This is a genomic window from Streptomyces carpinensis (assembly GCF_002154505.1).
In the GTDB taxonomy this organism is placed as follows: domain Bacteria; phylum Actinomycetota; class Actinomycetes; order Streptomycetales; family Streptomycetaceae; genus Streptomyces; species Streptomyces carpinensis.
In genome coordinates this window covers 1-57,671 of record NZ_MUBM01000167.1, presented here as the reverse complement: position 1 = coordinate 57,671, position 57,671 = coordinate 1, and the positions used below count along the sequence as shown (strand labels likewise).

48 protein-coding genes and 2 pseudogenes are annotated in these 57,671 nt (G+C 71.5%); 39 read left to right on the top strand and 11 right to left on the bottom strand.

The features are described 5' to 3' along the window. Positions 1-39 precede the first annotated feature (39 nt). Positions 40-363, bottom strand: a complete 324-nt coding sequence (locus BZY54_RS22420; RefSeq protein WP_086727128.1) for a DUF427 domain-containing protein — start codon at positions 361-363, stop codon at positions 40-42. A 51-nt stretch (positions 364-414) separates the two neighbouring features. Between BZY54_RS22420 and BZY54_RS22415 the strand changes: the two genes are divergently transcribed. The 5 genes from BZY54_RS22415 (at position 415) to BZY54_RS22395 (ending at position 7,449) form a co-directional block, all read left to right on the top strand. After that, on the top strand, positions 415-954 hold the full coding sequence (locus BZY54_RS22415; RefSeq protein ID WP_086727127.1) for an LOG family protein: 540 nt from the start codon (positions 415-417) through the stop codon (positions 952-954). Between the two features lie 15 nt (positions 955-969). Continuing rightward, complete coding sequence (locus BZY54_RS22410) at positions 970-1,668, top strand: SDR family oxidoreductase (RefSeq protein WP_086727126.1); 699 nt, start codon at positions 970-972, stop codon at positions 1,666-1,668. A 31-nt stretch (positions 1,669-1,699) separates the two neighbouring features. Then, positions 1,700-2,707, top strand: coding sequence for a methionine synthase (locus BZY54_RS22405; RefSeq protein ID WP_086727125.1), 1,008 nt, complete (start codon positions 1,700-1,702; stop codon positions 2,705-2,707). 15 nt (positions 2,708-2,722) lie between these two features. Next, complete coding sequence (ligA, locus tag BZY54_RS22400; RefSeq protein WP_086727124.1) at positions 2,723-4,918, top strand: NAD-dependent DNA ligase LigA; 2,196 nt, start codon at positions 2,723-2,725, stop codon at positions 4,916-4,918. 260 nt (positions 4,919-5,178) lie between these two features. After that, a complete protein-coding gene (locus BZY54_RS22395; RefSeq protein ID WP_086727123.1) occupies positions 5,179-7,449 on the top strand; it encodes a putative bifunctional diguanylate cyclase/phosphodiesterase in 2,271 nt (756 codons plus the stop codon). 98 nt (positions 7,450-7,547) lie between these two features. Here BZY54_RS22395 and BZY54_RS22390 read toward each other — a convergent pair. After that, positions 7,548-8,133 (bottom strand): annotated as a pseudogene (locus BZY54_RS22390) (TetR-like C-terminal domain-containing protein). Positions 8,134-8,230: 97 nt separating this feature from the next. On the opposite strand from BZY54_RS22390, the pseudogene BZY54_RS53425 reads away from it, so the two are divergent. From BZY54_RS53425 to gatB, 6 genes and pseudogenes are all read left to right on the top strand, one after another. Beyond that, positions 8,231-8,592, top strand: a pseudogene (locus BZY54_RS53425) (DUF4267 domain-containing protein). Between the two features lie 26 nt (positions 8,593-8,618). Further along, entirely contained in the window at positions 8,619-9,113 is a 495-nt protein-coding gene (locus BZY54_RS22380) for a cupin domain-containing protein (RefSeq protein WP_086727122.1), read from the top strand. 180 nt (positions 9,114-9,293) lie between these two features. Beyond that, positions 9,294-9,590 carry an Asp-tRNA(Asn)/Glu-tRNA(Gln) amidotransferase subunit GatC gene (gene gatC / locus BZY54_RS22375; protein ID WP_006130840.1) on the top strand — a complete coding sequence of 99 codons (297 nt, stop codon included), beginning with the start codon at positions 9,294-9,296 and terminating at the stop codon, positions 9,588-9,590. Between the two features lie 5 nt (positions 9,591-9,595). Further along, complete coding sequence (gatA, locus tag BZY54_RS22370) at positions 9,596-11,098, top strand: Asp-tRNA(Asn)/Glu-tRNA(Gln) amidotransferase subunit GatA (RefSeq protein ID WP_086727121.1); 1,503 nt, start codon at positions 9,596-9,598, stop codon at positions 11,096-11,098. Continuing rightward, a complete protein-coding gene (locus BZY54_RS22365) occupies positions 11,095-11,337 on the top strand; it encodes a hypothetical protein (protein ID WP_030179380.1) in 243 nt (80 codons plus the stop codon). The genes gatA and BZY54_RS22365 overlap by 4 nt, the downstream gene beginning before the upstream one ends. A gap of 15 nt (positions 11,338-11,352) precedes the next feature. Further along, complete coding sequence (gene gatB / locus BZY54_RS22360; RefSeq protein ID WP_086727120.1) at positions 11,353-12,867, top strand: Asp-tRNA(Asn)/Glu-tRNA(Gln) amidotransferase subunit GatB; 1,515 nt, start codon at positions 11,353-11,355, stop codon at positions 12,865-12,867. A 52-nt stretch (positions 12,868-12,919) separates the two neighbouring features. Here the strand turns inward: gatB and BZY54_RS22355 are convergent, their stop codons facing one another. Then, positions 12,920-13,684, bottom strand: coding sequence for an SAM-dependent methyltransferase (locus tag BZY54_RS22355; RefSeq protein WP_086727130.1), 765 nt, complete (start codon positions 13,682-13,684; stop codon positions 12,920-12,922). A 74-nt stretch (positions 13,685-13,758) separates the two neighbouring features. On the opposite strand from BZY54_RS22355, the gene BZY54_RS22350 reads away from it, so the two are divergent. From BZY54_RS22350 to BZY54_RS22320, 7 genes are all read left to right on the top strand, one after another. Continuing rightward, positions 13,759-14,124 carry a hypothetical protein gene (locus BZY54_RS22350; protein WP_086727119.1) on the top strand — a complete coding sequence of 122 codons (366 nt, stop codon included), beginning with the start codon at positions 13,759-13,761 and terminating at the stop codon, positions 14,122-14,124. A gap of 273 nt (positions 14,125-14,397) precedes the next feature. After that, positions 14,398-16,626, top strand: a complete 2,229-nt coding sequence (locus BZY54_RS22345) for an MMPL family transporter (protein WP_086727118.1) — start codon at positions 14,398-14,400, stop codon at positions 16,624-16,626. After that, the gene (locus BZY54_RS22340) at positions 16,604-17,179 is read left to right on the top strand and encodes a GNAT family N-acetyltransferase (RefSeq protein ID WP_086727117.1); all 576 of its coding nucleotides are present in this window, start codon (positions 16,604-16,606) and stop codon (positions 17,177-17,179) included. The genes BZY54_RS22345 and BZY54_RS22340 overlap by 23 nt, the downstream gene beginning before the upstream one ends. 35 nt (positions 17,180-17,214) lie before the next feature. After that, the gene (locus BZY54_RS22335; RefSeq protein ID WP_086727116.1) at positions 17,215-17,766 is read left to right on the top strand and encodes a hypothetical protein; all 552 of its coding nucleotides are present in this window, start codon (positions 17,215-17,217) and stop codon (positions 17,764-17,766) included. A gap of 203 nt (positions 17,767-17,969) precedes the next feature. Continuing rightward, entirely contained in the window at positions 17,970-18,155 is a 186-nt protein-coding gene (locus BZY54_RS22330) for a hypothetical protein (RefSeq protein ID WP_086727115.1), read from the top strand. Between the two features lie 104 nt (positions 18,156-18,259). Then, positions 18,260-21,310 (top strand): helix-turn-helix transcriptional regulator, encoded by a 3,051-nt coding sequence (locus BZY54_RS22325; protein ID WP_086727114.1) that lies wholly within the window; start codon positions 18,260-18,262, stop codon positions 21,308-21,310. 36 nt (positions 21,311-21,346) lie between these two features. Further along, complete coding sequence (locus BZY54_RS22320) at positions 21,347-21,547, top strand: DUF6191 domain-containing protein (RefSeq protein WP_086727113.1); 201 nt, start codon at positions 21,347-21,349, stop codon at positions 21,545-21,547. A gap of 9 nt (positions 21,548-21,556) precedes the next feature. Here BZY54_RS22320 and BZY54_RS22315 read toward each other — a convergent pair whose 3' ends face one another. Both BZY54_RS22315 and BZY54_RS22310 read right to left on the bottom strand, forming a co-directional pair. Beyond that, positions 21,557-22,711 (bottom strand): PQQ-dependent sugar dehydrogenase, encoded by a 1,155-nt coding sequence (locus BZY54_RS22315; RefSeq protein WP_244217280.1) that lies wholly within the window; start codon positions 22,709-22,711, stop codon positions 21,557-21,559. A gap of 174 nt (positions 22,712-22,885) precedes the next feature. Continuing rightward, complete coding sequence (locus tag BZY54_RS22310; protein ID WP_086727111.1) at positions 22,886-23,884, bottom strand: aldo/keto reductase; 999 nt, start codon at positions 23,882-23,884, stop codon at positions 22,886-22,888. Between the two features lie 78 nt (positions 23,885-23,962). On the opposite strand from BZY54_RS22310, the gene BZY54_RS22305 reads away from it, so the two are divergent. From BZY54_RS22305 to serA, 6 genes are all read left to right on the top strand, one after another. Next, entirely contained in the window at positions 23,963-24,925 is a 963-nt protein-coding gene (locus BZY54_RS22305; RefSeq protein ID WP_086727110.1) for a 2-hydroxyacid dehydrogenase, read from the top strand. Positions 24,926-25,366: 441 nt separating this feature from the next. After that, positions 25,367-28,576, top strand: coding sequence for a putative bifunctional diguanylate cyclase/phosphodiesterase (locus tag BZY54_RS22300; RefSeq protein ID WP_167414040.1), 3,210 nt, complete (start codon positions 25,367-25,369; stop codon positions 28,574-28,576). A gap of 376 nt (positions 28,577-28,952) precedes the next feature. Further along, a complete protein-coding gene (locus BZY54_RS22295) occupies positions 28,953-30,800 on the top strand; it encodes an acetolactate synthase large subunit (protein ID WP_208640723.1) in 1,848 nt (615 codons plus the stop codon). 34 nt (positions 30,801-30,834) lie between these two features. Next, positions 30,835-31,362, top strand: a complete 528-nt coding sequence (gene ilvN / locus BZY54_RS22290; protein WP_086727107.1) for an acetolactate synthase small subunit — start codon at positions 30,835-30,837, stop codon at positions 31,360-31,362. 119 nt (positions 31,363-31,481) lie between these two features. Continuing rightward, complete coding sequence (gene ilvC, locus BZY54_RS22285) at positions 31,482-32,480, top strand: ketol-acid reductoisomerase (RefSeq protein ID WP_086727106.1); 999 nt, start codon at positions 31,482-31,484, stop codon at positions 32,478-32,480. A 282-nt stretch (positions 32,481-32,762) separates the two neighbouring features. Continuing rightward, positions 32,763-34,352 carry a phosphoglycerate dehydrogenase gene (gene serA / locus BZY54_RS22280; protein WP_086727105.1) on the top strand — a complete coding sequence of 530 codons (1,590 nt, stop codon included), beginning with the start codon at positions 32,763-32,765 and terminating at the stop codon, positions 34,350-34,352. A 185-nt stretch (positions 34,353-34,537) separates the two neighbouring features. Here the strand turns inward: serA and BZY54_RS22275 are convergent, their stop codons facing one another. After that, the gene (locus BZY54_RS22275; RefSeq protein WP_086727104.1) at positions 34,538-36,103 is read right to left on the bottom strand and encodes an MFS transporter; all 1,566 of its coding nucleotides are present in this window, start codon (positions 36,101-36,103) and stop codon (positions 34,538-34,540) included. A gap of 96 nt (positions 36,104-36,199) precedes the next feature. On the opposite strand from BZY54_RS22275, the gene BZY54_RS22270 reads away from it, so the two are divergent. Then, positions 36,200-36,829 carry a TetR/AcrR family transcriptional regulator gene (locus BZY54_RS22270; RefSeq protein WP_086727103.1) on the top strand — a complete coding sequence of 210 codons (630 nt, stop codon included), beginning with the start codon at positions 36,200-36,202 and terminating at the stop codon, positions 36,827-36,829. Here the strand turns inward: BZY54_RS22270 and BZY54_RS22265 are convergent, their stop codons facing one another. Then, positions 36,830-38,035 carry a PucR family transcriptional regulator gene (locus BZY54_RS22265; RefSeq protein ID WP_086727102.1) on the bottom strand — a complete coding sequence of 402 codons (1,206 nt, stop codon included), beginning with the start codon at positions 38,033-38,035 and terminating at the stop codon, positions 36,830-36,832. A 161-nt stretch (positions 38,036-38,196) separates the two neighbouring features. Between BZY54_RS22265 and BZY54_RS22260 the strand changes: the two genes are divergently transcribed. Then, the gene (locus BZY54_RS22260; RefSeq protein ID WP_086727101.1) at positions 38,197-39,123 is read left to right on the top strand and encodes a proline dehydrogenase family protein; all 927 of its coding nucleotides are present in this window, start codon (positions 38,197-38,199) and stop codon (positions 39,121-39,123) included. Between the two features lie 51 nt (positions 39,124-39,174). Next, the gene (gene pruA / locus BZY54_RS22255; RefSeq protein ID WP_086727100.1) at positions 39,175-40,815 is read left to right on the top strand and encodes an L-glutamate gamma-semialdehyde dehydrogenase; all 1,641 of its coding nucleotides are present in this window, start codon (positions 39,175-39,177) and stop codon (positions 40,813-40,815) included. A 170-nt stretch (positions 40,816-40,985) separates the two neighbouring features. Here pruA and BZY54_RS22250 read toward each other — a convergent pair whose 3' ends face one another. Beyond that, on the bottom strand, positions 40,986-41,477 hold the full coding sequence (locus BZY54_RS22250) for a DUF1877 family protein (RefSeq protein WP_086727099.1): 492 nt from the start codon (positions 41,475-41,477) through the stop codon (positions 40,986-40,988). Between the two features lie 131 nt (positions 41,478-41,608). On the opposite strand from BZY54_RS22250, the gene BZY54_RS22245 reads away from it, so the two are divergent. The 4 genes from BZY54_RS22245 to BZY54_RS22230 all read left to right on the top strand — a co-directional run bounded on the left by BZY54_RS22245 (position 41,609) and on the right by BZY54_RS22230 (position 45,077). Continuing rightward, positions 41,609-42,148, top strand: coding sequence for a GNAT family N-acetyltransferase (locus tag BZY54_RS22245; protein WP_086727098.1), 540 nt, complete (start codon positions 41,609-41,611; stop codon positions 42,146-42,148). Between the two features lie 308 nt (positions 42,149-42,456). Continuing rightward, positions 42,457-42,588 (top strand): hypothetical protein, encoded by a 132-nt coding sequence (locus tag BZY54_RS54785; protein ID WP_086727097.1) that lies wholly within the window; start codon positions 42,457-42,459, stop codon positions 42,586-42,588. A gap of 76 nt (positions 42,589-42,664) precedes the next feature. Beyond that, positions 42,665-43,708: a 3-isopropylmalate dehydrogenase gene (locus tag BZY54_RS22235; protein WP_086727096.1), complete on the top strand. Its 1,044-nt coding sequence runs from the start codon at positions 42,665-42,667 to the stop codon at positions 43,706-43,708. 280 nt (positions 43,709-43,988) lie between these two features. Next, positions 43,989-45,077 (top strand): branched-chain amino acid aminotransferase, encoded by a 1,089-nt coding sequence (locus tag BZY54_RS22230; protein ID WP_086727095.1) that lies wholly within the window; start codon positions 43,989-43,991, stop codon positions 45,075-45,077. Positions 45,078-45,134: 57 nt separating this feature from the next. On the opposite strand, the gene BZY54_RS22225 is transcribed toward BZY54_RS22230, so the two are convergent. Continuing rightward, a complete protein-coding gene (locus tag BZY54_RS22225; protein ID WP_086727094.1) occupies positions 45,135-46,577 on the bottom strand; it encodes a cytosine permease in 1,443 nt (480 codons plus the stop codon). Between the two features lie 144 nt (positions 46,578-46,721). On the opposite strand from BZY54_RS22225, the gene ureA reads away from it, so the two are divergent. The 7 genes from ureA (at position 46,722) to BZY54_RS22185 (ending at position 54,585) form a co-directional block, all read left to right on the top strand. Beyond that, positions 46,722-47,441, top strand: a complete 720-nt coding sequence (gene ureA, locus BZY54_RS22220; protein WP_086727093.1) for an urease subunit gamma — start codon at positions 46,722-46,724, stop codon at positions 47,439-47,441. Further along, positions 47,438-49,162 carry an urease subunit alpha gene (locus tag BZY54_RS22215; protein ID WP_086727092.1) on the top strand — a complete coding sequence of 575 codons (1,725 nt, stop codon included), beginning with the start codon at positions 47,438-47,440 and terminating at the stop codon, positions 49,160-49,162. The genes ureA and BZY54_RS22215 overlap by 4 nt, the downstream gene beginning before the upstream one ends. A 29-nt stretch (positions 49,163-49,191) precedes the next feature. Further along, positions 49,192-50,232 (top strand): agmatine deiminase family protein, encoded by a 1,041-nt coding sequence (locus BZY54_RS22210; protein ID WP_086727091.1) that lies wholly within the window; start codon positions 49,192-49,194, stop codon positions 50,230-50,232. 18 nt (positions 50,233-50,250) lie between these two features. Beyond that, on the top strand, positions 50,251-50,862 hold the full coding sequence (locus BZY54_RS22205; RefSeq protein WP_086727090.1) for a TetR/AcrR family transcriptional regulator: 612 nt from the start codon (positions 50,251-50,253) through the stop codon (positions 50,860-50,862). A gap of 93 nt (positions 50,863-50,955) precedes the next feature. After that, complete coding sequence (locus BZY54_RS22200; RefSeq protein WP_086727089.1) at positions 50,956-52,257, top strand: MFS transporter; 1,302 nt, start codon at positions 50,956-50,958, stop codon at positions 52,255-52,257. 284 nt (positions 52,258-52,541) lie between these two features. Continuing rightward, positions 52,542-54,146 carry a citramalate synthase gene (gene cimA / locus BZY54_RS22190; RefSeq protein ID WP_086727087.1) on the top strand — a complete coding sequence of 535 codons (1,605 nt, stop codon included), beginning with the start codon at positions 52,542-52,544 and terminating at the stop codon, positions 54,144-54,146. Between the two features lie 13 nt (positions 54,147-54,159). Beyond that, complete coding sequence (locus tag BZY54_RS22185) at positions 54,160-54,585, top strand: VOC family protein (RefSeq protein ID WP_086727086.1); 426 nt, start codon at positions 54,160-54,162, stop codon at positions 54,583-54,585. A 13-nt stretch (positions 54,586-54,598) separates the two neighbouring features. On the opposite strand, the gene BZY54_RS22180 is transcribed toward BZY54_RS22185, so the two are convergent. Both BZY54_RS22180 and BZY54_RS22175 read right to left on the bottom strand, forming a co-directional pair. Beyond that, positions 54,599-55,192 (bottom strand): GOLPH3/VPS74 family protein, encoded by a 594-nt coding sequence (locus BZY54_RS22180; RefSeq protein ID WP_086727085.1) that lies wholly within the window; start codon positions 55,190-55,192, stop codon positions 54,599-54,601. Positions 55,193-55,283: 91 nt separating this feature from the next. Next, entirely contained in the window at positions 55,284-57,152 is a 1,869-nt protein-coding gene (locus BZY54_RS22175) for a ricin-type beta-trefoil lectin domain protein (RefSeq protein ID WP_086727084.1), read from the bottom strand. A 295-nt stretch (positions 57,153-57,447) separates the two neighbouring features. Between BZY54_RS22175 and BZY54_RS22170 the strand changes: the two genes are divergently transcribed. Next, on the top strand, positions 57,448-57,671 hold a 224-nt coding region (locus tag BZY54_RS22170; protein ID WP_143668092.1), incomplete at its 3' end, for a hypothetical protein.

The following is a 57,671-nucleotide window of genomic DNA, read 5'->3' as shown; positions in this document are numbered from 1 at the left end:
GGCGGAGCCGGGAATCGCCTCCTGTCGGGAGGGAAGCGGTCAGAGCACCTCGACGTCGTAGAAGCAGAGGTGGTCCTTGATCTCGGTGACGTCCGGCTTCGGCTCGGGGTAGGACCACACCAGGTCCTGCGCGCCCGGGACGGACCAGTACGACGCCGTGCCCTTGAACGGGCAGTGGGTGTGCGTTTCGGAAGGGGTCAGCAGGTCGAGGCGGACGTCCTCGGCGGGGAGGTAGTAGCGCACGGGGGCGCCGGTCTCGCGCAGCAGCAGGGGCCGGTCGCTCTCCGCGAGCACCTGACCGTCGTGGACGACGCGCACGCGCTGCGTGCCCTTCTCGATGGTGATCGTGTGTCCTTTGCCCATGACGGGACAGCGCTTTCGGGCCGCCGGTTCTTCCCGCGTACCGTTGAGCGCATGAACATCTGCGTCTTCCTCTCCGCCGCCGACCTCGACGACCGCTACACCCGTCCCGCCCGCGACTTCGCCCGGCTGCTCGGCAAGGGCGGGCACAGCCTGGTGTGGGGCGGGTCCGACAGCGGGCTGATGAAGGTCGTCGCGGACGGAGTGGAGGAGGCGGGCGGCCGGCTCATCGGCGTGTCGGTGGACTTCCTGGCGTCCAAGGCACGGCCCGGCGCCGACGAGATGGTGATCGCGCGGGACCTCGCCGAGCGCAAGAAGCTGCTCCTGGAGAAGGCCGACGCGGTGGTGATCATGGTGGGCGGCACCGGGACGCTCGACGAGGCCACCGAGATCCTGGAGCTGAAGAAGCACGGCCGGACCGAGAAGCCCGTGGTGCTGCTGAACACGGCGGGCTTCTACGACGGCCTGCGCGAGCAGTTCCGCCGCATGGAGGAGGAGGGGTTCCTGCCGCGGCCGCTGAGCGAGCTGGTGTTCTTCGCCGACGAGCCCGCGGGGGCGCTCGCGTATCTGGAGGAGTCGCTGAGCGGCCGCTGAGCCTCGGGTGCGAGCATGGCGGGCATGGCTACACATGTGATCACCGGGGCCGGTTCCGGCATCGGCGCGGCCGTCGCGCGCCGTCTGCACGCGCGCGGGGACGAACTCGTGCTGCACGCGCGCGACGCGGGCCGGGCCAAGGAGCTGGCGTCCCGGTTCCCCGGGGCGAGGACCCTGGTCGGCGACCTGGCCGACCCCGACCGGCTGAGCTGGGCCTTCTCGCACCAGTCGCTCCCCGACCGGGTCGACTCGCTGCTGCACGTCGCGGGCGTGGTCGACCTCGGCCCGGTCGGCGAGCTGACCCCCAAGGCCTGGCGCCACCAGCTCGACGTCAACCTCGTCGCCCCGGCGGAGCTGACCCGCCACTTCCTGCCCCAGCTGCGCGCCTCGCGCGGCCATGTGCTGTTCGTGAACTCGGGCGCGGGCCTGAACGCCAATGCCGACTGGGCCGCGTACGCCGCCTCCAAGCACGGCCTGAAGGCGCTGGCCGACTCCCTGCGGCAGGAGGAGCACGAGAACGGCGTCCGGGTCACCTCCGTCTACCCGGGCCGCACCGCCAGCCCCATGCAGGCCAAGGTCCACCGCCAGGAGGGCAAGGAGTACGACCCGTCCCGGTGGATCGACCCGGAGTCGGTCGCGACGACCATCGTGATGGCCCTCGACCTCCCGAGGGACGCGGAGGTCAACGACCTTACGGTGCGACCGGGACGCTGACCCCGGCCGGGCTGTTCCGTAGGCTGCCCTGGTGAGCGAGAACAGCCAGTTCAGGTTCGGTGCCGCCACCGGGGTCGGGTCGATGCCCGGTGGCGACGCCCGCGAGGCCGTCAAGACCGTCACCGGTACCTTCGAGGACTTCCCCTTCCTCCCCGAGCTGCCCGCCAGGGGGCCCGGCGCCGACATGATCGGGCGGACGGCCGGGATGCTCGTCGAGCTGTACGCGCGCGTGGAGCCCAGCGGGTGGAGGATCGGCGACCGGCCGGGACGGGACACCAAGCGGGCGCGGTCCTGGCTGGGGGAGGACCTCGACGCCCTGGAGGAGTTCACCCAGGGGTACGAGGGACCGCTGAAGGTGCAGGCGGTGGGGCCCTGGACGCTCGCCGCCAACCTCGAACTGAGGAACGGCGAGGCGGCCCTGTCCGATCCCGGCGCCTGCCGGGACCTGGCCGCCTCGCTCGCCGAGGGGCTGCGGCTGCATCTGGCCGAGGCCGGGCGGCGGGTGCCGGGGGCGCGGCTCGTGCTCCAGCTCGACGAGCCCTCCCTGACCGCCGTGCTGCGCGGGCAGGTGCGGACCGCCAGCGGCTACCGCACCCACCGGGCCGTGGACCGGCAGGTCGTCGAGGCCACGCTCCGCGACGTCCTCGGCGTGCACACCGAGGGGCCCGTCGTGGTCCACTCCTGCGCCCCCGACGTGCCGCTCGCCCTGCTGCGCCGGGCGGGCGCCGCGGCGGTCTCCCTCGACTTCTCGCTCCTCACCGAGCGTGACGAGGAGACGATCGGGGAGGCCGTGGAAGCCGGCACCCGGCTCTTCGCCGGTGTCGTGCCGGCCACGGACGGCCCGTTGTCAGACCCTGCCGGTAGCGTCATGGGTGTCAGAACGCTGTGGCGCAGGCTGGGGCTGCGACCGGAACTCCTCCCGGACGCGGTCACGGTCACCCCGGCATGCGGCCTCGCGGGCGCTTCCCCCGCGTACGCACGCCAGGCGCTCGCCCACTGCGTCCGGGCGGCGAGATCCCTCGCGGACAACCCTGAGTAACGGGAGGACAACACGGTGGCCGGCGACAAGCAGCAAGCGGAGACAGCGGTGCCCGCCGAGGCACGGGAGCAGCACGCGCAGCTCGCGGACCAGGTCGAGGAGCACCGCTTCCGGTACTACGTCAAGGACGCTCCCGTCATCAGCGACGCCGAGTTCGACCGGCTCCTGCGCTCCGTGGAGGAGCTGGAGGAGCGGTATCCGGAGCTGCGCACGCCCGACTCCCCGACCCAGAAGGTCGCCGGGTCGTACGCGACGGAGTTCACGGCGGTCGAGCACCGCGAGCGGATGCTCTCGCTCGACAACACCTTCAACGACGAGGACCTCGCCGCCTGGGTGGACCGGATCGCCCGCGAGCTGGGCGAGCAGGAGTACCACTTCCTGTGCGAGCTCAAGGTCGACGGCCTCGCCGTCAACCTCACCTACGAGCACGGCCGTCTCACCCGCGCGGCCACCCGCGGCGACGGCCGCACCGGCGAGGACATCACCCCCAACGTCCGCACGATCGCGGAGATCCCGGACCGGCTGAAGGGCGACCGCGTCCCGGACCTCGTGGAGATCCGCGGCGAGGTCTACTTCCCGATGGAGAAGTTCGAGGAGCTCAACGCCCGCCTGGTCGAGGCCGGCGACAAGCCCTTCGCCAACCCGCGCAACGCGGCGGCTGGTTCGCTGCGCCAGAAGGACCCGCGCGTCACCGCCACCCGCCCTTTGCACATGGTCGTCCACGGCATCGGCGCCCTGGAGGGCTACAAGGGGCTCACGCGCCTGTCCCAGGGCTACGAGCTGCTGCACGGCTGGGGCCTGCCCACCTCCCGGCACAACAGGGTGGTCGACGGCCTCGAGGGCGTCCGCGAGTTCATCGCGTACTACGGCGAGCACCGGCATTCGGTGGAGCACGAGATCGACGGAGTGGTCGTCAAGCTCGACGAGATCCGTCTGCAGGGCCGGCTCGGCTCCACGGCACGTGCGCCCCGTTGGGCGATCGCCTACAAGTACGCGCCGGAAGAGGTCAACACCAAGCTGATCGACATCAAGGTCGGAGTCGGACGCACCGGCCGTGTCACTCCGTACGCGCAAGTGGAACCGGTCACCGTGGCCGGTTCCGAGGTGGAGTTCGCCACGCTGCACAACCAGGACGTCGTCAAGGCCAAGGGCGTCCTCATCGGCGACACCGTGGTGCTGCGCAAGGCCGGTGACGTCATCCCGGAGATCCTCGGCCCGGTCGTCGACCTGCGCGACGGCAGCGAACGGGAGTTCGTGATGCCCGCCGAGTGCCCCGAGTGCGGTACGCCGCTGCGGGCCATGAAGGAGGGCGACATCGACCTGCGCTGCCCCAACGCCCGTACCTGCCCGGCCCAGTTGCGGGAGCGGGTCTCCTACCTCGCGGGCCGGGAGTGCCTGGACATCGAGCACTTCGGCGAGGTGGCCGCCGCCGCGCTCACCCGCCCGCTGGAGCCGGCGGACCCGCCGCTCGTCGACGAGGGCGACCTGTTCGACCTCAGCGTGGAGAAGCTGCTGCCCATCAAGGCCTACGTCCTCGACCAGGACAGCGGTCTGCCCAAGCGGGACCCGAAGACGGGCGAGGAGAAGGTCGTCACGGTCTTCGCCAACCAGAAGGGCGAGCCGAAGAAGAACACCTTGGCGCTGCTGCAGAACATCGAGGCGGCCAAGGACCGTCCGCTGGCCCGGTTCCTGAACGGGCTTTCCATCCGCCATGTCGGACCGGTGGCGGCCCAGGCGCTGGCGCGCGAGTTCCGTTCCATCGACCGCATCGAGCAGGCGAGCGAGGAGGAACTGGCGCGCATCGACGGGGTCGGCCCGATCATCGCCGCCGCCCTCAAGGAGTGGTTCGCCGAGGACTGGCACCGCGAGATCGTGCGCAAGTGGAGGGCCGCCGGAGTTCCGCTGGAGGACCAGGGCACCGGCGAGGACGAAGGCCCGCGCCCGCTCGAGGGCCTGACGGTCGTGGTCACCGGCACCCTCGAGCAGTTCACCCGGGACGGCGCCAAGGAGGCGTTGCAGAGCAGGGGCGCCAAGGTGACCGGTTCGGTGTCGAAGAAGACGTCCTTCGTCGTCGTGGGTGACAACCCCGGCTCGAAGTACGACAAGGCGATGCAGCTGAAGGTGCCGGTTCTGAACGAGGACGGTTTCGGCGTCCTGTTGGAGCAGGGGCCGGACGCGGCGGCCGAAGTCGCCCTCCCGACCGGCGAGTAGCGGTTGAAGGCCACGCGTTCTGCGCATATCAGATGCATACGGGTGGCCGGGGCGTATTCGGGCAACCGTCGACGACCGCTGCCCGTGGAAGCCTTCCGCGTCCTACTGTTGAGGGGTGCGCCTGCCGTGCCCAGCTGCGGTCGGGGCATCCCCGTGCTCCTCAACGAGTGCGTGGAAGGGTTTTCCAGCGCGGTGCCACCCGGGAACGTCGGGCATCGGGCCGCGTGGCGCGGGCACCGCCGGCTGTGAGAGGGACGGGAATGGAACCGACCGAGAGCGCCGCCCCGCACTCACGGCTGCGCCGGGTGACCGGCGTATGGCGCGGGTGCCTGGGGCGGACGGGGGAGCGTTCGGGCGCCCAGAAGCATCCAGGGCGTGCGGGGCACACCGCAAGCCCTGCCGGACAGTACACGGCGGCGGAGATCCGCGTCCGCGCACAGCCGGCCGGTGACCCGCCCGCCGGGCCGGGCGGGCCGGGCACGGGACCCGCACGGCACCCGGCACTGCGGCACCTGCCCGCGGGCGTCGTCGCGGCGGCCGGGCTCGTCCTCGGCGCCGGCTTCTGCCGGGCGTTCGCGGGCGGCCACGCGCTCTTCCCGTCCGGCACGGCCGGCTGGTCCCTGGCCGTGCTCACCGGGATCATCGTCGGCCACCTGGTCATGCTCGGCCGCTCCCGCTGGTGGGGCGGCACGGGTTCCGGCACCGCACTCACCCTCGCCGTGCTCCTGCTCTACGGCTGGGTGCCCGCGGGCATGGTGAGCCTGACCGTCGTCGTCCTGGTCGGCATAGCCAGGCGCCACGGCTGGCGGCCCGGCGTGCTGCACGGCGCGGTGGACATCCTCGGCATCGGCATGGCCGCCCTCGTCCTCGGCGCCTTCGGCCGCGTCCCCGACGTCGAGCGGCCCTGGGACCCGGGCACCTGGAGCGCGTACACCGTCCCCGAGGTGGTGCTGGCCGCCGCTGTCTACCTCGCGGTCACCCGCGTCCTGCTGTGGTACCTGCACTCCCCGCCCGCCGACGGACTGCCCACCGTCGCCCGGACCGCCCTGGTCAGACAGGGCCTGGTCGCCGTCGCCCTGCTCGGCATCGCCCCGCTGGTCTGCGTCGTCGCCGACGCCGAACCCGTGCTGCTGCCGCTGTTCTCCATCCCGCTCATCGCCGTGGACTTCACCCTCTGGATAGCCCGCGCCCGGGCCGAGGAGCAGCTGCGCGACCCGCTGACCGGGCTGCCCAACCGGCAGTGGCTCCTGGAGCGCATCTGGACCGCCCTCGACGACGCCGAGCGCATGGGCGCCCGGGCCGCCCTGATGCTGATCGACCTCGACCGCTTCCGTTCGGTCAACGACACGCTCGGTCATCTCGCCGGTGACCGACTGCTGCTGCAGATCGCCGACCGGCTGCGCCAGGCCCTGCCGCGCGGGGCGGAGGCCGCGCGGCTCGGCGGGGACGAGTTCGCCGTGTTACTGCCCGTGGCCGACTCCACGACGTCCGCCACCCGCATCGCGCGCGGCCTGGTCACCACCCTCAGCTCGCCGCTCGACCTCGACGGGCTCACCCTCGTCCTGGAGGCGAGCGCCGGTGTCGCCGTCTTCCCCGACCACGCCCTGGACGCCGAGGGCATGCTGCGCCGCGCGGACGTGGCGATGTACCAGGCCAAGCGCGACCGTACGGGCGTGGAGGCCTACGAGTCCAAGCGGGACTCCAACACCCCCGACCGGCTCGGGCTGCTCGGCGATCTGCGCCGGGCCCTGGACGCCCACGAGGTCCAGCTGCACTACCAGCCCAAGGTCCGCTTCGACGGCCAGGTGGCCGGCCTGGAGGCGCTGGTGCGCTGGGTGCACCCGGAGCGCGGCAAGGTCCCGCCGGACGAGTTCATAGCGATCGCCGAGTCCTCGGGGCTGATGCCCCATCTGACGGAGTACGTGCTGGAGACCGCCCTCGGGCAGGTCGCGAGGTGGCGCGCCCAGGGCCTGTTCGTCCCGGTCGCGGTCAACGTCTCCCCCCGCGACGTGCACACCCCGGGCTTCGCCGGCTCGGTCGCCGCCCGGCTGGCCCGGCACGGCGTCCCGGCGGGTGCGCTGCAGTTGGAGATCACCGAGCACGTGCTGCTGGAGGACCCCCAGCGGGCCGCCGACACGCTGGCCGCACTGACCGCGCACGGCGTGAAGATGTCGTTGGACGACTTCGGCACCGGCTACTCCTCGCTGGTGCACCTGCGCAGGCTGCCGGTGAGCGAGCTGAAGATCGACCGTTCGTTCGTGGCCCGGCTGGCGGTGGACACCGAGGACGCCGAGATCGTGCGCTGCACGGTCGATCTCGCCCACTCCCTCGGGCTGCTCGTGGTGGCGGAGGGCGTCGAGGACGACGAGACCTGGGAGCGGCTGCGGGACCTGGGCTGCGACGCCGTGCAGGGCTGGCTGGTAGCGGCGGCGATGCCGGCCGAGGAGACCACGGCGTGGCTGCGGGCGCGCGGATCGCGCGGCTGGGTGCGGCCCGCCGCCGCGCTGCCCGCGGCGGCGTCCGACGAGTGAACCGGCCGCCCGCCCGTTCCGGGGGCGGGCCCGGCTCGCCGGGTCGGTGAACAGGCCGCCCGGCCGCCGGCTCTGACGTCGGGCCAGGCTCGCCCGGTTCATGCCGTGCCGTGCGGCATGAAGTGACCGATCAGCAGCGCGAGCCGGCGCTCGTGGGCCTCCTCCGGCAGCCGGCCGCTGCGCATCAGGGTCACCAGGCCGTGCAGCCCGGCCCAGAAAGTCTCCGTGAGCAGTCCGGGGCCGTCGCCCTCGACCGTGACCGGCTCGACGGCCCGGGCCAGTTCGCCGAACGCCTCCTGCAGTGCGGCGGGGGCCTCCGGCGTCGCGAACGGCAGGTCCACCGGGTGTGTGAACATCGCGTCGTAGAGCGCGGGCCGTTGCCGGGCGAAGGCGGTGTACGCCTCCCCGACGGCCGCCGGCGCCTCCCGGGCTTCGCCGGCCGCCGTGCGTGTCTTGCGCATCTCGGCCGCCGGCTCCGCGCTGCCCTCACCGCGACCGCCGCCGTGATCGCGCCCTTGCCGTTGAAGCGGCTGTAGAGGACCGGCCGGCGGTACTCGATCTCGGCGGCCGGCCGGCGCGTGGTGACCGCGTTCCAGCCTCCGTCTCCGCCGGCTCCCGTGCGGCCGTCACGATCAGCCGCTCGCGTTCCGCTCGTTCGCGCTCCCGGCGCTTCTGGATCGTCATGGCGGAATTCTGGCGTCGCTAGTGCTTCTGTCGATGCTCCGAGATCCTCGCTCTTGTTCCTAGCGATGCTAGATATCCGGCGATGAGGGGGAGCGAGATGACCGTCACCGCGTACACCCTGGCCGTGCTGCTTGACCTGTTCTGCGTGTTCCTCGGCTACCGGTTCCTGTTCCGGCCCGGCCGCGGCCGGCTACGGCGTCCCGGCCGACCCCCGTGGCGACGCGGGCGCCTATCTGTCGATCAAGGGCCTCAGGGACGGCACCTTCGGGCTGCTGGGCCTGGTCCTGCTGGCCTTCGACGGTGCCCGTGCCGAGGCCTGGTTCATGGTCTGCGTGGCACTCGCTCGCCGACACTCTGATAGTCCTGCGTCACGGCGGGGCGAAGGCGGTCGCGTTCGGGATCCACTTCGCCACCGCGATCGTTGTACTGATCAGTGCCGGACTGCTCTTCGCGGTCTGACCGAACCACACAGGGGGAGAACGTCCATGTCGCTGTTCGTACCGAAGTTCGAAGAGTCCGTGATCGTCCGCGAGGCCGAGGCCGAGGTGGTGGGCGGTGCCCCCGTCGCCGTCAAGCTGCTGGCCGACAGCAGCGCCACGGGAGGCGCGCTGTCCACCGTGCGCGTCACCCTCACCGAGGGCGCCGACGGGGCCCACCCGCACTGGCACGACAACTCCGCCGAGATGTTCTTCATGCTGGACGGCGCAGCCGAGCTGCTCTCCGGAGACGACGTGGTCACCGCCGAGCGCGGCGACCTCGTCGTCGTCCCGCCGGGCCGGCCGCACGCCTTCGCCGCCGCGCCCGGCACCGCGGCCGACATCCTCATCGTCATCACCCCGGGCGTGGAGCGCTTCGAGTACTTCCGCCACCTCCAGCGCATCCGCCTCGGCGAGGTCACCCCGGAGAGCATCCTCGAAGTGCAGGATCTCTACGACAACCACTTCCTGAAGAGCACGGCCTGGGAGACCCGCCGCGGCTGAGCCGCCCCGGCCGACCGACAGAGGCCGGTCGGCCGGGGGAAACCGTTTCACGCCCACTGCCCCCCGCCCCATAGGATTGGGACCTGTCGTCACATTCCCGCCTGCCCTTCGGGCGGACGACGGGAATGTGACGACAGGCCCCGGCCCAAACCACACACACTCACCCCAGAGGAACGCTGCATGCCTGGCATCACGCGCGAGGAGGTCGCCCACCTCGCCCGGCTGGCGCGTCTGGAGCTGAAGCCCGAAGAGCTCGACCACTTCGCGGGACAGCTGGACGACATCATCGGCGCGGTGGCCCGCGTCAGTGAGGTCGCCGACCAAGACGTACCGCCGACCTCCCACCCGCTGCCGCTGACCAACGTCATGCGCGCGGACGAGGTCCGTCCGTCGCTCACCCCCGAGCAGGCGCTGTCCGGCGCCCCGGCCCAGGAGCAGCAGCGTTTCAAGGTGCCGCAGATCCTGGGTGAGGAGTGAGAGCCATGACGGACATCAACAGCATCATCCGGCTCACCGCCGCCGAGACCGCCGAGAAGATCGCCTCCGGCGAGCTCACCGCCGTCGAGGTCACCGAGGCCCACCTGGCCCGGATCGAGGCCGTCGACGAGAAGGTGCACGCCTTCCTGCACGTGGACCGCGAGGGCGCCCTCGCGCAGGCCCGCGCCGTCGACGAGAAGCGGGCGCGCGGCGAGAAGCTCGGTCCGCTGGCGGGCGTGCCGCTCGCGCTGAAGGACATCTTCACCACCGAGGGCGTGCCCACAACCGTCGGCTCGAAGATCCTCGAGGGCTGGATCCCGCCGTACGACGCGACCCTCACCAAGCGGCTGAAGGCCGCCGACGTCGTCATCCTCGGCAAGACCAACATGGACGAGTTCGCCATGGGGTCCTCCACCGAGAACAGCGCCTTCGGCCCCACCGGCAACCCCTGGGACCTCACCAAGATCCCCGGCGGCTCCGGCGGCGGCTCCTCCGCCGCGCTCGCCTCCTTCCAGGCGCCGCTCGCCATCGGCACCGACACCGGCGGCTCCATCCGCCAGCCGGCCGCCGTGACCGGCACGGTCGGCGTGAAGCCGACCTACGGCGCGGTCTCCCGCTTCGGCATGGTGGCGTTCTCGTCCTCCCTGGACCAGGGTGGGCCCTGCGCCCGTACGGTCCTGGACGCCGCGCTGCTGCACGAGGTGATCGCCGGGCACGACCCGCTCGACTCCACCTCCATCGACGAGCCGGTCCCGCCGGTCGTCGAGGCGGCCCGCAACGGCAGCGTCCAGGGCATGCGCGTGGGCGTCGTCAGGCAGTTCCGCGGCGAGGGCTACCAGGCCGGCGTCATCCAGCGGTTCGACGAGGCCGTCGAGGTGCTCAAGGAGCTGGGCGCGGAGATCGTCGAGCTGGACTGCCCGTCCTTCGACCTGGCGCTGTCGGCGTACTACCTGATCGCACCGTCCGAGTGCTCCTCCAACCTGGCCCGCTTCGACGGCCTGCGCTACGGCCTGCGCACGGGCGACGACGGCGGCCACTCCGCGGAGGAGGTCACCTCCCTCACCCGTGAGGCGGGCTTCGGCCCGGAGGTCAAGCGCCGCATCATGCTCGGTACGTACGCCCTGAGCTCCGGCTATTACGACGCGTACTACGGCAGCGCCCAGAAGGTCCGCACCCTGATCAAGCGGGACTTCGACGAGGCGTTCGAGCGGGTCGACGTGATCGTCTCCCCGACGACCCCGACCACCGCCTTCGCGATCGGCGAGCGCGCCGACGACCCGATGGCGATGTACCTGGCCGACCTCTGCACCATCCCCACCAACCTGGCGGGCAACGCGGCCATGTCCCTGCCGTGCGGTCTCGCCCCGGAGGACAACCTCCCGGTGGGCCTGCAGATCATCGCCCCGGTGATGAAGGATGACCGCCTCTACAAGGTCGGCGCCGCCGTCGAGGCCGCCTTCGTGGAAAAGTGGGGGCACCCGCTGCTGGAGGAGGCTCCGTCGCTGTGAGCAAGGCACTGTCCAAGGCCAAGGGCTTCAAGAAGTCCAAGTCCGGTACGTACCTGTCGATGGCCACCACCGCGTTCGGCGCGATCGGTGTCGCCAAGCAGATCAAGAAGGCCCGCGCCGAGAGCGACACCCTGCGGTTGATCGACGCCGTGGTGACCGCTGCCGGCGTCGTCACCGGCCTCGCCATCCTCTATCGCGAGCTGAAGCGGCTGGGCGACGACGACGTCCTGCTGGGCTGAGAGGGAAGTTTCACCGTGACCACCACGACCGACCTGGTGTCGTACGAGGACGCGCTGGCGTCGTACGACCCCGTCATGGGCCTCGAGGTCCATGTCGAACTCGGCACCAAGACCAAGATGTTCTGCGGCTGTTCGACCGCGCTGGGCGCCGAGCCGAACACCCAGACCTGCCCCACCTGCCTCGGCCTGCCCGGCGCCCTCCCGGTCGTCAACGCGACCGGCGTGGAGTCGGCGATCAAGATCGGTCTCGCGTTGAACTGCGAGATCGCCGAGTGGTGCCGCTTCGCCCGGAAGAACTACTTCTATCCGGACATGCCGAAGAACTTCCAAACCTCCCAGTACGACGAGCCGATCGCCTTCAACGGCTACCTCGACGTGCAGCTGGAGGACGGCGAGACCTTCCGCGTGGAGATCGAGCGCGCCCACATGGAGGAGGACACCGGCAAGTCGACCCACGTCGGCGGCGCCACCGGCCGTATCCACGGCGCGTCCCACTCCCTGCTGGACTACAACCGTGCCGGCATCCCGCTGATCGAGATCGTCACCAAGCCGATCGTCGGCGCCGGCGAGCGCGCCCCCGAGGTGGCCAAGGCCTACGTCCGCGAACTGCGCGAGCTCATCAGGGCGCTCGGCGTCTCCGAGGCCCGCATGGAGATGGGCCAGATGCGCTGCGACGTCAACCTGTCGCTGATGCCCAAGGGCGCGGACAAGTTCGGCACCCGGAGCGAGACCAAGAACGTCAACTCGCTGCGGTCCGTCGAGCGGGCGGCGCGCTTCGAGATCCAGCGGCACGCCGCCGTGCTCGACGGCGGCGGCACCGTGATCCAGGAGACCCGCCACTTCCACGAGGACACGGGTTCCACGACCTCCGGCCGGGTCAAGGAGGAGGCCGAGGACTACCGGTACTTCCCCGAGCCCGACCTGGTGCCGGTGGCGCCGTCGCGGGAGTGGGTCGAGGAGATCCGCGCCGCGCTGCCGGAGATGCCGCTGGCCCGCCGCACCCGGCTGCTGGCGGAGTGGGGCATCTCGGCCACCGACATGCAGGCGATCCTCAACGCCGGCGCGCTGGACCTGATCGTCGCCACGATCGACGCCGGTGCCGACGCCGCCTCCGCCCGCAAGTGGTGGATGGGTGAGCTGGCGCGCAGCGCCAACGAGTCCGGCAAGGCCCTGGACGAGCTGGCGATCACGCCGCAGCAGGTCGCCCGGGTGACCGAGCTGGTGGCCTCCGGCGACCTGAACGACAAGCTGGCGCGCCAGGTCATCGAGGGCGTCCTCGCGGGCGAGGGCACCCCGGACGAGGTCGTCGACAAGCGCGGCCTGAAGGTCGTCTCCGACGAGGGTGCGCTGACCGCCGCCGTCGACGAGGCCATCGCGGGCAACCCGGGCGTCGCGGACAAGATCCGCGGCGGCAAGGTGGCCGCGGCGGGCGCCCTGGTCGGCGCGGTCATGAAGGCCACCCGCGGCCAGGCCGACGCCGCCCGCGTCAAGGAGCTGATCCTGCAGAAGCTGGGCGTCGGCGAGGGCTGAGCCCGGTCTGTGCCGTACGGCCCCGGAAGGCATGCCTTCCGGGGCCGTACGCTCAGCCGCGGCGTCCCACGACCCTGGCGAACCCCAGCAGGCGCCCCCGGTCGGCGTTCAGCAGTTCCACCGAATCCCGCGCCATGCCCGCCATGAACTCGCTCGGGCTCTGCTCGGCGCACACCTCGCTCCACCGCAGCCAGTCGCGCCAGCCGTCCTCCTGCCAGTCGGCGGTCTCGACCGTCACGGCCCCGGTGCGGGCCCAGTTCCGGTGCCACCAGGCGGGGGAGTGGAACGCCCAGAACCCCGGGTCCCAGTGGGCCTTGAGGTGTTCCGGCGGCTCGACCCCGTCGATCTCCTCCCGCACCGACGGCACCACGACCCCGATCCGCCCGCCGGGCTTGAGCAGCCGGGTCAGGTAGGGCAGGTAGAGGTCGTCGGCGCCGAAGTACTGGTAGGCGTCGATGGAGACGATCACGTCGAACGAGCCCTCGCCGAACGGCAGGTCGTGCGCCTCGGCGTGGACCGGCAGCACGCGGTCGGCCACACCGACCTCCGCGATCCGGCCTGCGTTGTCGTCCGGCTTGATCCACAGATCGGCGGCGGTGACCTGGACGTCGTACTCCAGGGCCAGGAAAACGGAGGTCAGGGCGCGGCCGCAGCCCAGGTCCAGCACCCGGGCGCCGGGTGGCAGGGAGTCGAGCCGCAGGGCCGGTGCCAGCCATTCCAGCAGCCACAGCGGGTGCGGCCCCATCTGGTGCTCGATGAGCCAACGGGCGTCGTAGGCGTTGCTGCGCGGGTGGCGCACGTGGGTGAGATCGACCATGGATGACGTGGACAGCAGGGGCACCCCGCCCCCGCATCCCGTTTCCCGGGCCCTGGGCGCTACGCTCGCCCGCCATGAATGGACGCGCCGATTCCGAAACGCACCCCGAGATATCCGCGGCGGACGACGTCTCGGCCACCGGTGTGCAGAACGAGGCCGAGAGTGCCCCCCACGACGACCCGCAGGACTCAGCCGGCGTCGCCCGCCGGGCCCGCTGGGCGGCGAGCGGTGCCGGAGCGCTGCTGACGCTCGCCGGGCTCGCCGCGTCCCTGCTGCGGCTCCGTGACCCCGTCCCGGCCCTGGTCCCGGCCGCCTACGCCGGCGGCGCCGCCGTCTGCGCGTGGGCGGCGTTCCTCGCCCGTCGGGGCCACACCCGACGGGCGCTGTGGCTGCTGATCGCGGGGGTGATGGTGATGGCACTCGGCGACCGGTCCGACTGATCCGGCCGCTCCGGCCGAGCGGCGTCGCCCCGTTGAACGGCCCGCCCGTCCCGCTCCCCACGACAGGGCGGACAGCCGCGAGGCGACAGACAGCGCCTGATTGTCCTGTGAATTGGGTCGCAGTGCTGTGAATAAGGCCACGAACACGCTAAACGATCACATTCGCCTGCAAGAGTGTCTTCAGATTGCTCATGCGTTCTTTGCGGGCTGTTCACTCCATGAACGACTGTTCCCGGTCAAAGATCCACAAATCACCATCTGGGAGCACGTTTCGTGGCAGCCCTCGCGCGCTGGTGTGTCCGGCACCGCCTCGTCGTCGTTCTGCTCTGGCTCCTCGCCCTCGGCGGGGTCACCGTCGCCGCCGCCGTCACCGGCCCGGCCTACTCGAACGACTACGAGGTCCCCGGCACCGAGTCCGGCCGCGCCACCCAGCTGCTCCAGAAGGGCTTCCCCGGCCTCGGCGGCGACAGCGACACCGTCGTCTGGCACACCACGCCCGGCAGTGTCCGCGCCTCCGACGTCGAGCAGACGATGACCCGCACCCTGGACCGGCTGGAGACCCTGCCCGGGGTGGCCTCCGTGACCAGCCCCTACAAGGGCCAGGGGGCGGGCCAGATCAGCCGCGACGGGCACACCGCGTACGCGACGGTCACCTTCGAGCACCCGGCCCAGGACATCCCGAAGTCCGAGACAGAGGCCGTCGTCTCCACCGCCAAATCCGCCCAGACCGAGGGGCTCCAGGTGGAGCTCGGCGGCAGCGCCGTCGGGTCCACCGTGCCCTCCGGAGGGCACCTCGCCGAGATCGTCGGGGTGGTCGTGGCCGGCGTGGTGCTCCTGCTCGCCTTCGGCTCGCTCGCCGCGTCCCTGCTGCCCCTCGCCACCGCGCTGGTGAGTGTGGGCACCGCCTACGCCGCCATCGAGCTCCTCGGCCACGCCATGACGGTGGCCACCTTCGCGCCCATGCTGGGCATGCTGATCGGCCTCGGCGTCGGCATCGACTACGCGCTGTTCATCGTCACCCGGCACCGACGCGGCCTCAAACGCGGGCTCGACGTCGCGGAGGCGGCCACGACAGCCGTCGCCACCACCGGGCGCGCCGTGGTCTTCGCGGGTGCCACCGTTTGCATCGCCCTGCTGGGCATGTTCATCCTGCGGCTCGGCTTCCTCAACGGAGTCGCGGTCGCCGCCGCCTCGACCGTCGTGCTCACCGTCGCCGCCTCGGTGACGCTGCTGCCGGCCCTGCTGTCCTTCATCGGCCCGCGCGCCCTGAGCAGGCGCGAACGCCGCAGACTGGCCGAGCACGGACCCGAGCCCGAGCTGCCCACCGGCTTCGCCGCCCGCTGGTCCGCGTTCGTCGAACGCCACCCCAAGCTGCTGGGCACCCTCGCGCTGGTCGTCATCACGGTGCTCGCGCTGCCCACGTTCACCCTTCACCTGGGCACCTCCGACCAGGGCAACGACCCGGCGTCGTCGACCACCCGCAAGGCCTACGACCTCGTCGCCGAGGGCTTCGGCCCGGGCGTCAACGGACCCCTCACGCTCGTGACGCGCGTCGACGGGGGCGACGACAAACTCGCCCTGGACAACCTCGGCACCACCCTGCGCTCCACCGAGGGCGTCGCCGCGGTCACCCCCGTGACCTACGACACCGGCGGCAGCACCGCCTACCTGACCGTCGTCCCCGACTCCGCACCCCAGTCCCAGCGCACCAGCGACCTCGTCGACCGGCTGCGCACCGAGGTGCTGCCGCGCGCGGAGACCGGCACCTCGCTCGATGTGCAGGTCGGCGGGGTGACCGCCGGATACGACGACTTCGCCGGTGTCATCGTCGGCAGGCTGCCGCTGTTCGTCGGCGTCGTCGTCAGCCTCGGTTGCGTCCTGCTGCTGCTCGCCTTCCGGTCCGTCGGCATCCCCCTGAAGGCCGCCGCCATGAACGTCGCCGCCGTCGCCGCCGCCTTCGGCGTCGTGGTCGTGATCTTCCAGTGGGGCTGGGGCAGCGAGTTCCTCGGCCTCGGCCGGGCCGGGCCCATCGAACCCTTCCTGCCCGTGATCATGGTCTCGGTGCTCTTCGGCCTCTCCATGGACTACCAGGTCTTCCTGGTCAGCCGGATGTACGAGGAGTGGCTGGAGACCGGCGACAACCGCCGTGCCGTGCGCGTCGGCCTCGCCGAGACCAGCCGGGTGATCAACTCCGCCGCGGTCATCATGATCTCGGTCTTCCTCGCCTTCGTGCTCGGCGGCGACCGGGTGATCGCCATGTTCGGCATCGCGCTCGCCGCCGCGGTGGCCCTCGACGCCTTCGTGCTGCGCACCCTGCTGGTGCCCGCCCTGATGCACCTGCTGGGCCGCGCCAACTGGTGGCTGCCACGCCGGCTGGACGCCGTACTGCCCCGGATCAGCATCGAGCCGCCCGAGTGCCGCGCCGCCCATGAGAAGCTCGGCGACGTCGTGGCGGAACTGGAGAGGGAGCAGCAGCGAGATGTACGCGATACCCCTGGGTGACGACGGAGCCGAACTGCGTCCCCTCGATCCCTGGCACGCCGAGGAGTTCCTCGCGCACCTCGACCGGGGGCGGGACTTCATCGGGCAGTACATCGCCTTCGGGTCCCGGGAGAGGGACGTCGACTCCGCGCGGGCCCTGCTCACCCGGTACGCCGAGAAGCGCGCCGCCGACAGCGGCAGCCTGCACGGCATCTGGCTGGGCGGGAAGCTGGTCGGCGGGGTGCTGTTCCGGACGTTCGACGCGGAGCAGGGCACGTGCGAGGTCGGCTGCTGGCTGGAGCCCGCCGCGGCCGGGCGGGGGCTGGTCACGCGTGCGATGCACGTCCTGCTCGACTGGGCGTTCGGCGAGCGCGGCATGCACCGAGTGGAGTGGTGCGCGGCCTCCGCCAACCAGCCGAGCATCGCCGTCGCCCGCCGGCTGGGGATGACGCGGGACGGAGTGCTCCGCGAGAGCCGCGCCCACCGGGGCGTACGCCACGACATCGAGGTCTGGTCGGTGCTGGCCCCCGAGTGGCGTGCGGCACGCGCGCGTGCCACCCGGAGCGATCATTAAGGGACCTCTCAGACAGCGTCCGTACGGTGCGGCACATGGCAACGAAGACTGCAGACGAGACCGCGACCGAGAGCACCGAGAGCACCGAGATCACCGAGCCCACCGAGAGCGCCGAGGCCACCGAGACCCCGGAGCCGCAGAACGACGAGGTGGAGGCGGGCACGGAGGCCGGCGCCGACGCCGTGAAGGCGGGGCCTTCCGGTGTCGGGCAGGGCGCCGCTGCCGTCGTCTCCGCGGCGCTCGGCCTGGTCTCGCTGAGCGGAAGCTGGCTCGGCACCGTAGCCGGCGCGCGCGAGCAGCTGATCGGCCAGCTGCGCACCTCCACCTCCGCGAGCGTCGCCCAGCAGATCAAGGAGGTCTATGGCGACGCCTGGCGCACCACCGCGCTCTGGGGCGGGCTGTTCGCGCTCCTCGCCCTGATCGTGGGTGTCGTGGTCCTCGCCCGGCCCGCGTTCGGCACCCCGGGCAGGCCGCAGGCGCCCTGGATCAAGTCGGTCGCCTGGGCGGGCGTCACGCTCGGTGTCGTCGGCCTGCTGCTGGCCGTCCTCAAGTACACCGACGCCCTGCTGGCATTGCCGTCAGCCTGAGCATCACCGCAGCTCCAAGAGGGGCCTTAGACCGCCGTAGGTGCCTTACGGCGGTTCTGAGGCCCCTCACGCGCGTCTAAGGCCCCGCACGGCGGCGAAGATGCGGAACCCGCCCGATGCGGCAGGGCCCCCCGGGAGACGAAGGTGGTCTGCGAACACCGCGGGAAGCGGTGTTCGGACACCCACTCCCACAAGGAGCCACCATGTACGGGTACGAGATCCACCAGATGCGCTCCGCCGAGCTGCTCCGCCAGGCCGATCGGGCGCGCCTGGTCCGCGAGGCGCTGCGCGGCCGCCGCGCCGCCCGGCGCCCAGCCGGCCACGACGCCCCCGAGGCGGAGGCCCATAGCAGCGGCCCCCGGCGGCACCGGTTCACCCGGGCCGCGTGAACGCGGGGGAGCGGAGGGTCGCCGGCTCCACGGGGGTGGGCCGGCCCCTTCCGCCGGGTACCGCCCTGCCGAAAAACAGTGCCGCGTTGTCAGATCCGCGTGCGATGCTCGGGACGGTGGAGACCAGGTCTGTCAGTCCGGTGTTCGTGGGCCGCGCGAACGAGTTGGACACGCTGAGCGACGCACTCGCCCGCGCGGCCGGGGGAGAGCCGCTGGCGCTGCTGATCGGTGGCGAGGCCGGCGTCGGCAAGACCCGGCTGATCGAGGAGTTCGCCGCCGCCGCCGGCCGCCGCGGGGCCGTCGTCGCGGTCGGCGGCTGCGTGGAGATCGGCGCCGACGGACTGCCGTTCGCCCCGTTCTCCACCGCCCTGCGCGCCCTGCGTCGGGAACTGCCCGAGGAACTCGCCGCCGCGGCCGCCGGTCAGGAGGAGGAGCTCGCCCGGCTGCTGCCCGAGCTCTGCGAGCAGCCCGTCACGCGCGGCACGGGCCGGCACGACGAGGACGGCATGGCCCGCCTCTTCGAACTCACCGCCCGCCTGCTGGAGCAGGTCGCCGCCGACCGCACCGTGGTCCTCGCCCTGGAGGACCTGCACTGGGCCGACGCCTCCACCCGGCACCTCCTCGCCTACCTCTTCCGCACCCTGCGCACCGGCCGCCTGGTCGTCCTGGCCAGCTACCGCTCCGACGACATCCACCGCCGCCACCCGCTGCGCCCCCTGCTCGCCGAACTCGACCGGCTGCGCACGGTCCGCCGTATCGAGCTCGCCCGCTTCACCCGCGAGGAGGTCGGCCGCCAGATCGCCGGCATCCTCGCCGCCGAACCGGCCCCCGCCCAGGTCGACGAGATCTTCGAACGCTCCGACGGCAACGCCTTCTTCGTCGAGGAACTCGCCTGCTGCGCGAACGAGGGCTGCGTCTCCCTGAGCGACTCCCTGCGCGACGTGCTCCTCGTCCGCGTCGAAGCGCTGCCCGAGTCCGCGCAGCGGGTCGTCAGGATCGCCGCCGAGGGCGGGTCCACCGTCGAGTACCGACTGCTCGCCGCCGTCGCCCGGCTCACCGAGGACGACCTCATCGAGGCGCTGCGGGCCGCGGTGAACGTCAACATCCTCGTCGCCGCACGCACCGGCGACGGCTACCGCTTCCGGCACTCCCTGGTCCGCGAGGCCGTCAGCGACGACTTGCTGCCCGGCGAACGCTCCCGCCTCAACCGCCGCTACGCCGAGGCCCTGGAGGCCGATCCGACGCTCGTCGCCGCCGACGAGCGCGTCACGCGGCTGGCCAGCTACTGGTACCACGCCCACGACCCGGCGAAGGCCCTGCCCGCCGTGCTGGACGCCTCCGTCGCCGCCCGCGCCCGGCACGCCTACAGCGAACAACTGCGCCTTCTGGAGCGGGCGATGGAGCTGTGGGACGGCGCACCGCAGGACGTACGGGCAGGGCTGCGGCCTCTCGACTACATCGAGGCCTACCAGGCCTGCGGCTGCGACCTGGCGAACACGCCCCTGCGCTACCTCGACCTGATGGCCGAGGCGGCCGTCGCGGGCCGCCTCTGCGGGGAGCGGGACCGCGCCATGAAGATCATCAAGAGGGCGCTGCGCCTGCTGGAGGAGGAGCACGACTCGCTGCGTGCGGCCTGGTTCTGGGTGGAGCGCTCCCGGATCGTCCAGGCGAAGGCCCAGGGCGACGGCTGGCACGAACTCGCCACGGCGCAGGAACTGGTGCGCGGCCTGCCGCCGTCCGAGGTGCACGCCGAGGTGCTCGCCACCGTCGCCAACTGGTCCATGGTGCACGTGGGCGGTGCCGAGGCCTTCTCGGCCGCCGAGCGGGCCGTGGAGTACGCGCGCATGGTCGGCGCCTGCGAGATCGAGATGACCGCCCGCCTCACTCTCGGCGGTCTCATGGTCGAAGCCGGCGAGGTCGACACCGGACTGGCCGAGATGCACCAGGTCAACCAGTACACGGTGGCCCACGGCATCGCCACGGTAGCCGGGCGCTCCTACGTCAACCTGCCGTCCGCGCTGGAGTCCGTCGGCCGCTCCCGAGAGGCCGTCCCGCTCCTGGAGAAGGGCATCGCCTTCACCCGCGGACACGGCCTGCTCGACTCCGAGGCCTGGGCCTGGGGCAATCTCGCCGAGTCTCTGTTCACCCTGGGCCGCTGGGAGGAGGCCGCCGACGCGGCCTCCCGGTCCCGGCGCGTCGGCCGGAGCGCCAAACCGCGCGCCTTCCACGCCCGGATCCGCGCCGAACTCGCCCTCGCCCGCGGTGAGCTGCCCGAGGCGGCGGAGCAACTGGCCGACGCGCGAGCCCACTTCGGCACCCACGACTTCGCCCCGCAGCACGCCCTGCCGCTGGCCCGCATCGCGATCGCCGTCGCCGCGGGCGAGGGCCGCCTGCTGGACGCCCGCGCCGAACTCGGCCATGTGCTGGAGGCTGGCTTCCCACCCGGCACCCAGCGATACGGCTGGCCCCTGCTGCTCACCGCCGCCACCATGGAGGCCCGCGCGGTCGGGCCGGCCGCCGCCGACGCCGGCCGCCCCGGCATCCTCGACGGCATCCGGCGGGCCACCAGGACACTGGCCACCAGCGTGCCCGTCTGGCAGGCGTACGAACGCTGGGTGCGCGCCGAACTGCTGCGGGCCGAGGGCCGCAGCCGCCCCGAGGACTGGGCCGAGATCGTCGCCGCCTTCGAGACACTGGAGCGCCCCTACGAGCTCGCCCGGGTCCGCTGCCGACTGGCCGAGGCCCTGCTGCTCTACGGCGAGGACCAGCGGGAGCCCGCCACGGAACTGCTCCGTCTGGCCCACGCCGTCGCCGAGCACCTGGGCGCCCGCCCGCTGGCCGACTCCGTGGCCCTGCTCGCCCAGCGCGCCCGCCTGTCCCTGAACCACGCCCCGCAGCAGCGTCCCGCCCCCGCCGACCCCGCCGAGTCCCTCGGCCTCACCAGCCGGGAGCGTGACGTCCTGCGCCTGGTCTCCCTGGGCCGCACCAACCGCCAGATAGCCGAGGAGCTGTTCATCTCTCCCAAGACGGCCAGCGTCCACGTCTCGAACATCCTCGGCAAGCTCGGCGTCTCAGGACGCGGCGAGGCGGCGGCGGTGGCGCATCGGATGGACCTGTTTCCGCAGGACACGCTCGCTGTTCCGAAGGCGGGGTGAGCCGTACGGTGGACAGCACGGGCAGGGAGGGGCGCGGTGTTCAACATCTTCGAGGAACTGTTCGCGCCGGGCCGCAAGCACACCCGGGACGAGCAGAACCGGCTGGAGCTGACCCGGGAGGACGTCGGGGACAACGATCCCGGGCGGGGGCCCATCGACCTCGCGTCCGGGAAGGTCGTCATGCGACCGCCCAGGGCGGCCGGCGAAGAGGCCGACGCCGAGCCCGGCGACGAGTGAGCACGGGGGCTACCTCACCTCCAGTTCCAGGATCCGGTCGTCGCCCTTCTTCGGGCTGCCGCGGCCGTCCGTGTTGCTGGTGACCAGCCAGAGTTTGCCGCCCCCGGCCGAGGCCACCGTGCGCAGCCGGCCGTAGGTGTCCGTCAGGAACGCCTGGGGCGGCGCCGAGGCCTCCGTACCCTTCAGGGGGATGCGCCACAGACGTTGGCCCCGCAGGCCGGCCATCCAGATGGATCCCTCGGCGTAGGCGATGCCGCTGGGGGAGGCCTCGTCCGTGTGCCACTGGGCGATCGGGTTGTGGTACTTCGGATCGGTCGACCTGCCCTCCACGACCGGCCAGCCGTAGTTGTCGCCGGGCTTGATCGCGTTCAGCTCGTCCCAGGTGTCCTGGCCGAACTCGGAGGCGAACAGGCGCTGCTTGCCGTCCCAGGCGAGGCCCTGCACATTGCGGTGGCCGTAGGTGTACACCGGGGAGCCGGGGAAAGGGTTGCCCGGTGCCGGAGCGCCCTCCGGGGTCAGGCGCAGGATCTTGCCGCCCAGGGACTTCTTGTCCTGGGCCAGGCCCCGCTCGCCGCTCTCGCCCGTGCCCGCGTACAGCATGCCGTCGGGGCCGAAGGCGATCCGGCCGCCGTTGTGGATGACGCCCTTGGGGATGCCCTTGAAGATCGTGTCGGGTGCGCCGAGCTGCTCTCCGGCGGGTTTCCTCGCGTCGTACAGCATCCGCACGATGCGGTTGTCGGAGGCCGAGGTGAAGTAGGCGTAGATCATGTGGTCCGAGGCGTAGCGGGGGGAGAGGGCGATGCCGAGGAGGCCGCCCTCGCCCTCCGGAGCCACCCCGGAGACCGTGCCCAGCTCGGTCTTCTTCCCCGTCTTCTCGTCGATCCGGGTGATCGTCGCCTTGTCGCGGGAGGAGACGAGGAGACCGCCGCCGGGCAGCTGGGCCAGGCCCCATGGACTGTTCAGGCCCTCCGCGACGGTGCGCAGCACCCTGACCGAACCCTTGGCCGGCGGCGCGGCCTCCCCGGCCGCCTGCCCGGCGGAGGAGGACCGGGCCGTCGTGGGGCTCGGCGCAGCGCCCTGCCCCGGCGGCGACCCTTCGGAGGAGCATCCCGCCGCCAACAGCAGCGAGGCGGCCAGCACGCCCGTCACAGCTCGACGTTGCACGATCCTGTCCCTTCGACGCGGCGGGTCCTACTTCTCATACACCGTCCGCGCCTTCCAGGTTCCCGACTGCCCGATCCGACGCGCCCGGGTCCCCGCTCCAGCGGTCGTCTCGAGCCCGCATGGGTGCCTGCGGTTCCCGAATCCCGCCGTCGGTGCTCTCGCCGCGCGGGCCGCTCAGTCCCAGGACCCCCGTGCCGCCGGGAGGCGGCCGAGCTCCGCCAGGTCCTCCGCCGTCAGGCGCAGCCCGGCCGCGCCGGCGTTCTCGGCGACCCAGCGTTCCCGCTTGGCGCCCGGGACCGGGACCACGTGCCGCCCCTGGGCCAGCGTCCAGGCCAGGGCCACCTGGGCCGCGGTGACGTGCTCGCCGTGCCGTGCGGCCACGCGCCGCAGGCCGGCGACGATCGGCTGGTTGGCGGCCATCATCTCGGCGGTGAAGCGCGGGTGGCGGGCCCGCACATCGTCCGGTTCGAAGCCCTGGCCGGGCGTGAGCGTGCCGGTCAGAAAGCCGTTGCCGAGCGGCATCGCGGCCAGGAAGCCGACGCCCCGCGCCGCGCACCAAGGCAGCAGGGACTCCAGTGCCTCCGGCGACCACACCGACAGTTCGGCCTGCACCGCGCTCACCGGGAACACCTGCTGCACCCGCTCCAGCTGCCGGATCGTTCCGTCGTGCAACCGCCCCCTGGATCGGCGCCCGCCGCGCGCCCCCACGGCGGACAGGCCCAGCGCCCGCACCTTCCCGGCCCGCACCAGATCCGCCATCGCCCCCCAGGTCTCCTCGACCGGGACCTCCGGGTCCGCGCGGTGCAACTGGTACAGGTCGATCACGTCCGTCTGCAGCCGTCGCAGCGAAGCGTCGCAGGCTCGCCTCACATAGCCGGGGCGGCCGTTGGCCACGACGTGCTGTTCACCCACCAGCAGACCCACCTTCGTCGAGACGAAGGCGTCGGAACGCCGCTCCCTCAACACCCGCCCCACCAGCAACTCGTTGGTGAACGGCCCGTACATGTCGGCCGTGTCCAGGAGCGTCGCACCCAGGTCCAGCGCCCGGTGCACGGTTCTGAGCGACTCCTCCCCCCGCTGCCGCGACGCGCTGTACGCCCAGCTCATCGGCATGCACCCGAGTCCTACGGCCCCCACCGCGAGTGCCGCCGCGCCGATCGTCCTGCGCTCCACCTCGCCGTAACCCTCCCTCTCCTGCGGCCCACCAACCTAACCTCTGCCTCCCCGCGCACCTGGCATAGCCTCCTGAGCATGACTGCTGATGTGTGGCTGCCCATCCCGCCGGACGAGATCGACGGGCTCCCCGAGGGGCCGAACTACCTGTTCTGGGACGGAGGCGACGACGGCGACCAGGAGTTCCCCGCGGACCCGGCCGACTGCGTCTTCTACGTCGTGCCGTATATGAGGCCGGCCGGACTCGGCATGCGCCCGATGCCCCGCATGAGTTCGGTGCGGGTCGTGCAGACGCTGTCCGCCGGCACCGACCACGTGGAGCCCGGCCTGAAGAACCTTCCGGCGGGGGTACGGCTGTGCAACGCCCGCGGGGTGCACGAGGCGAGCACGGCCGAGCTCACCCTGGCGCTCGTCCTCGCCTCCCTGCGCGGCATCCCCGGCTTCGTACGGGCCCAGGACCGGGGCGAGTGGCGGGGAGGTTTCCATCCGGCGCTCGCCGACAAGACCGTCCTCATCGTCGGTTACGGATCCATCGGCGCCGCCATCGAGGACCGGCTCGTGGCCTTCGAGCTCGCGCGGGTGGCGCGCGTGGCGCGCTCCGGGCGCACCACAGCGCGCGGTCCGGTGCATCCGCTCACCGATCTGCCCTCACTGCTTCCGGAAGCCGATGTCGTCGTCCTCTCCACGCCCTTGACAGAGGCGACCCGCGGCCTGGTGGACGCCGACTTCCTCGCCCGGATGAAGGACGGCGCCCTGCTCGTCAACGTCGCACGCGGGGCCGTGGTCGACACGAAGGCCCTGCTGGCAGAGGTGGAGAGCGGTCGCCTCACCGCCGCCCTCGACGTCACCGACCCCGAACCGCTGCCCCCGGGGCATCCGTTGTGGCACGCGCCGGGCGTACTGATCAGCCCGCACGTGGGCGGCCCGACATCGGCGTTCCTGCCGCGCGCGAAGCGGCTGCTGACAAGCCAGTTGCACCGGTTCGTGAACCAGGAGCCGCTCGCCAACGTGGTTCTGACGACGGGTGCGGAAGGCGTGTGATCCCCTTCGGGTACGGACCGCGACCTCCTGGATGCGGTGCGTGTGCGCACAGGGGTCGGTCGTCACGGAGCGTAGAGACACTATGTCCCTGAGTGACGAGACTGGTGTATCGTCCCCGACAGGGGCTGCGCCGCGACCGTTCGGCGCCGGGGACGGACATTTCAGACTGTGAGGGGGGCGACGCGCGATGCACGGCCTGGGGACGCACGATCCGACGCGGTGGGGCCGCCGTCAAAGGCCCTGGCACACGGCCGCGCGCAGACGCGGCCACCACGGCAGTCATCACACCCATCACATGCATCACGGCAATCTCGGCAGTGGTTCCGGCCGGCACTGCCAGCACAGCCACCACCAGCACCGCAGGCCGGGCGGACGCCGCAGGCACGCGCACACGGCGCACCTGGACCCTCGGGACCCGGCGGCGCGGACCGGGAGGGACCGGTGAGCCCGGCCCCGCCCGCCTTGCCCACGCTCGACGGAGCGCTGCGGCCCCGGTCCTCGCCGGGTGCGCTGAGGGCCCGGCCGCCGGCCGCCGCCGGCACCGCCCGCAGACTCGTACCGCAACTCCTCCTGGCCGTGCTGTGCGCGGGATACGCCGTCGGTTCCGCCTTCGACTGGGGCACCCACGAGGTCGCGCTGATCATGGGTGACTTCGGGCTGGCCGCCGCGGCCGGGACCGCCGCCGTCTCCTGCGTCGTGTACGGCCGCGGGCCTCGCGTCCGCTTTCGTCCCGCGTGGCTGCTGTTCGGCGTCTCCTCGGCGATGGCGGCCCTGGGCAACGCGGTCTGGGGGTGGTACGAGGTCGTCCTGGACGAGCCCGTGCCCAGCCCCAGTTACGCGGACCTGTTCTTCCTCTGCTTCGCGCCCCCCGCGATCGTCGGCCTCCTGGTGCTCGCCAAACGACCCGTGAACAAGGCTGGTTGGGTGTGCCTGGCGCTGGACGCCTGGCTGATCGGCGGCTCGCTGCTCACGCTCTCCTGGAGCCTCGCGCTGGCCCAGGCGGCGAAGTTCGACGGACCGAGCGTCGCGCACACCGCCCTCTCGCTGGCCTACCCGCTGCTGGACATCGCCCTGGTCAGCATGGTGCTGGCGCTGCACTTCCGGCGTTCGCCGATCAACCGCACCGCCGTGAACACCGCGATCGGCGGCCTCGCCCTGACCGTGCTGAGCGACGCCCTGTTCACCTCGCCGCTGCTGCACAACAGCTACCGGTCCGGGCAGCTGCTGGACGCCGGCTGGTTCGCCGGCTCGCTGCTCCTGGCGTACGCCCCCTGGGTCGCGCCGCGGTGCGCCTCGGCGGCCGCCGCCGGACACGAGAGGGGCCATCGGGCGGGACCCGCCGGACACGAGTCCGCCGGACGCGCCGCCGACGAGCACGAGCCCACCGGAAAGCAGGCCGATGGCCACACGCGCGTGGCCGACGGACAGGCACCGGAGGCCGACGCCGGCCCCGCGCCCGCCGCCGACGGACACGCCCCCGCCGTAGGCGGACAGGCGGCCCCCGCGAGCGGCGGGCGCGCGCGTGTGGCCCACGACCGGACGCCCGGACGGCGGCCGGTCCCCCGCGCCGGGTACGGCCGCCCGCCCGCGCCGGCCGGCGACGACGTCCGGTACCCGGCCGCCCGGCCGATCTCCGGCTCCCTCGCCGCCCTCACGCCGTACCTCGCCGCCGCCGTCTGCACGCTGGGGATCCTCTACAACGTGCTCAACGGCCACAGCGTCGACCGCGTGGTGCTGATCACCGCCGGTGCCGTCGTCCTCGCCCTCGTCGTGCGCCAGGGCATCATGCTGCTCGACAACATCACCCTCACCCAGGAACTGGCCCAGAAGGAGAACCACTTCCGCTCCCTGGTGCAGGGCTCCAGCGACGTCATCATGATCGCCGCGCCCAACGGCATCCTGAGGTACGTCTCCCCGGCCGCCGCCGGAGTGTACGGGCGGCCCGCGGAGGAGCTGGTGGGCACCGAGCTGGCAGGCCTCATCCACCCCGAGGACCTGGGCTGCGTGGTGCACGAGGTGCGCCGCTTCCTCGTCGCCGGCCCGCAGGAGGAGCCCACCACACGCATCGAGTGCCGCTTCCGCTCCGGCGACGGCGGCTGGCTCAACGTCGAGTCGACCATCAACCGCCACCACGGCGGCCTGATCTTCAACAGCCGGGACGTCACGGAGAGAGTGCGCCTGCAGGCGCAGCTGCAGCACAACGCCGAGCACGACCCGCTCACCGACCTGCCCAACCGCGCGCTGTTCACCAAGCGCGTGCAGCAGGCCCTGTCCGGCCGCCGCTCCACCGACCACGGCACCGCCGTGCTCTTCATCGACCTGGACGGCTTCAAGGCCGTCAACGACACGATCGGGCACCAGGCCGGGGACGAACTGCTCGTCCAGGCCGCCCGCAGACTCCAGGAGGCCGTCCGGCACGGGGACACCGCCTCCCGGCTGGGCGGCGACGAGTTCGCGGCCCTCATCGTCGGGGACGGCACCCGCGACCGCACCGCCCGCGAAGGACACATCCTGGAGCTCGCCGACCGCCTCAGGGTGACACTGTCACAGCCGTACCTCATCGGCGGCAACGATGTCCGTGTCGCCGCCTCCATCGGCGTCGCCTTCACCGAACCCGGCCTGGGCGCCGGCGAGTTGCTGCGCAACGCCGACCTGGCCATGTACCGGGCCAAGGCGGCCGGAAAGGGCCGCGTCGAGCTGTACAAGCCGCAGATGCAGCAGGACGTCGTCCGCAAGACGGAGCTGGCCACCCGGCTCAGGTCCGCCCTGCACGACGGCGAGTTCACGCTGCTGCACCAGCCGGTGGTCTGCCTGGAGACCGGCCGGATCACGGCGGTCGCGGCGCAGGCGCGCTGGCGCTCCTCCCAGGGGGTGCTCTTCACGCCCGCCGAGTTCCTGCGGGTGGCCGAGGACAGCGACAGGACGGCCGAACTGGGCCGCTGGATGCTGGAGGAGGCCGTCGAACAGGCCGCCGAGCGCGCCCGGAGCGGTCTGACCGTGCCCGTGGTGGTCCGGGTGGGCGCCCGCCGCCTGGTGGACCGCTCACTGCCCCCGGGCACCGTGGAGGCCCTGCTGACCCGGCACGGGCTGCCCTCCGGGTCGCTGGTGATCGAGCTGTCCGACACCGACCCCCGGGTCTCCCTGGACGAGCTGGAGCGGCGGCTGGCCGGCCTCAGACGCCTCGGCGTCCGGATCGCGCTGGACGGCTTCGGCAGCGGCCACGGGACGATCACGGCCCTCAGACGGCTCCCCCTCGACGTGCTCAAGCTCGACCGCGGCCTGGTCGAGGGCGTCGTCGAGTCCGCCCGGCTGCACAAGATCACCGGCGGGTTGCTGCGCATCGCCGGCGACCTCGGGCTGCAGTCCGTGGCCGACGGCGTGGACCTGCCGGAGCAGGTCGTCGCCCTGCGCGCGATGGGGTGCACCCACGGGCAGGGCATGACGTTCTCCGGCCCGCTGGACGAGTACCGGCTGCGCCGGGCGCTCACCTCCGGCCGCTACCCGGTGCCGCACGGCTCGGCCGAGCCGGCCTTCGCCGGGGGTGTCAGAGAGCCGGAGGGGCGCGTCGGAGTCGAGGGTGCGACCGCGCTGCGGCCCGACGGGCTGAGCACGGTCGTGGCCTCGACGCCGACGGTGGCGCCCCGGAGATGAACGAGCCGTGGAAAGGGGCACGGGGGTGTGCACCGGTGGGCTGGTGGCCGTCCTGGGAGGCGGGACGACCGCTGGCTCACATAGTGAGACTCCCGTCCCACCCACTTGACACCAGATGCGTGCCGGGGGGAGGGTCAGTGCCATGCGCACCCGAATTCTCGTACTTGGACAGCGCGTCGGCTGAGCTGGGACCCACCGAAGACACCACCCGGAATCCCCAGCGACCCTCACCGGCGCGCTCCCCTCGCTTGCCTCACGGCACGAGGGGTTTTTTGTTGCACGGGCACCTGCCGCACAGCAGTCCGATACCGTGCGAACCTGGCGAAAGCCGACACCCGAACCCTCGCAGAACCTCAGCATCGAGAAGAGAATGCCGATGACCGAGCAGGCCACCGGGGCCCACCATCCGCAGCCGCGGCCCCGATCCGGAGGACACCAGTTGGCGCCCGAGCACGTCACGGGTGCGCAGTCCCTCATCCGCTCTCTCGAGGAGGTCGGCGCCGACACCGTATTCGGCATTCCCGGCGGTGCGATCCTTCCCGCCTACGACCCGCTGATGGACTCCACCCGGGTGCGCCACGTCCTGGTCCGGCACGAGCAGGGCGCCGGCCACGCGGCCACCGGCTACGCGCAGGCCACCGGCAAGGTCGGCGTCTGCATGGCCACCTCGGGCCCCGGCGCCACCAACCTGGTCACGCCGATCGCAGACGCCCACATGGACTCCGTCCCGCTGGTGGCGATCACCGGCCAGGTGGCGTCCTCCTCGATCGGCACGGACGCCTTCCAGGAGGCGGACATCGTCGGCATCACCATGCCGATCACCAAGCACAACTTCCTGGTCACCAAGGCCGAGGACATCCCCCGGGTGATCGCGCAGGCGTTCCACATCGCCTCCACCGGCCGCCCCGGCCCGGTCCTCGTCGACATCGCCAAGGACGCCATGCAGGCGAAGACCACCTTCTCCTGGCCGCCGGTGATGGACCTGCCCGGCTACCGGCCCGTCACCAAGCCGCACGCCAAGCAGATCCGCGAGGCCGCCAAGCTCATCACGGCCGCCAGGCGGCCGGTCCTCTACGTCGGCGGCGGCGTCCTCAAGGCCAGGGCCACCGCCGAGCTGAAGGTGCTGGCCGAACTCACCGGAGCGCCCGTCACCACCACCCTGATGGCGCTCGGCGCGTTCCCCGACAGCCACCCGCTGCACGTGGGAATGCCGGGCATGCACGGTGCGGTCACCGCCGTCACCGCGCTGCAGAAGGCCGACCTGATCGTCGCCCTCGGAGCCCGCTTCGACGACCGCGTCACCGGCAAGCTGGACAGCTTCGCCCCGTACGCCAAGATCGTCCACGCCGACATCGACCCCGCCGAGATCGGCAAGAACCGCGCCGCCGACGTGCCGATCGTCGGCGACGCCCGCGAGGTCATCGCCGACCTGATCCAGGCCGTCCAGAAGGAGCACAGCGAGGGCCACAAGGGCGACTACACCGCCTGGTGGAAGGACCTCAGCCGCTGGCGCGACACCTACCCGCTCGGCTACGACCAGCCCGAGGACGGCTCGCTCTCCCCGCAGCAGGTCATCGAGCGCATCGGACAGCTCGCCCCCGAGGGCACGATCTTCGCGGCGGGCGTCGGCCAGCACCAGATGTGGGCCGCGCACTTCATCCAGTACGACCGGCCCGCCACCTGGCTGAACTCCGGCGGCGCCGGAACCATGGGGTACGCGGTGCCGGCCGCCATGGGCGCCAAGGCCGGGCAGCCGGAGCAGACCGTCTGGGCGATCGACGGCGACGGCTGCTTCCAGATGACCAACCAGGAGCTCACCACCTGCGCCCTGAACAACATCCCGATCAAGGTCGCCATCATCAACAACGGCGCCCTCGGGATGGTCCGCCAGTGGCAGACCCTGTTCTACAACCAGCGCTACTCCAACACCGTGCTGCACTCCGGCCCCAACGACGTCAACCCGGAGGCCCGCGGCACCCGCGTCCCCGACTTCGTGAAGCTGTCGGAGGCCATGGGCTGCTACGCGATCCGCTGCGAGTCCCCGGAGGACCTGGACAAGGTCATCGAGGAGGCCAACTCCATCAACGACCGGCCCGTTGTCATCGACTTCATCGTCCACGAGGACGCCATGGTGTGGCCGATGGTCGCCGCCGGCACCTCCAACGACGAGATCATGGCCGCCCGGGACGTCCGCCCCGACTTCGGCGACAACGAGGACGACTGAGAGCCACCGAGGACTTCAGGAAGGTACGACCGTCATGTCCACCAAGCACACGCTCTCGGTCCTGGTCGAGAACACCCCCGGCATCCTCGCCCGGATCGCCGCCCTGTTCTCCCGCCGCGGCTTCAACATCGACTCGCTCGCGGTCGGCGTCACCGAGCACCCCGACATCTCCCGCATCACCATCGTGGTCAGCGTCGAGGACCTGCCGCTGGAGCAGGTGACCAAGCAGCTCAACAAGCTCGTCAACGTGCTCAAGATCGTCGAGCTGGAGCCCGGTCAGGCGGTGCAGCGCGAACTCGTTCTGGTGAAGGTGCGCGCCGACAACGAGACGCGCTCCCAGATCGTCGAGATCGTCCAGCTGTTCCGCGCCAAGACCGTCGACGTCTCCCCGGACGCCGTGACCGTCGAGGCCACCGGGTCCAGCGACAAGCTGTCGGCCATGCTCAAGATGCTGGAGCCCTTCGGCATCAAGGAGCTGGTCCAGTCCGGGACCATCGCGATCGGGCGCGGCGCCCGTTCGATCACGGACCGGTCGCTGCGCGCCCTCGACCGGTCGGCTTAGCGACGTATTCGGGCGGTCGGGGGACACCGGCCGCCCGTATACCGAGACCCCCGAACCTCCCGTCCCCTCACCGGCATACGGTGGGACGCACAACCTGCACACCAAGGAGAGAACCCAAAGTGGCCGAGCTGTTCTACGACGCTGACGCCGACCTGTCCATCATCCAGGGCCGCAAGGTCGCGGTCATCGGCTACGGCAGCCAGGGCCACGCCCACGCCCTGTCGCTGCGCGACTCCGGTGTCGACGTCCGGGTCGGTCTGCACGAGGGCTCCAAGTCCAAGGCCAAGGCCGAGGAGCAGGGCCTGCGCGTGGTCACCCCCGCGGAGGCCGCCGCCGAGGCCGACGTCATCATGATCCTGGTCCCGGACCCGATCCAGGCCCAGGTCTACGAGGAGTCCATCGCCCCCAACCTGAAGGACGGCGACGCGCTGTTCTTCGGCCACGGCCTGAACATCCGCTACGGCTTCATCAAGCCCCCGGCCGGCGTGGACGTCTGCATGGTCGCGCCGAAGGGCCCGGGCCACCTGGTGCGCCGTCAGTACGAGGAGGGCCGCGGCGTTCCGTGCATCGTCGCCGTGGAGCAGGACGCCTCCGGCAACGCCTTCGCGCTCGCGCTGTCCTACGCCAAGGGCATCGGCGGCACCCGTGCCGGCGTCATCAAGACCACCTTCACCGAGGAGACCGAGACCGACCTGTTCGGTGAGCAGGCCGTCCTGTGCGGTGGCACCGCGGCCCTGGTGAAGGCCGGCTTCGAGACCCTGGTCGAGGCGGGCTACCAGCCGGAGATCGCCTACTTCGAGTGCCTGCACGAGCTGAAGCTGATCGTCGACCTCATGTACGAGGGCGGCCTGGAGAAGATGCGCTGGTCGATCTCCGAGACCGCCGAGTGGGGCGACTACGTCACCGGCCCGCGCATCATCACCGACGCCACCAAGGCCGAGATGAAGAAGGTCCTGGCCGAGATCCAGGACGGCTCGTTCGCCAGGAACTGGATGGACGAGTACCACGGCGGCCTGAAGAAGTACAACGAGTACAAGAAGCAGGACTCCGAGCACCTGCTGGAGACCACCGGCAAGGAGCTGCGCAAGCTCATGAGCTGGGTGAACGAGGAGGCGTAAGCCTCGTGGCGGAGGGGCCGGAGCAGATGCTCCGGCCCCTTTTGCCGGACCCGGAGTAACGTCGTCAGTCGAAGGTGGACTCGCGGCGTTGTCCACCCCGTCCAGCCACGGACGGGTGATCCTTCCGCAGCGGCGTAATACGACGCACGCGACGCCACTACACTGCTGCACAACAACGCGTCAGGCCCACAGCGTCGTGCGTCTTCCACGCGGCTAGCCCCCCTCCACCGCCTGCGGCCGTCGGGACGGCCGTCCGCACGCATTGGACTTGTGAGGACTCACGTGAGCTCGAAACCCGTCGTACTCATCGCTGAAGAGCTGTCGCCCGCCACCGTCGACGCGCTCGGCCCGGACTTCGAGATCCGGCACTGCAACGGCGCCGACCGTGCCGAACTGCTCCCCGCCATCGCCGACGTGGACGCGATCCTGATCCGCTCGGCCACCAAGGTCGACGCGGAGGCGATCGCCGCGGCGAACAGGCTCAAGGTCGTCGCCCGCGCCGGTGTCGGCCTGGACAACGTGGACGTCTCCGCCGCCACCAAGGCCGGCGTGATGGTCGTCAACGCCCCGACCTCCAACATCGTGACCGCCGCCGAGCTGGCCTGCGGTCTGATCCTCGCCACCGCCCGCAACATCCCGCAGGCCAACGCCGCGCTGAAGAACGGCGAGTGGAAGCGGAGCAAGTACACCGGTGTCGAGCTGGCGGAGAAGACCCTCGGTGTCGTCGGTCTCGGCCGCATCGGCGCCCTGGTCGCCCAGCGCATGTCCGCCTTCGGAATGAAGGTCGTCGCCTACGACCCGTACGTGCAGCCCGCGCGGGCCGCTCAGATGGGCGTCAAGGTGCTGACCCTGGACGAGCTGCTGGAGGTCTCCGACTTCATCACCGTCCACCTTCCCAAGACCCCCGAGACCCTCGGCCTGATCGGCGACGAGGCGCTGCGCAAGGTCAAGCCGAGCGTCCGCATCGTCAACGCCGCGCGCGGCGGGATCGTCGACGAGGAGGCGCTGTACTCGGCGCTCAAGGAGGGCCGGGTCGCGGGCGCGGGCCTGGACGTGTACGCCAAGGAGCCGTGCACGGACTCCCCGCTGTTCGAGTTCGACCAGGTGGTCTGCACCCCGCACCTCGGCGCCTCCACCGACGAGGCCCAGGAGAAGGCGGGCATCGCGGTCGCCAAGTCCGTGCGCCTCGCGCTGGCCGGTGAGCTGGTACCGGACGCGGTGAACGTCCAGGGCGGTGTCATCGCCGAGGACGTCAAGCCGGGCCTGCCGCTCGCCGAGCGCCTCGGCCGCATCTTCACCGCCCTCGCGGGCGAGGTCGCGGTCCGGCTCGACGTCGAGGTCTACGGCGAGATCACCCAGCACGACGTGAAGGTGCTGGAGCTCTCCGCGCTCAAGGGCGTCTTCGAGGACGTGGTCGACGAGACGGTGTCCTACGTCAACGCCCCGCTGTTCGCGCAGGAGCGCGGCGTCGAGGTGCGCCTGACCACCAGCTCCGAGTCGGCCGACCACCGCAACGTCGTCACGGTGCGCGGCACCCTCGCCGACGGCGAGGAGGTCTCGGTCTCCGGCACGCTGGCCGGCCCGAAGCACCTCCAGAAGATCGTCGCGGTCGGTGACTACGACGTCGACCTCGCGCTCGCCGACCACATGGTCGTCCTGCGCTACGAGGACCGTCCGGGCGTCGTCGGCACGGTGGGCCGCATCATCGGCGAGGCGGGCATCAACATCGCCGGCATGCAGGTCGCCCGTGCCACGGTGGGCGGCGAGGCACTGGCGGTGCTGACGGTCGACGACACGGTGCCGCCCGGCGTTCTCGCCGAGGTCGCGGCGGAGATCGGGGCCGCCTCGGCCCGGTCCGTGAACCTCGCCTGAGTTCCCCGCCCCTCTGGGGGGCCACGCCCCCCAGGCCCCCTGTGTCGACCTGAGGGACCTCGTCCTCGAACGCACCCAGAGGGGTGGCCTCCGGACGGGCCGATCGACGCAGACCTGGAACGCGAAGGCGCCGGCGGAGCTGGAAACCCAGCTCCGCCGGCGCCTTTCCCATGGTGGTGGGGTCGTCAGGCGGCCGCCTCGACGGTGCCGGCCTGTTCCGTCTCCGTGACCGCCGCGCTCTCCTTCACGTGGATCCGGCGCAGCGTGGTCGCCGCCGCCACCGCCGCGACGACCAGCACCGCCGCCCCCGCGACGGCCGCCCCGTGCATCCCGCTCGTGAAGGCATCCCGCGCCGCCGCCACCAGGGTCTCGCCCGTACGTCCCGGAAGCCGGCCGGCGACGGCGAGCGCACCACCGAGGGTCTCGCGGGCCGGGGCCGGGGCGCCGGCCGGGATCTCGTGGCGGTAGATCGCCGTACCGATGGAGCCGAGGACCGCCATGCCGAGCGCGCCGCCGAACTCCGCGCCCGTCTCCAGCAGTGACGAGGCCGCGCCCGCCTGCTCCACCGGGGCCGCGCCCAGGGCCAGGTCGGTCAGCTGGGACATCACCATCACGATGCCGGAGGCCAGCACTCCGCAGGCGACCAGCACCAGCCAGAGCGAGTCCGTGCCGGCCAGGGCGAGCATTCCGTAGCCGGTCGCGGCGATGGTGAAGCCCGCCGCGACGACGTGTGCGCGCTTGACGCCCTTCTGCACCAGCTGCGTCGCCATCGGGGCCGCCATCCCGATCGGCACCGAGGGCAGCAGCGCCCACAGGGCCGCCTCCATCGCGCTCTTGCCGAGCACCGACTGCAGGTACTGGGTGGTGAAGAAGGCCGAGCCCATCATCGCGAACGAGGACAGGAGGTTCAGGACGACCGCGGGGGCGAAGCCCCGGCCGCGGAACAGTGCCGGAGAGATCATCGGGGTGGCCGCCGTGCGCTGGCGGTGGACGAACAGGGCCGCGAAGAGCAGGCCCACGGCGATCGAGACGACGTAGAGCGGGTGCACGCCCTCGGACGGGATCTCCTTCAGGCCGTAGATCACCGGGAGCACCGCCGCCATCGACAGCGGCACGCCGAGGAGGTCGAAGCGGCCGGGCTCGGGATTCTTCGACTCGGGCAGCAGGATCGGGCCCAGCACCAGCAGCAGCGCCATCGCGGGCAGGTTGACCAGGAAGACCGAGCCCCACCAGAAGTACTGCACCAGCACACCACTCAGCACCGAGCCCAGCGCGATGCCGCCGGTCATCACACCGGACCAGATGCCGATCGCCTTCGCCCGCTGGCCGGGGTCGGTGAACATCGTGCGGACCAGCGCCATGGTCGAGGGCATCAGGGTCGCGCCCCCGAGGCCGAGGACGGCGCGGGCGGCGATCAGGGTCTCGGCGCTGTTCGCGTACGCGGCCGTCAGCGAGGCGGCGCCGAAGGCGGCGGCCCCGATCAGCAGCAGCTTGCGGCGGCCGATGCGGTCGCCGAGCGAGCCCATCGTCATCAGCAGGCCCGCCAGGACGAACGCGTAGATGTCGAAGATCCACAGCTGCTGGGTGCCGCTCGGCTCCAGGTCCGCGCTGATCGCCGGGATGGCGAAGTAGAGGACCGAGACGTCCATCGAGACCAGCAGCAGCGGAAGCATCAGCACGCCGAGGGCGGTCCATTCGCGGCGGCCGGCGCGACCGGCCGCGGTCGTGGTGGTGCTCGTCGAGTTCGTCATGCCAAGGAATGTACACACGTCTTATACGGCTGTCTAGAACGCTTGTATAAGTCACTTGTCTAGGACGCTTGTATGGACCGCGGGTAGGCTGCTCGCATGGGACATCGTGAGGATCTGCTGGAAGGCGCCAAGAGCTGCCTGCTGGAGAAGGGCTTCCTGCGCACGACCGCGCGGGACGTCGTCAAGGCGTCGGGGACCAACCTCGCGTCCATCGGCTACCACTACGGCTCGAAGGACGCGCTGCTGGCGCAGGCGTACGTGTCGTTGATCGAGGGCGTGGGGGAGACCATGGCTCCGGGCCCCGGATGGGGCGCGGGCGGCGAGACGACGGCGCCCTCCGGTTCGCTGGAGCGCTTCCGGGACGTGTGGGCGAGCGTCATCCGCTCGGTCCCCGAGTCGCGGGCCATCTGGCTGCTGAGCTTCGAGCTCATCTTCCAGGGCGACCGGATGTCGGAGGTGCGCCGGCTGCTGGGCGAGGCCCAGGGGGAGGGGCGTTCGGGGCTGGTCTCGATGTTCACCGGCGTCCCGGAGAGGGAGCTCGACAAGGAGACCGTCGACACGGAGGGCCGCTTCTACCAGACCCTGCTCAACGGGCTCATGGTGCAGTGGCTCTTCGACCCGGACTCGGCGACCGACGCCGACCGGCTCACCGAGGGGCTGCGCCGGGTGATCGCGGGAGCGGAGCAGGCCCGGAAGAAGGCGGCGGAGCCGGCCGGGAAGAGCTGACTACAGCCGGGCCGCCTTGAGCGCCATGTGCAGCAGCAGCCGGTCCTCGCCGTCGTCCAGATCGAGGCCGGTCAGCTGCTCCACCCGGGACAACCGGTAGTAGAGGGTCTGGCGGTGGATGCCCAGCCCGGCGGCGGCCCGGCCGGCCTGGCCCGCGCAGTCGAGGAAGACCTCGGCGGTGCGGGCCAGCTCCTGGTGGGCGGGGGAGAGCAGGGTGTGCACGGCGGGGTCGTGCGCGGCCTCCGGCGGCAACGCGGTGAGCAGCCGGAACGGCCCGATCGACGCCCAATCGGCGACGGGCCCGAAACGCGGCTCCGCCAGCGCGGCCCGCGCGGCGGCCGACGCCTCCGCCCAGGCGCTGCCCAGCTCGGCCAGCCCCATCCGGCCGGCGGCGACCCCACCGGCGGCGGTCCGCCCGCCCCGATCACCGCCACCCGCCCGTTCCAGCAGCCGCGTGGCCGCCGACACCGCCGGGGTCAGCGTGTCCGTCGAGCGCAGCCGTACCAGCAGCGCCAGGCACTGGGCCGTAGCCCCCCAGGGCACGGTGCACAGGGCCGTCGCGCCCGGCAGGGTGCGCACCGACGGGGCGTCGTCGGGGTCCGCCGAGGGCCAGGGGGCCACGCACACCACCGTGTGCGGCCCGTCCGCGCGCGCACCCAGGGCGGTCCGCAGCTCCGCCACCGCCATGTCCCGCGGCCAGCCCCGCTCGGCGGTCAGCACCGTGCGCAGCTCCCGGGTGAGGTCGGCGCCGTGCTGCGCCTCGTCCGCGAGCAGCGCGCCGATCCGCGCGGTCACCCGCATGGCGGCCGCCAGCTGCTGTTCGGTCGGCCCCGGATCGTCGTCCAGGAGCCAGACGTAGCCGAGGACGACACCGCGGTGGCGTACCGGCAGACAGATCCGCCCCCGGTACACGCCCGCCTCGGGGGTGGGCGGGATCCGGACCGGGCCCGTGGCCCGGGTGATGCCGAAGCCCTCGAACCAACGGCGCACCGCGGCCGTGGAGCGGCGGGTGAGGATCGAACGGGTGCGCACCGGGTCCAGGGCCGACGGGTCCAGGTCGCCCTCGCTGTCGTAGGCGCCGAAGGCGATCAGTTCGAAGTTCCGGTTCTCCAGCGTGGCGGGCGCGCCGAGCAGCTCCGAGATCTCGTCGACCAGCTCCTGGTAGTCACCCTTGTAATCCGCCGTCACCCGGGCATTCTCCCCCATTTTCGCAGGCACTTCATACATCTGTCTGAGATCGCGTCCACGGATGCGTGACAGCTGTCGATGGCAGACGATCGGAGGGATCCTTAACTTTCACGGTGGTTCTCCGTGCCGTCCCCGGATCGTCGGGTTTCGGCCCTCTTTGACTGTTGTGGAGGTGCCCCGTGCTGGGTCCCGTGATTCTTGCCGCGTCGCGCAGCGACCGGATGCGACGCCTGATCTCGGCGGCCCCGGTGACCAAGCAGGTCGTCGACCGCTTCATCCCCGGCGAGACCGTGGACGACATCGTCCCCATCATCGGGGAGCTGACCGGGCGGGGCCTGGAGCTGACCATGGACGTGGTCGGCGAGGACATCACCACCCCCGAGCAGGCCACCGCCGCGCGCGACGCCTACCTGCTGCTGATCGACCGGCTCAAGGACCTGGAGCTCGGCCCGAAGGTCGAGATGTCGGTGAAGCTGTCCATGTTCGGCCAGGCGCTCCCCGGCGGCCACGAGCTGGCGCTCGCCAACGTCCGCCCGGTGGTCGAGGCCGCCGCCGCCATCGGCACCACGGTCACGCTGGACGCGGAGGACCACACCACCCTCGACTCGATGTTCGCCATTCACGAGGAGCTGCGGAAGGACTTCCCGCAGACCGGCTGCGTCATCCAGGCGTACCTCTTCCGCACCGAGGCCGACGCCCGCCGCCTCGCCGCGAGCGGCAGCCGCGTACGGTTGGTGAAGGGCGCCTACAAGGAGCCCGCCGAGGTCGCCTACCAGAACAAGCACGAGATCGACAAGGCGTACGTCCGGATCCTGCGCACCCTCATGGAGGGCGACGGGTATCCGATGATCGGGTCCCACGACCCGCGCCTGATCTCCGTCGCGCAGGAGCTGGCCCGCACGGCCGGCCGCAAGCTCGACGAGTACGAGTTCCAGATGCTGTACGGCATCCGCAGCGACGAGCACCTGCGGCTGGCCGCCGAGGGCCACCGCATGCGCGTCTACACCGCCTACGGCACCGACTGGTACGGCTACTTCATGCGGCGCCTGGCGGAGAAGCCGGCCAACCTGCGCTTCTTCCTCCGCTCGATGGTCAGCAAGGGCTGAGCCCGCACCCCACGCCCGACCCACCGCTCAAGTCAAGGAGTTCCGGAACCCATGGACGCTGTGACCCAGGTCCCCACGCCCGTCAACGAGCCGGTACACGGCTACGCCCCCGGCTCGCCCGAGCGCGCCCGGCTGGAGGCCAAGCTGAAGGAGCTGGCCGAGAACCCGGTCGACCTGCCCTGCACCATCGGCGGCGAGAAGCGCATGGGTGGCGGTGAGGCCTTCGAGGTCGTCCAGCCGCACAACCACAAGGCCGTCCTCGGCACCTACCGCAACGCCACGCAGGCGGACGCCCAGGACGCCATCGACGCGGCCCTGGCCGCGGCCCCGGCCTGGCGCGCGATGTCCTTCGACGACCGCGCCGCGATCATCCTGCGCGCCGCCGAGCTGCTGGCCGGCCCGTGGCGCGAGACGATCGCCGCCTCCACCATGCTCGGCCAGTCCAAGACCGCCCAGCAGGCCGAGATCGACAGCCCCTGTGAGCTGGTCGACTTCTGGCGCTTCAACGTCCACTACGCCCGCCAGATCCTGGCCGAGCAGCCCCCGGCCAACTCCCCGGGCGTGTGGAACCGCATGGACCACCGCCCGCTGGAGGGCTTCGTCTACGCGATCACGCCGTTCAACTTCAGCGCCATCGCCGCCAACCTGCCCACCGCCCCCGCGCTGATGGGCAACGTGGTGATCTGGAAGCCGTCCCCGACCCAGACCCACGCGGCCGTGCTGCTCATGAAGCTGCTGGAGGAGGCCGGCCTGCCCAAGGGCGTCATCAACCTGCTCACCGGTGACGGCATCGAGGTCTCCGAGGTCGCCCTGAACCACCGCGACCTGGCGGGCATCCACTTCACCGGCTCGACCAAGACCTTCCAGTACCTGTGGAAGACGGTCGGCAACAACATCGAGAAGTACCGCTCGTACCCGCGTCTGGTCGGCGAGACCGGCGGCAAGGACTTCGTGGTGGCGCACCCGAGCGCCGACCGCGCGGTGCTGAAGACCGCCCTGACCCGGGGCGCCTTCGAGTACCAGGGCCAGAAGTGCAGCGCGACCTCCCGCGCCTACATCCCGGCCTCCATCTGGAACTCCGGCTTCAAGGAGGAGTTCGCCGCCGAGGTCGACTACCTGACCATGGGTGACGTCACCGACCTGTCGAACTTCATCGGCGCGGTCATCGACGAGCGCTCCTTCGCGAAGAACAAGGCCGCGATCGACCGGGCCAAGGAGGACCCGACCTGCACGATCGTCGCGGGCGGCAGCTACGACGACTCGGTCGGCTACTTCGTCCGCCCGACCGTCATCGAGTGCACCGACCCGGAGAACGAGGTCTTCACGACCGAGTACTTCGGCCCGATCCTCGCGGTGTACGTGTACGACGACAGCTCGGCCGAGAAGTACGACGAGATGCTGACCCAGATGGAGTCGGTGTCCGACTACGCCCTCACCGGTTCGGTCATCGCGGGCGACCGCGCCGCCGCTGCCTACACGATGGAGAAGCTCCGCTACGCGGCCGGCAACTTCTACATCAACGACAAGTCGACCGGCGCCGTGGTCGGCCAGCAGCCCTTCGGCGGCGGCCGTGCCTCCGGCACCAACGACAAGGCGGGCGCCCCGCAGAACCTGATGCGCTGGACCCTCACCCGCGCCATCAAGGAGACCCTGGTCCCGCCGACCGACTACACCTACCCGCACATGGGCTGACCTCCTGGGCCCGCACACGGGCTGACCCCCGGGCCCGCACCCGGGCCCCGACAGCCGGGCAGGACCCGCGAACTCCGCCCCCGATCCGGAAGCAACCCTCCGGACCGGGGGCGGTGCCATGTCCGGGGTCAGGTGCGCCGGAAGGAGATCCGGGGGGCGTGTGGGGTGCGTCAGAAGGAGAAGTGCTTGGCCATGGCCCGGTCCTCGCCCGCCGCCCGACCGTAGGTGTCGCGCAGCCGTTCGTAGTACCGCCGGAACATCGCGCGCATCTCGCCCTCCTCCCGGCCCACCGGGTCGTGCTCGAACTCGTCACCGGCCGCCGCCCAGAGCTCCTCGAAGTCCGTCGACTCCACGAACCGCCCGGCCAGGCGCACCTCGGCGGCGGTCAGGAGTACGTAGGGCGGCCCCTCCTGGTGCCGCGGGTGGTACACGGGACGGCCGCCGCATATCAGCAGGGACGCCGGTTCCTCCGGGCCGATGGCGTGCTTCTCCTCCCCGCACACGAGGCGGTCCAGGGCGACGAAGTCCTTCTGGACCACCATCTGGACGGTGTCCGGCGCCGGTTCGGCGTCCCAGGCGGCGTCGAAGAGCTCGTCCAGCCAGGCCGCGTCGTCGCGCAGCTCGTCCTCCCGGACGGCGATGAGGTGCAGGTGGTAGCCCATGCCGGGGAGAGTAGGGCAGGCCACCGACAACGGCCCTCGAAGGACGCGGGCGGTGACGTCGCGGCGCGGGAGGTCCCGTACGAGGCCGGCGCTCGTGGTCCTGTTCTGCCCTCGCCCGGGATACTGCTGCGATGGCCGTCGAGATCCGCACCGCCCACACCGCCGAGCTCGCCCCCGCCGAACTCCTCGCCGTCCGTGCCCTGTTGCACGACGCCTTCGACGGCGACTTCGACGACGACGACTGGGACCACACGCTGGGCGGCGTCCACGCCCTCGCGTACGACGGGCGCGGGCTAGCCGCACACGGGGCCGTCGTCATGCGGCGGGTGCGCTACCGCGGGCGGTGGCTGCGGATCGGCTATGTCGAGGGCGTCGCCGTCCGGCACGACGTGCGCCGCACCGGGCTCGGCGGCCGGATCATGGCCGCGCTCGAAGGGATCGTCACGCGCGCCTACGCCTTCGGTGCCCTGTCCGCGAGCGACGACGGCGCCCGGCTGTACGCGGCCCGTGGCTGGCGGGCGTGGGGCGGACGCATCCTGGCGCTCGGTCCCGACGGCGTGGCGCGGCTGGCCGAGGAGGAGGGCTCGACGTACGTGTGGCCCGCGCCCGCCGACGCGGCCGACCCCGGCGCCGAGCTGCTCTTCGACTGGCGTGACGGTGACGTCCTCTGAGTCTCCGTCCGGCTTCACCGCCGGGTTCGCCGTAAGGATCCACCGTTTCACCGTCTGATGAAACCGCAGGTCAGCAGCGTGTGGCCCGATGCGCCGTCTCAGATAGTAGGAAGTCCGAGTAATTGTGGAGACAGGTGCCCCGTCCTCGCATAGCTTTGTAGGAGCCGAACGTCTCGCTCGATCAAGCGAATGGCGGTCGTGAGCCGGGCCCTGTGCAGGACACCCCTGCGGCACCGCTCCCCGCCCTCCGGCGTCTCGTAACCCCCCTGCCTCCGCGCTCCGTGCTTTCTCGAAGGAGTCGATTCACCATGGCCGAGACGACCGTCCGCCGCCGCGTCCGTCACGTCACCCGCATGAGCGAGACCGACCGCAAGAACGCCGCCGCCGCCCTCCAGCGCGCCCTCGACCGCCGCGACAACGGAGGCGAGACCGGCCACTGAGCCGGGGTGCCCTCACCGTCAGTCCATATGGCGGACATCGTGTGTCATCTCTCGGGACGAGGAGTAGGGTGCCGGCATGTCTCGCAGCATCGATCTCGCAGTGATTCCCGGTGACGGCATCGGCCAGGAAGTCGTGGCCGAGGGCCTGAAGGTCCTGACAGCCGTCCTCCCGCAGGATGTGAAGCTGGAGACCAGGGAGTACGACTTCGGTGCCCGGCGTTACCACGCCACCGGTGAGACCCTCACCGAGGCCGACCTCGAGGCCCTGAAGACGCACGACGCCATCCTGCTCGGCGCGATCGGCGACCCGTCGGTGCCGTCCGGCGTCCTGGAGCGCGGCTTCCTGCTCAAGCTCCGCTTCGCCTTCGACCACCACGTCAACCTGCGCCCGAGCAAACTCCTGCCCGGTGTGGCCACCCCGCTGGCCGGCGACCCGCAGATCGACTTCGTCGTCGTCCGCGAGGGCACCGAGGGGCCGTACACCGGCAACGGCGGCACCATCCGCAAGGGCACCGAGCACGAGGTCGCCACCGAGGTCTCCGTCAACACGGCCTTCGGTGTCGAGCGCGTGGTCCGCGACGCCTTCGCCCGTGCCCAGGCCCGCCCGCGCAAGAAGCTCACGCTGGTCCACAAGAACAACGTCCTGACCTTCGCGGGACACCTGTGGACCAACATCTTCAACAAGGTGGCCGAGGAGTACCCCGAGGTCACCACCGAGTACATTCACGTCGACGCGGCCACGATCTTCCTGGTCACCCAGCCCGAGCGATTCGACGTCATCGTCACCGACAACCTCTTCGGCGACATCATCACCGACCTCGCCGCGGCCGTCTCCGGCGGCATCGGCGTCGCGGCCTCCGGCAACATCAACCCGAGCCGCGAGTTCCCGTCCATGTTCGAGCCCGTGCACGGCTCGGCCCCGGACATCGCGGGCCAGGGCAAGGCCGACCCGACCGCCACGGTCCTGTCCGTCGCCCTGCTGCTGCGCCACCTCGGCTACGACGCCGAGGCGACCCGCATCGAGGACGCCGTCTCCGCCGACCTCGCGGAGCGCGGTGCGCTGCCCACGCGCAGCACCTCCGAGATCGGCGACGCGCTCTCCGTACGAGTAGCAGGCTGACCTCCCCCAGAGCCTGAACGCCTGGGTGGGACCCCCAGGCCGCTCGAACCTTCGAAGCCGTCGGGTCGCATCCGCGCCCGGCGGCTTCCCCCTGTCCGCCGCCGGGTGCCACCATCGAAGCCTGGGCCGCATTCACCCCGTTTTCTTCCGTCGCAGCGCCCGCGCGATAATCGGACGCGGAGCCGCGACATGAGGGAATGCTCGGACGTCCTAGCACCGGCCACTGGCCGTGCGGGCGTGAGCGCGGCCCGTCACTACAACCGGTGAAGGACACTCACTCATGACGACGCCCACGATCGAGCTCAAGCCCTCGGCCAACCCGCTCTCCGACGCAGAGCGCGAGGCGATCCTGACCAACCCCGGTTTCGGCCGCCACTTCACCGACCACATGGTGACGATCCGGTGGACCGAGGGCCGGGGCTGGCACGACGGCCAGCTCGTTCCGTACGCGCCGATCCCCCTCGACCCCGCCACCCATGTCCTGCACTACGCGCAGGAGATCTTCGAGGGCCTGAAGGCCTACCGGCAGCCCGACGGCTCGGTCGCCACCTTCCGCCCCGAGAAGAACGCCCAGCGCTTCCAGGCCTCCTCCCGTCGCCTGGCCATGCCCGAGCTGCCCGTCGAGACGTTCATCGAGGCCTGTGACGCCCTGGTCCAGCAGGACAAGGCATGGGTGCCGGCGCACGGCGGTGAGGAGTCTCTGTACCTGCGCCCGTTCATGATCGCCACCGAGGTCGGCCTCGGCGTCAAGCCCGCCAACGAGTACCTGTTCATCGTGATCGCCTCCCCGGCCGGCGCCTATTTCCCCGGCGGCGTGAAGCCCGTCTCCATCTGGGCCTCCGAGGACCGCGTCCGCGCCGTCCCGGGCGGCATGGGCGACGCCAAGACCGGCGGCAACTACGCGGCCTCCCTGCTCGCCCAGGCCGAGGCCGCCGCCAAGGGCTGCGACCAGGTCTGCTACCTCGACGCCGTGGAGCACAAGTGGGTCGAGGAACTCGGCGGCATGAACCTGTACTTCGTGTACGGCGACAAGATCGTCACCCCGTCCCTCAGCGGCTCGATCCTGGAGGGCGTCACCCGCGACTCGCTGCTGACCGTCGCCCGTGACCTCGGCTACGAGTCGGAGGAGGCCCGCGTCTCCGTCGACCAGTGGCAGCGCGACTCCGAGAACGGCACGCTGACCGAGGTCTTCGCCTGCGGCACGGCCGCCGTGATCACCCCGGTCGGCACCGTCAAGCGGGCCGGCGCCGAGTGGAAGCAGTCGGGCGGAGAGCCCGGCGAGGTCACGATGAAGCTCCGTCAGGCTCTCCTGGACATCCAGCGCGGCATCACCGCGGACAAGCACGGCTGGATGCACGAGCTGGGCTAGGGTCCTTCGTTTGGATCAGGCCAGACCCGGCGGTCCCGGCACGATCCGAACGAGAGGCTAACCGTTCCTGCTGACGGTCAGGGCCGCCGTGGACTCCTCGTCCGCGGCGGCCCCTTCGCGTTCCCGGCCGGCCGTCAGCAGCAGGTAGACCACACCGCCGACCGCGCCCGACAGCAGGAAGCTGCAGTCCACCCCGCCGGTCATCCGCAGCAGCGGCCCCTGGTACGACGGCAGGGACACCGCCAGCAGACCGACCACGGCGCCCACCGCCCAGGAGGCGGTGGCCCGCACGTTCCAGCCGGCCCGGTACCAGTAGATCCCGCCCCGCGAACGGCGGTTGAACACCTGCAGGGCGTCGGCGTCGTAGACACCGCGGCAGCGGGCGAAGCCGATGAGGGTGATGACCGCCCACGGGGTGCCGATCGCGGTCAGCAGCAGCACGAAGGACGTCATCGCCGACTGGGCGTTCCAGGCGTAGTGGCCGACGAAGACGCACACCGTGGCGACGACGGCGACCGTGCAGGTGGCCCGCGCGCGTGAGGCCCGCGGCAGGATCGCGTCCAGGTCGAGGCCCATCGAGTACAGCATCAGACCGGCGTTGCCGACCGAGCCGGCGGAGGCGGACAGCAGCAGCGGGACCAGGTACCAGGTGGGGGAGGCGTCGACCAGCGGCCCGGCGTAGTCCAGGGCGGCGCGGGCGCCGTAGGCCGTGAAGGTGCCGAACAGCTGCGGGACGAGCAGGCCGAGGACCAGCCCGAGCCAGGTCGCCTGCAGCACCCTGCGGGAGGAGTGGCGGCGCGGGGAGATGTAGCGGGTGTAGTCGCCCAGCAGGGTGATGAAGGCGATCGGGCCGGACAGGCCCGCGGCCACCGTGGCCAGGAACCACGTCGGCCAGAACCCGCCCAGCAGATAGCCGCCCGTCTCCGGCAGTGCGGCGGTGGTGAAGTGCGGGGCGTAGGCGAACAGTCCGAGGAGCAGCAGGAGGGTCATGCCGACCGCGAGGACGCGGGACATGGTGAGCAGCACCCGGTAGCCGTAGACCGCGCCCGCGACGGTCGCCGCGGCGAGCAAGGTGTAGACGACGGCGTACGACACTCCGCTCGGCGTCAGCCCGAAGAGCCGGTGCAGGACGCTCACCATCACGTCGCCGCCGATCCACACCGTCAGCGCGGTGTAGCCGAGGGCCAGCAGCAGCCCGACCACCGAGCCGACCAGCCGGCCGCGCACGCCGAACTGGGCGCCGGAGGAGGTGGACAGGTTCGTGGCCGTGCGCAGGGAGACCAGCGCCAGCGGGGCCGTGAACAGAGTGCCGACCACGGTGCCCACCACGACGGAGCTGAGGGAGGCCCACCAGCCGAGCCCGAAGGACGGCGGCAGCCAGCCGAAGATGATCACACCGAGGCACAGATTGGATCCGAGCAGGATCGACACCAGGTCGCGCGGACCGCTGGTCCGTTCCTCCTCCGGGATGGTGTCGACTCCGCGCTGTTCTATCGGCATGGCTGGGTCTCCTTCGACTGCCGCCTGAGGTTTGAGCGACGTTCAATGTGACGCGCTCAACGTTTCGTCGTCAATCTTTCGCATCACCGAATCTCGCGTTTAGAGTGTTGTTCAAATCTGCGAAAGGCAAGGAGGTGCCGCCGCGTGAGACTGACCCCCACGGAGCGTGACAGGCTGCTGCTCTTCGGAGCCGCCGAGCTGGCCCGCGCCCGCAAGGCCCGCGGCCTGAGGCTCAACGTGCCGGAGGCCACCGCCCTGATCGCCGACACCGTCTGCGAGGCCGCCCGCGACGGCGCCCGGCTCGCCGAGGCGATCGGGCGCGCCCGCGCGGTGCTCGGCCCGGACGACGTCCTGCCGGGCGTCGCGGACGTGGTCACCGAGGTCCACGTGGAGGCCGTCTTCGACGACGGCTCACGGCTCGCCGTGGTCACCGACCCGATCGCGGGCGGCCACCTCGGCGACCAGGGGCCGGGTGCGCTGCTGCCGGGACCGCGGCACGCCGAGCCGGAGGCGGCGGTACGGCTGACGGTGACCAACACGGCGGCCGTGCCGGTCTCCGTCACCTCCCACTTCCACTTCTTCGAGGCCAATCCCCGGCTGGACTTCGACCGCGCGGCCGCCTACGGCATGCGGCTGGCGGTGCCCGCCGGTTCGTCGGTGCGGTTCGGGCCGGGGGAGAGCGCCGAGGTCGGCCTCGTGCCGATCGGCGGCGAGCGCATCGCCATCGGCTTCGCGGGACTGGTCGACGGGCCGCTGGATGCGCCGGGGGCCAGGCAGGAGGCCCTGCGCCGGGCCGCGGCCTGCGGATACCTGGGAGTCAGTGCCGAAGCGACGGCCGAAGAGCCGGAAGGAGGCGACCGATGAGCCGCTCCAAGGGACGCGAGGTGAGCCGGGCGATCCACATCGACCCCCACGCCTACGCCGCCACCCACGGCCCCCGCGCCGGCGACCGCATCCGCCTCGGCGACTCGGGGCTGGTCGTACGCGTCGAGTCGGACGCGCAGAAGTACGGGGACGAGTTCCTCGCCGGCTTCGGCAAGACGGCCCGCGACGGCCTGCACCTCAAGGCGGCGGCCGTCCGCGAGACCTGTGACGTGGTGATCAGCAACGTCGTCGTGATCGACGCGGCCCAGGGCATCCGCAAGGTGTCCATAGGCATCCGCGAGGGACGCGTCTGCGCCGTCGGACGGGCCGGGAACCCCGACACCCTCGACGGGGTCGACGTCGTCGTCGGCACCGGCACGTCCATCGTGTCCGGCGAGGGCCTGATCGCCACCGCGGGCGCCGTCGACACGCATGTGCACCTGCTGTCGCCGCGCATCATGGAGGCCTCGCTCGCCTCCGGCGTCACCACCATCATCGGCCAGGAGTTCGGGCCGGTGTGGGGCGTGGGCGTCAACTCGCCGTGGGCCCTGAGGCACGCGTTCGGCGCCTTCGACGCCTGGCCGGTCAACATCGGCTTCCTGGGCCGGGGTTCCTCCTCGCACAGCGCCCCCCTGATCGAGGCGCTGGCCGAGGGCGGGGCGAGCGGTTTCAAGGTGCACGAGGACATGGGCGCCCACACGCGGGCGCTGGACACGGCCCTCCGCGTCGCCGAGGAGCACGACGTCCAAGTGGCCCTGCACAGCGACGGCCTGAACGAGTGCCTGTCGGTGGAGGACACCCTGCGCGTTCTGGAGGGCCGCACCATCCACGCCTTCCACATCGAGGGCTGCGGCGGCGGACACGTCCCCAACGTGCTGAAGATGGCCGGGGTGCCGAACGTCATCGGCTCCTCCACCAATCCCACCCTGCCCTTCGGCCGGGACGCGGTCGCCGAGCACTACGGCATGATCGTCTCCGTCCACGACCTGAAGACGGACCTGCCCGGCGACGCCGCCATGGCCCGTGACCGCATCCGCGCAGGCACCATGGGCGCCGAGGACGTGCTGCACGACCTGGGCGCGATCGGCATCACCTCCTCCGACGCGCAAGGCATGGGGCGGGCCGGGGAGACCGTGCGCCGCACCTTCGCGATGGCCGGGAAGATGAAGGCCGAGCTGGGCCCGGTCGACGGGGACGGCCCCGACGACGACAACGCCCGCGTGCTGCGCTACATCGCCAAGCTGACCATCAACCCGGCCATCGCGCACGGCCTCTCCCACGAGGTGGGCTCCATCGAGGTGGGCAAGCTGGCCGACATCGTGCTGTGGCGCCCGGAGTACTTCGGAGCCAAGCCGCAGCTCGTCCTCAAGGCGGGCTTCCCGGCGTACGGCGTGGTCGGGGATCCGGGCGCGGCCACGGACACCTGCGAACCCCTGGTGCTCGGCCCGCAGTTCGGCGCGCACGGCGCCACCCCCGCCGACATCTCCGTGGCGTTCGTCGCCCAGGCCGCCCTCGACCAGGGCAACGACACGATGCCCACCCGGCGCCGCAGGGTCGCCGTCCGCGGCACCCGTGGCATCGGCCCCGCCGACCTGCGGCTGAACTCCCGCACCGGAGCGGTCGACGTCGACCAGCGCACCGGCCTGGTCACCCTCGACGGCGACCCGATCCGCTCCGAGCCCGCCGACTCCGTCTCCCTCAACCGCCTGTACTTCCTGTGACCTCCGTGACCCCTGCGAGGACCTCCGAGATGAACACCCCCGCCGCCGACGGCTTCCGCATGCCCGCCGAGTGGACGCCGCACGAGCGCACCTGGATGGCCTGGCCGGGCCCGAACCCGACCTTCGACACCCCCGACGACGTGGCCGCCTCCCGCGCCGCCTGGGCGTCGGTCGCCCGGGCCGTCCGCCGCTTCGAACCGGTCACGGTGGTGTGCGGCCCGGGCCAGTCCGCCGAGGCCCGCGCCCTCCTCGGCGACGGCATCGACACGGTCGAGCGCGACCTGGACGACGCCTGGATGCGCGACATCGGCCCCACCTTCCTCACCGGCGGCAACGGCGAACTCGCCGCCGTGGACTGGACGTTCAACGGCTGGGGCGCCCAGGACTGGGCCCGCTGGGAGCACGACGCGAAGATCGCCGCCCACGTCTCGGACCTCGCGGGCGCGCGGACGTACGCCTCGAAGCTCGTCAACGAGGGCGGCGCCATCCACGTCGACGGCGAGGGCACGGTCCTGCTGACGGAAACGGTCCAGCTCGGCCCCGAGCGCAACCCGCACTGGTCGAGGGAGCAGGTCGAGGCGGAGATCCACGCCCACCTCGGCACCCGCAAGGCCATCTGGCTGCCGCGCGGCCTGACCGGCGACTACCCTCCCCACGGCTACGGCACCCTCGGCCACGTGGACATCGTCGCCGCCTTCGCCCGCCCCGGCGTCGTCGTCGCCCACCACCAGCCGGACCCGGCCCATCCCGACCACGAGGTGACCAAGGAGGTCATCGGCATCCTGAAGTCGGCCACCGACGCCCGGGGGCGCCGCCTGGAGGTCGTCGAGGTCGCCGCCCCGACCGTCCTGGAGGCCGACGGCCACTGGGCCGACTACTCGTACATCAACCACTACCTGTGCAACGGCGGCGTCGTCCTGTGCGGTTTCGACGACCCGCGCGACGAGCTCGCGGCCGGCGTCTTCCGCCGCCTCTTCCCCGAGCGCACGGTGACCCTGGTGGACGCGCGTACGATCTTCGCGGGCGGGGGCGGTATCCACTGCATCACGCAACAGCAGCCGAAGGTCTGACACGTACAGGAGCAGCAGATGGCCGGTGCGGCCCGTGCGCGCAGGAACGCGCCGCCGCGCGAGGAGGTCCTCGCCGCCGCCATGGAGATGATCGCCGAGCGCGGTCTGGAGAAGCTCACCATGGCGGCGCTGGGCCGCGAGGTCGGCATGAGCAGCGGCCATCTGCTGTACTACTTCGGCTCCAAGGACGAGTTGCTGCTGCGCACCCTGGAGTGGAGCGAGAGCCGGCTGGGCGCCGAGCGCGGCCGGCTGCTGACCCGCACCGCCCCCGCCCGGGAACGCCTGGACGCCTACGTCGACCTGTACGTCCCCGACGGCCACCGCGACCCGCACTGGACGCTGTGGCTGGAGGTGTGGAACCGCTCGCTGAACGCCGACGAGGACGGCCGCGACCGGCAGGCCGCCATCGAGGGCGCCTGGCACCGGGACCTGGCCGCCCTGGTCGCCGAGGGCGTCTCGCGCGGCGAGTTCCGCCCCGTCGACGCCGACCGCTTCGCCGCCCGGCTGCGCGCCCTCCTCGACGGCTTCTCCATCCACGTGGCCATCGGCCTGCGCGGCACCGACCGGGAGCAGATCCTCGGCCACGTACGGGAGTTCCTGGACGAGTCGCTGGGGCGCGCGGACGCCTGACGCCGCCGTGCGGGCGCCGATGTGTCATGAACACAATGAACACAACGGGAGGCGGACTTGTCGCAGCCGCGAACACGCGGCACGTTACGACTCATGGGACGAGATCACTGGAAGAAGATCTGGATCGGCTCCGCCGGGAACATGGTGGAGTGGTACGACTGGTTCGTCTACGCCAGTTTCGCCACCTACTTCGCCGGGGCGTTCTTCCCGCACGGCAACCCCACCGCCCAGATGATGAACACCGCGGGCATCTTCGCCGTCGGCTTCTTCATGCGGCCGGTGGGCGGCTGGCTGCTCGGCCGGGTGGGTGACCGCCGCGGCCGCAAGGCGGCGCTCACGCTGACCGTCACCCTCATGTCGGCGTCCGCCGTCCTGATCGCCGTGGCGCCGACGTACGCGGTCGCCGGATACGGGGGCGCGCTGGTGCTGCTCCTCGCCCGGCTGCTGCAGGGGCTGTCGGTGGGCGGCGAGTACGCGGCCAGCGCCACCTACCTCACCGAGGCCTCCGACCCGCGCCGGCGCGGCTTCGCCTCCAGCTTCCAGTACGTGTCCATGACCGCCGGCCAGATCGTCGGCCTCGGCCTGCAGATCGTGCTCCAGCGCACCATGTCCGACACGGCCCTGCACAGTTACGGCTGGCGCATCCCGTTCGTCGTCGGCGCGCTCGGCGCGGCCGTGATCTTCTACCTGCGCCGCAGCATGCTGGAGACCGAGATCTATGAGGCCGACGCCACCGGCGGCGAGGAGCGCGGCACGCTGCGCGCGCTGTGGCGGCACAAGCGGGAGGCGTTCCTGGTGATCGCCCTGACCATGGGCGGCACGGTGGCCTACTACACCTACACCACCTATCTGACGAAGTTCCTGTCCAACTCGGCGGGCCTGCCCAAGCGGACCGCGACCCTGGTCTCCTTCACCGCGCTGATCGTCTTCGCCTGCCTCCAGCCGCTGGCCGGCCGGCTGTCCGACCGGATCGGCCGCCGGCCGCTGCTGATCACCTTCGCGCTCGGCTCGACCTTCCTGACCGTGCCGATCATGACGCTGCTGGGACACGCGGGCAGCTTCTGGCCGGCGCTCGGGCTGTCCCTGCTCGCGCTGGTCGTGGTCACCGGCTACACCTCCATCAACGCGTGCGTGAAGGCCGAGCTGTTCCCGACCGGCGTACGCGCCCTCGGCGTGGCCCTGCCGTACGCCCTCGCCAACGCCCTGTTCGGCGGCACGGCAGAGTACGTCGCCCTGTGGTTCAAGAAGGCCGGCGCGGAGTCCGGATTCTTCTGGTACGTGGCGGCCTGCGCGGCCGTCTCCCTGGTGGTGTACGTCACCATGCGGGAGACGAAGGACCTGGATCTGACCCGGCTGAAGGCGGCTCAGGAGTCCAGGCTGACGCCCGCATCCTGAGACGGCGGTGAGCGCGGGGGCAGAACTGTGCCAAACTGCCCTCGTGCTCTCGTTCGCCATGATTATTGGCAGCAAGCGCGCCGGTCCGCAGTGACCGCCACGTACGACCAGGTACGGGCGGCCACCGTCGTCCTCGACCCGCGCGCAGACCTCTCGCACCCGCGAGAGGTTTTTCGTTTTCCTGGCCCACCTTCAGCCGGGGACGAAGCGCGAGGGAGTATTGGGGGGACGGTGGAACCGGTCATTCCGGTACGACCGAGATCCCATATCAGGAGCCTTGAGACATGTCCGAAACCAGCCGGCTGGACGATTCGTTCCACGTCTTCGACACCACTTTGCGCGACGGCGCCCAGCGCGAGGGCATCAACCTCACCGTCGCCGACAAGCTGGCCATCGCCCGGCACCTGGACGACTTCGGCGTGGGCTTCATCGAGGGCGGCTGGCCCGGCGCGAACCCGCGGGACACCGAGTTCTTCGCCCGCGCCCGGCAGGAGATCGACTTCAAGCACGCCCAGCTGGTCGCCTTCGGCTCCACCCGGCGGGCCGGCGCGAAGGCGGCGGACGACCCCCAGGTCAGGGCGCTCCTGGACTCGGGCGCCGAGGTGATCACCCTCGTGGCCAAGTCGCACGACCGGCACGTGGAGCTGGCGCTGCGCACCACGCTGGAGGAGAACCTGGAGATGGTCCGGGACACCGTCTCCCACCTGCGCTGCGAAGGCCGCCGCGTCTTCGTCGACTGCGAGCACTTCTTCGACGGCTACCGCGCCAACGCCGAGTACGCCAAGTCGGTCGTCCGGGCCGCCGCCGAGGCGGGCGCCGACGTGGTGGTCCTCTGCGACACCAACGGCGGCATGCTGCCCGCCCAGATCCAGGCGGTGGTCTCCACGGTCCTGGCGGACACCGGCGCCCGCCTCGGCATCCACGCCCAGGACGACACCGGCTGCGCCGTCGCCAACACCCTGGCCGCGGTCGACGCCGGCGCCACCCACGTGCAGTGCACGGCCAACGGCTACGGCGAGCGCGTCGGCAACGCCAACCTGTTCCCGGTCGTCGCCGCCCTGGAACTGAAGTACGGCAAGAGGGTGCTGCCCGAGGGCCGGCTGCGCGAGATGACCCGCATCTCGCACGCGATCGCCGAGGTCGTCAACCTCACCCCCTCCACGCACCAGCCCTACGTCGGCCTCTCCGCCTTCGCCCACAAGGCCGGCCTGCACGCCTCCGCGATCAAGGTCGACCCGGACCTGTACCAGCACATCGACCCCGAGCAGGTCGGCAACACCATGCGGATGCTGGTCTCCGACATGGCCGGCCGGGCCTCGATCGAGCTCAAGGGCAAGGAACTCGGCATCGACCTCGGCGGCGACCGTGAACTGGTCGGCCGCGTCGTCGAGCGCGTCAAGGAACGCGAACTCAAGGGCTACACCTACGAGGCGGCCGACGCGAGCTTCGAACTGCTGCTCCGCACGGAGGCCGAGGGCAAGCCCCTGAAGTACTTCGACGTGGAGTCCTGGCGGGCCATCGTCGAGGACCGCCCCGACGGCACCCACGCCAACGAGGCCACCGTCAAGCTGTGGGCCAAGTCCGAGCGGATCGTCGCCACCGCCGAGGGCAACGGCCCGGTCAACGCGCTCGACCGCGCCCTGCGCGTGGCCCTGGAGAAGATCTACCCCCAGCTGGCCACCATCGAGCTGGTCGACTACAAGGTCCGCATCCTGGAGGGCAGGCACGGCACCTCCTCCACCACGCGCGTGCTCATCTCCACCTCGGACGGCACGGGCGAGTGGTCCACCGTCGGCGTCGCCGACAACGTCATCGCGGCCTCCTGGCAGGCACTGGAGGACGCGTACACCTACGGGCTGCTGCGGGCGGGCGTCGAACCGGCGCAGTAGCCACAGTGGAGGCATGACCACAGACACCGCCGCCCCGCTGTCCAGGGCCCGCGTAGCCACCCGGCTGCCCGCGCGGGACCTGGGCCGGGCCCGCCGTTTCTACGCCGAGAAGCTCGGTCTCGAACCCGTGGACGAGCGCCCCGGCGGGCTGCTGTACCGGTGCTCGGGTGTGGACTTCGTCGTGTTCCGCTCGGTGGGGTCCTCGCCCGGCACCTTCACCCAGATGGCCTTCGAGGTGGACGACATCGAGGCGGTCGTGGCCGAGCTGCGGCACCGCGGGGTGGTCTTCGAGGAGGTCGACGCGCCCGGCCTGCGCACCCGGGACGGCATCGCCGAGATCGAGGGCAACTACCCGAGCAAGGGCGCCCGCGGCGAGCGGGGCGCCTGGTTCCGCGACAGCGAGGGCAACCTGCTGGGCGTCGGCGAGCCGGTCCGGTAGCCGGTCGCGGTGGTCAGGGGGCGCGCCAGATGTTGTCGAAGGCCGCGTCCTCGATGCGCCGCCGCTGCCGTACGGCCTCCAGCTCCTGCACCGCGTCGTGGACGGCGGCCAGCACGGTCACCACGGCCTCGTCGTCGGGTTCGGCGCTCTCCCCGGGGATGCCCAGCGCCTCGGCCAGTCCGGCGAGGACGGGCTCGTGGGAGGCCCAGCGATCGGCCGCCGCCTGCCGCGCCGGTGAGTCGACCGGGACCGGCCGGTCGGACCCCCGGGGCATCCACCGGTGGCGCCGCCCGGCCAGCTGTCCCGCCGCCTCCAGCACGGTGACGTAGGCCACGGCCAGCCCGCGCCCCCGGCGCCACAGCCAGTCCTCGACGGTCTCGTACGGCGCCTCACCGACGAGCGACGCCCCCGCCTCGTCTAGGAGCCGGTCACCGGTGGCCGGCACCAGGCCGGGCAGGATGCGCTCGCCGTCCAGGGAGACGGACTCGGCCGAGAGCAGGTCGACCAGTTCGGCCCCCGCGAGGGCCAGTGACAGGTCTCCCTGCTCGACGGGCCGCGTGCCCGGCACGTCCAGACTGACGAACAACAGGTCCCGCGGTGTGGTCATGCCGGACTCCAGGTCGGGGCGGTTACGGCGACGGCGGCGGCCGGGCGGTCACCTCGGCCGACCGGTCACCGGCGCCTAGTCTGACGATACGTCACTTCAGCTGCCACTTCTGGTTCGCCGCCCCCGTGCACGACCAGATCTGCGCCCGGGCGCCGTTGGCCGAGGAGTTGTCGGTGACGTCCAGACACTTGTTCGCTGCCAGGTTCACCACGTCACCCGTCGACGCGTTGTACGACCACTGCTGAGCCCCGGTGCCGTTGCAGTCGTACAGCTGCACCTTCGCCCCGTCGGCCGTCGAGCCCGACGTCACGTCCAGGCACTTGCCGAGTGCCTGGACGGAACCGTCCGCCCGCACCGTCCACTGCTGGGCGGCCGTGCCGTTGCAGTCGTAGAGCTGCACGGCCGTCCCGTCGGCCGACGAAGCACCGGCCACGTCCAGGCACTTGCCCGCCAGACCCACGAACGCCCCCGACCGGCTCCCGCCACCCGACTGCGTCCCCGACCAGGTGAAGGTCGCCGAGGTCTTGCCCGGGAGCGAGTAACTGGCGTGCTGCGAGCCCCAGTCGATGGTCACCGTCTTCGCGCTCGAGGCGTCGTTGTAGGCGATCAGCGCCTTGCTGCCGTCCGGGTTGAGCCACGCCACGTTGGGCACGGACGACGAGGCGGTCGACGCGATCCGCTGCGCGCCCGGCCGGACGAACTTCGTCAGGTGCCCCATGTCGTAGTACTCGACGGTGTAGTCCACCTGGCCGGATCGAGCGTCCCGGTCGTGCACCGTGATCAGCCCGCTGCACGTCCCGCACCCGCCGTTGTGCGGCCCGCGGTCCTGGTCCACCGCGAGCGACCACTTCGTCACCGACTTCGCCCAGTTGCGCGTGTAGTCGACGATGTCGAGCATGTCCTCGCGCTGCTGGTTCGCGATCCAGGTGCCGCCGGAGTGCTCGGTGCCGAACGCGTCCAGCTGCGGGTACCGGTCGTGGACCGTGGTCTGCTTCGTGACGTCACCGCCGTAGCCGTGCCAGGCGATCCCGCCGAAGTTCGGATGCGAGCGGACGGCCGGGTCGTCGACCGTCTGCGCGGCGTAGGAGTCGTAGGTGTCCCAGTTCCAGTCGTGGGCGAGGACCTTCGTGGTCAGCCCGGCCGCCTGGAGCTGGGGCAGCACCTCGTTCTTGGTGAAGTAGGCCAGACCGGAGGCGTTCCAGCTCATCGACGGATATCCCGAGCAGCACGTCGGCTCGTTCTGCGCGGTCACGTAGGACACCGGGATGCCCTGGTCCCGATACGCCTGGAGGTACTTCACGAAGTACGAGGCGTACGCCCCGTAGTCCTCCGCCTTCAGCCAGCCCCCGTCCAGCTGACCGCTGTCCTTCATCCAGGCCGGCGCGGTCCACGGCGAGGCCATCACGGTCAGCGCCGGGTTCAGCTGGAGCGCCTGCCGGGTCAGCGGCACCACGTCCGCCAGGTCGTGCGCGATCGAGAACTTCGCCAGTGACGGGTCGCTCTGCCCGGCCGGCACGTCGTCGTACGTGTACCCGTACCGCGCCAGGTCCGAGGCGCCCATCGGATTGCGCAGGAACGACAGCCCGATGCCGTCCGCCGGCGAGAACAGCTTGCGCATGGTCGCGTCCCGCGTCGTCGCGGACAGCGCGCCGCTGCTGTTCATCAGCCAGGCCGCGGTGTCCGTGAAGGAGGCGCCGCCGCCGGTGAAGGTCTGGTAGCGGGTGTTCTCGTCGACCGTGATGTTCTCGCCGGCGCCGCCGGTGCCGGACTGGAAGGCGAAGGGTGTCTGCGGTTGGAGCCCGCGGACCACGTGCCGCCCGCCGGAGTCGTCGGTCGTGGTCAGCCAGGCCGTGACCTGCTCGCCGGCCGCGTGCGCGGACGGAGCGGTCAGGGTGGTCAGCCCGGCGGTGGCCAGCAGGCCCGCAAGGAGCAGCCGAGCCGCGCGCAGGGGTCTTCTCATGGTGCGCCGCCCTTCTTCAGGTGGGGGATGGGAGGCGTGCGAGCCGTGAGTAAATGACGGCATCTCATGCGCGTCAAGAGGATGCGCGTTCACAAGCCGAAGGATCAACGCGCGTACTGCGGCGGTGCGTTGGCCGTGTACCGGTTGTGGTGTGAAGTCTTGACGGAGCGGGCGGCCCGCTTGTTAACTCACGCCGTGATCTAAGTCATGAGTGAATTCTGAGCGCATCAGGGGCTCGAGGAACGAGCCCGGGAAATCCACCAGAGACGTCCCCGAGTCGCGGGAAGGTCCGTCCATGCGAAGAACCGCCCTGCTCGCCTCCGCCGCCCTGCTCACGGCGCTGATCCCGCTGGCCTCCGCGCACGCGGCCCCGGATCCCGCCGCCGATCCCGCTCCCGTGCCCGTCGACCGTTTCGAGGGCGAGGTGCCCTTCGCGAGCCAGCCGGCCGAGGGCATCTTCACCTGGGGCGGCGACAGCGACGACCCGCCCACCCTCCAACCTGTCTCGTATACAAATCT

Coding starts and splice junctions, on each gene's coding strand:
- BZY54_RS22420 (WP_086727128.1), bottom strand. CDS start 363: ATGGGCAAAGGACACACGATCACCATCGAGAAGGGCACGCAGCGCGTG.
- BZY54_RS22415 (WP_086727127.1), top strand. CDS start 415: ATGAACATCTGCGTCTTCCTCTCCGCCGCCGACCTCGACGACCGCTAC.
- BZY54_RS22410 (WP_086727126.1), top strand. CDS start 970: ATGGCGGGCATGGCTACACATGTGATCACCGGGGCCGGTTCCGGCATC.
- BZY54_RS22395 (WP_086727123.1), top strand. CDS start 5,179: ATGGAACCGACCGAGAGCGCCGCCCCGCACTCACGGCTGCGCCGGGTG.
- BZY54_RS22380 (WP_086727122.1), top strand. CDS start 8,619: ATGTCGCTGTTCGTACCGAAGTTCGAAGAGTCCGTGATCGTCCGCGAG.
- gatC (WP_006130840.1), top strand. CDS start 9,294: ATGCCTGGCATCACGCGCGAGGAGGTCGCCCACCTCGCCCGGCTGGCG.
- gatA (WP_086727121.1), top strand. CDS start 9,596: ATGACGGACATCAACAGCATCATCCGGCTCACCGCCGCCGAGACCGCC.
- BZY54_RS22355 (WP_086727130.1), bottom strand. CDS start 13,684: ATGGTCGATCTCACCCACGTGCGCCACCCGCGCAGCAACGCCTACGAC.
- BZY54_RS22350 (WP_086727119.1), top strand. CDS start 13,759: ATGAATGGACGCGCCGATTCCGAAACGCACCCCGAGATATCCGCGGCG.
- BZY54_RS22340 (WP_086727117.1), top strand. CDS start 16,604: ATGTACGCGATACCCCTGGGTGACGACGGAGCCGAACTGCGTCCCCTC.
- BZY54_RS22335 (WP_086727116.1), top strand. CDS start 17,215: ATGGCAACGAAGACTGCAGACGAGACCGCGACCGAGAGCACCGAGAGC.
- BZY54_RS22330 (WP_086727115.1), top strand. CDS start 17,970: ATGTACGGGTACGAGATCCACCAGATGCGCTCCGCCGAGCTGCTCCGC.
- BZY54_RS22325 (WP_086727114.1), top strand. CDS start 18,260: ATGCTCGGGACGGTGGAGACCAGGTCTGTCAGTCCGGTGTTCGTGGGC.
- BZY54_RS22305 (WP_086727110.1), top strand. CDS start 23,963: ATGACTGCTGATGTGTGGCTGCCCATCCCGCCGGACGAGATCGACGGG.
- BZY54_RS22295 (WP_208640723.1), top strand. CDS start 28,953: ATGACCGAGCAGGCCACCGGGGCCCACCATCCGCAGCCGCGGCCCCGA.
- ilvN (WP_086727107.1), top strand. CDS start 30,835: ATGTCCACCAAGCACACGCTCTCGGTCCTGGTCGAGAACACCCCCGGC.
- BZY54_RS22275 (WP_086727104.1), bottom strand. CDS start 36,103: ATGACGAACTCGACGAGCACCACCACGACCGCGGCCGGTCGCGCCGGC.
- BZY54_RS22270 (WP_086727103.1), top strand. CDS start 36,200: ATGGGACATCGTGAGGATCTGCTGGAAGGCGCCAAGAGCTGCCTGCTG.
- BZY54_RS22265 (WP_086727102.1), bottom strand. CDS start 38,035: ATGGGGGAGAATGCCCGGGTGACGGCGGATTACAAGGGTGACTACCAG.
- pruA (WP_086727100.1), top strand. CDS start 39,175: ATGGACGCTGTGACCCAGGTCCCCACGCCCGTCAACGAGCCGGTACAC.
- BZY54_RS22250 (WP_086727099.1), bottom strand. CDS start 41,477: ATGGGCTACCACCTGCACCTCATCGCCGTCCGGGAGGACGAGCTGCGC.
- BZY54_RS22245 (WP_086727098.1), top strand. CDS start 41,609: ATGGCCGTCGAGATCCGCACCGCCCACACCGCCGAGCTCGCCCCCGCC.
- BZY54_RS54785 (WP_086727097.1), top strand. CDS start 42,457: ATGGCCGAGACGACCGTCCGCCGCCGCGTCCGTCACGTCACCCGCATG.
- BZY54_RS22235 (WP_086727096.1), top strand. CDS start 42,665: ATGTCTCGCAGCATCGATCTCGCAGTGATTCCCGGTGACGGCATCGGC.
- BZY54_RS22230 (WP_086727095.1), top strand. CDS start 43,989: ATGACGACGCCCACGATCGAGCTCAAGCCCTCGGCCAACCCGCTCTCC.
- BZY54_RS22225 (WP_086727094.1), bottom strand. CDS start 46,577: ATGCCGATAGAACAGCGCGGAGTCGACACCATCCCGGAGGAGGAACGG.
- BZY54_RS22215 (WP_086727092.1), top strand. CDS start 47,438: ATGAGCCGCTCCAAGGGACGCGAGGTGAGCCGGGCGATCCACATCGAC.
- BZY54_RS22210 (WP_086727091.1), top strand. CDS start 49,192: ATGAACACCCCCGCCGCCGACGGCTTCCGCATGCCCGCCGAGTGGACG.
- BZY54_RS22205 (WP_086727090.1), top strand. CDS start 50,251: ATGGCCGGTGCGGCCCGTGCGCGCAGGAACGCGCCGCCGCGCGAGGAG.
- BZY54_RS22200 (WP_086727089.1), top strand. CDS start 50,956: ATGGGACGAGATCACTGGAAGAAGATCTGGATCGGCTCCGCCGGGAAC.
- cimA (WP_086727087.1), top strand. CDS start 52,542: ATGTCCGAAACCAGCCGGCTGGACGATTCGTTCCACGTCTTCGACACC.
- BZY54_RS22185 (WP_086727086.1), top strand. CDS start 54,160: ATGACCACAGACACCGCCGCCCCGCTGTCCAGGGCCCGCGTAGCCACC.
- BZY54_RS22180 (WP_086727085.1), bottom strand. CDS start 55,192: ATGACCACACCGCGGGACCTGTTGTTCGTCAGTCTGGACGTGCCGGGC.
- BZY54_RS22175 (WP_086727084.1), bottom strand. CDS start 57,152: ATGAGAAGACCCCTGCGCGCGGCTCGGCTGCTCCTTGCGGGCCTGCTG.